The organism is Streptomyces sp. NPDC043878 (assembly GCF_056435735.1).
Genome location: NZ_JBWKDW010000002.1, coordinates 162,045 through 218,665, shown reverse-complemented (window position 1 = coordinate 218,665; position 56,621 = coordinate 162,045). Strand labels below are relative to the sequence as shown.

Below are 56,621 nucleotides of genomic sequence, written 5' to 3'. Positions count from 1 at the left end.
GCCGGCAACCTCGGCGGTGGCAGGTTCGCCGACCGCGCCCTGATGCCCCTGCTGTACGTCTCGCTGGGGGCCCTGGCCGTCGTCCTGGCGCTCTTCACGCTCACCGCCCACCACAAGGTGTCGGCAGCCGTCACGATCGCTCTCATCGGCGCCCTGGGGTTCGCGGCCGTCCCGCCGCTCCAGAAGCGGGTGCTCGACCAGGCACACGGCGCGCGGACCCTGGCCTCGGCTGTGAACATCGGCGCCTTTAACCTGGGCAACGCACTCTCCGCGTGGCTCGGCGGACTCGTCATCGGTGCCGGCTTCGGGTACACGGCACCCACCTGGGTCGGCGCCGCCCTCGCCACGGCCTCGCTGCTCCTCGCCTTCCTGCCGGCCGCCCTGGAACGCCGCGACCACGTCCCCGCCGAGGCCGACACGCAGACCCCGGCACCCGGACAGCGGGCCGCGGTACACGGCTGAGCAAGCCGGACCGGGTGGGGCTCCTGGTCGTCGTCCGGTACGAACGCCGGTTCCCGAACCCCTCGGGAGCCGGCGGCGTCGTGCGAGCGGGTCTCAGCCCGCTGCCACCGTCAGAGGGGCGAACCGTCGGCTCCAGTCCCCGGGCAGCTCCCCGATCCCGTAGGTCATGACCGCGTTGAAGGCGACGGACTCCAGCCCTCGCTCCTTGGCCCAGGTGATCAACTGCTCGTGGCGCACGTCGATGTCGGTCCGCAGGGGACGGTCGGTGTGGGCGGCGAGGGAAGCGAGCAGTGCCTTCGCCGTCTCCGTGTCCTCGGCGATCAGCGGGCCGACGACATGTGTGTCCATGCTGGGCCAGGCCGCCGCGTATCCGACGATCCGGCCCCGCGCTTCGGCCACACGCAACTGGTCGGCGAAGGCGGGCAGCCGGGTGACGATGTGCGTACGGTCTGCGCCGAACACCTCCTCGTCGAGGCGGAGGATCGAGGTGAGGTCCTCGGCGGTGGCCGCACGGGTCGAGACCTCGAGTGGCGGGCCACCTGGTCGGAAGCGGCCGCACAGCATTTCGGCCCGTCCGGTGGTCTTGAAACCGAGTTCCTCGTAGAGCGGACGCCCGTAGGGTGTCGCGTGCAGGGTCAGTGGTGTCGGGGCCATCTCCGAGACGACGTGGCGCATCAGCCGTCGGCCGAATCCTTGGCGAGCGTGTCGCTCGGCGACCAGCACCATGCCGATGGCCCCGAGGTCGGGGCGGTCCCGCGGCCCGTACTCGGTGACCACACAGGCAGCCAGGAGCCCCCCGTCGGGGTCGTCGATGCCGTATCCCTTACCGGCCACGAGGAGAAGGCTCCACTTGTGTTCCTCGCGCGGCCACCCCCGGTCCTCGGACAGGTCGGCGCAGGCGGTGAGATCGCGGAGCGTCAGCCGGCGAATGGGCAGAGCGGTGTGAGAGACAGTCGGCACGCAGGTCAGGCTGTCGGACGGGCGCCCTCGGCGTCCACCTCTTTCCCGCGTCACATACGAGCTTTTGGCCATGCGGTGGCCCGCCCGACAACGCATCGGGGCGGTGGGCGTTTCACGTGAAACATCGGCGAACGGCAAGCATCCGGCAATGATCCGAGGGAGCCCACAGCGGGCACCGCTAGCCTCTGGCGGCATGGCGAGACTGCATCTCTTCGATCTCGACGGCACCTTGCTGCACGGCACCAGCGCGCCCGTGGAAATCTCGCGACAGCTCGGCCTGGAAACAGAAACGCTGGCGCTGGACGCGGCTGCTCTATCGGGTCTGATCACACCGCCTCAGTACGCGACACGGATACGCGAACTCTGGGCGGACCTCACCGACGCCCATGTGACGGCAGCCTTCGACAGTGCGCCGTGGCTGGCTCGTATCAGCGAGGTGTGGGCGGAGATCAGACAGCAGGGCGACTACTGCGCGGTCGTGTCGCTTTCGCCGTCCTTCTTCGTGGAACGCCTGACCGGATGGGGTGCGCATGCCGCCTATGGGTCGCGATTTCCCGCTGTGCCCTTCACCGAACCCGTGGACCCGTCCGGCGTCCTCAGCGCGGCGGCCAAGGTTCTGATCGCCGAACGGCTCTGTGCGGAGTTCGGGGTACGGCGGGCCGACTGTGTCGCTTATGGCGATTCATCGTCGGACAAGGACCTGTTCGCTGTGGTGCCCGTCTCCGTCGCTGTGAATGCGGACCACCATCTGATCGATGTCGCCACTCATTCCTACCGGGGCAGGGATCTGTGGGAAGCCTATGAATTGGTGCGCCAAGCACACGCCGAATGAGAGCGTGTCGGCCTGCCTGTACGACATCGACACCCTGCCCAGGCTGCAGCAGCCCCGTCCCTGGCTCTCGGTCCGCGGTCGTCGACCGGCAGGCGCATCCTGACGCCCGGCCCGCGTCAGCCGAGGTCCGGTGCGTGCAGTGCGCGCACGCCCTCGATGTTCCCGTCCAGGTAGTGCCGCAGGGACAGCGGCACCAGGTGGACGGTGGCGATCCCGACACGGGTGAACGGCACCCGCACGATCTCGTACTCGCCGATGGGCTCGTCCACCTCGGGGCCGTGGCGCAGCCCGGTGTCCATGGACTCGAGACGGCAGACGAAGAAGTGCTGCACCTTCACACCGGAGGTGCCGTGGTCCTCGCCGATGTGCTCCACGGTGTCCACGAAACAGGGAATGACATCGGTGATCTTGGCGCCGAGCTCCTCGTGGACCTCGCGATGCAGGGCATGCACCACGGTCGGGTCCTCCGGCTCGACCCCGCCTCCGGGCGTGACCCAGTAGGGATCGACACCAGGCTTGGTGCGTTTGATCAGGATCAGGTTGTCGCCGTCCAGCAGAACGGCACGGGCGGTGCGCTTGACCACGGGTCGGACGGTCATGGGAGAAATGTGGCCCCGCTGGTTCCACGTGAAACATCATGGGAGGTCACCGACCGAGCTCAGGGTGTGATCCCAGGTGGCCCAGCCCCTCCGATCCTCCCTGGAGCGCGGCTCAGCACCAGTCGGCGGCCGCGTGCAGCAGCCACTCGTGGGCCCGTGCGATGTGCGGCATGGCCAGCGTGCCGGTCCGGACCACCAGGAAGTACGTCCGCAGGGGTGGCACCGCCGGATCGTGCAGGGCCAGCAGGTCGCCCCGCTCCAGCGCCTGGCGACAGAGATAGCGGGGCAGCACGGCGAGGCCCGCGCCCGCGATCGCGCATGCGAGAACGGCACGCAGGTCGGGAACGATGACGGTGCCGGGAGCCGGCGGGCGGGAGTCGAAGACGGAGGCCCAGTAACGGGACACGAAGGGCAGTGACTCGTGCACCTCGACCAGGGGGACCTGCTCCAGCCCGAGCGCACCCTTGCCGTGCGGATCCACCGGGTCGATCTCCCCGGCCCAGCGCGGGGCGGCCACCAGGACGTGCTCCTCGTCGCAGAGCGCAGTCGCCGTGAGCAGCGGCCCGCGCGGACGGGCCGTGCAGATGGCCAGATCATGATGTCCGGCGGCCAGTCCCTCCAAGGTCTCCTCGGCGTTGCCGAAGGAGGTCCGCAGGGCGAATCCCTGGCCGTCCTCGCCGGTCAGCTCCGTCAGGGCGGGCAGCGCCCGCTCGGCGGTGAACTCCGGAGGGCCGGCGAGGTGCAGGGTCCGTACGGAGGACTCGTCATCGAGCCCGGTCTCGGCGATCTCCACCAGGGCGTCGAGATGCGGCGCGGCCTTGTGGGCGAGTTCGTCCCCGATGGTCGTCGGTGTCACGCCGCGGGCTTGGCGCAGGAACAGCGGGCGCCCCAACTGCCGCTCCAAGGTGCGGATCTGGGAGGTCACGGCGGGCTGGGAGAGGCCCAGCAGCGCGGCGGCGCGCGTGAAGGAACCGGCCCGGTGCACGGTCACGAAGGTGCGCAGCAAGGCCAGATCCATCGACGCCCTCCCTTCCCTGCCCTTCGCCCGGCCCCCCGGCCGCGCCCAACTATAAATAAGTCGATAGGGACCTGTCGCTACTGTGATTGGACACTGACACAGAGTCAACTAGCCTTATGCGCGCGGTTCTTCGCGCGCAGAACCGGGACGGTCCGAGCCACGAGGGGGGAGGCTCGGACCGTCCGCCGCGCGCGGCCGGGTACGGCGGCAGGCATGCACGGGCCGGTCGCTGCGACGGCGGCGCGTGTGCGCAGGCCCGCGAGAACGCCGACTCCTCGGGTGTGCGCAGCCCCGTCGGAGCGCCGCCTCCTCCCATGCGCTCCGGTCGGTCAGAGTGCCGACTCGTCCAGCGCGCGCAGCACGTCAGCCACCAGGTCCTCGGGGTCCTCGGCTCCGACCGAGAGACGGATGAATCCCTCGGGCACCGCGTCACCGCCCCAGCGGCCGCGCCGTTCGGCGGTGGACCGGACCCCGCCAAAGCTGGTCGCGTCGTCCACCAGCCGCAGCGCGTCCAGGAAGCCGTCGGCCCGCTCGCGCGAGGGCAGCGTGAAGGACACCACGCACCCGTAGCGGCGCATCTGCTGCGAGGCGATCTTGTGCGAGGGGTCGTCGGGCAGCCCCGGATACCGCAGCCCGGTCACCTCCGGCCGGCTCCGCAGGGCCTCGGCGACGACGAGCGCGCTCGCGTTCTGCCGGTCGACCCGCAGCTGGAGCGTGGCGATCGAACGGTGCGCGAGCCAGGCCTCCATGGGCCCCGGGATCGCACCGACGATCTTCCGCCAGCGCCGCACGCCGGCCATCGTCGCGGCGTCGCGGCCGGTGACGTATCCGAGGAGCACGTCGCCGTGCCCGGTGAGCTGCTTGGTGCCGCTCGCGACCGAGAAGTCGGCGCCGAGCTCCAGCGGGCGCTGCCCGAGCGGTGTGGCGAGGGTGTTGTCGACGGCCACCAGGGCGCCGCGCGCGTGGGCGGCCTCGGCGAGCCTGCGGATGTCGCACACGTCCAGTCCCGGGTTGGACGGGCTCTCGATCCACAGCAGTTTCGCGCCGTCCAGGACGTCGAGCTGCGCGTCGCCGCCGGTGGGAGCGGTGCGCACCTCGATGCCGTACGCCTCCAGCTGGGCACGTACGAGGGGCAGCACCTGGTAGCCGTCGCCCGGCAGGACGACGGCGTCCCCGGCGCTCAGCTGGGAGAAGAGCACCGAGGAGATCGCGGCCATGCCCGAGGCGAACACGAGTGTCTGGGCGTCCCCCTGTCCCGGCGCCTCCAGCTCGCTGATCGCCCGCTCCAGCAGGGTCCAGGTGGGGTTCTCGTCGCGGCCGTAGGTGTAGGGGCCGGTGGGGTCGCCCGGCAGGTGGAAGTGGGCGGCGAAGACCGGCCCGGGGAGGGTCGGCTCGTGCTTGACCGGTTCGGGCAGCCCGGCCCGCACGGCGCGGGTGCCGTCGCCGCCGCCGTCCGACAGCCCCTGTGTCTCCGTACCGCTCATGCCACTCGTCCTTCCACCTGCTCGCTCACCGCGGCGAGCAGACCGTCGCTCGCCGCCTCCACCATCTCAAGACACTCCTCGAAGCCGTCCGTCCCCCCGTAGTACGGGTCCGGAACGTCCAGGTCGTCGGGGGCGGCGGGGTCGTACGAGCGGAGCAGGCGCACCTTCTCCGCGTCCTGCCCGGTGGGCGCGAGGCGCCGCAGCGCCCGGAAATGGCCGGTGTCGAGGGCGACGACGAGGTCGAGCCGGGAGAACCAGGACGCCTGGAACCGGCGGGCGGTGTGGGCGCTCTCGTAGCCGTGGCCCTCCAGGACGGCGACGGTGCGCGGGTCGGCCCCGTCGCCCTCGTGCCATCCGTCGGTGCCGGCGCTGTCGACTTCGACCAGGCCGTCGAGGCCGGCCTCCCGCACGCGGGCACGGAAGACCGATTCGGCCATGGGCGAGCGGCAGATGTTGCCCGTGCAGACGAAGCAGACGCGATAGGGCATGGCGGGCTCAGTCCCCGTCCGGCAGGACGACGTTGAGGGCCCAGGAGACGATCGAGATGATCAGGCCGCCGAGGACCGCGGTCCAGAAGCCCTCGACGTGGAAGCTGAGGTCGAGCTTGTCGGCCAGCCACGAGGTGAGCAGCAGCATCAGCGCGTTGACCACCAGGGTGATCAGACCGAGCGTCAGGATGAACAGCGGGAAGGTCAGCACCTTCACGACCGGCTTGACCAGGACGTTCACCAGGCCGAAGACCAGGGCGACCAGTATCAGGGTGGCGACTTCCTTGCCCGTGCTGTCACCGGTCAGGGTGATCTTGTCGAGCAGCCACACGGCGACCGCCAGTGCACCCGCGTTGGCGATCGTCTTGACTAGGAAATTCTTCATGTGTCTGATCGTGGCAGAAGAGATCGGTTACGAGTACGGCGAGGGCGGACGAAGTCGATGAAGGCATTCCGGCTGGACGAACTGGAGGCGGAGCGCGCCGCCAACGACGGCGCCTACCTGCAGTTCCTGCGTGAGCGGAACATGTCGGTCGGTCTGTACGCGCTGGACGCCGGCGACCACGACCGGCAGCAGCCGCACAACCAGGACGAGGTGTACTTCGTGGTGAGCGGCCGCGCCGCGATCACCGTCGGCATGGAGACCACGCAGGTGTCACGCGGCAGCGTCGTGTACGTACCGGCCGGGGTGGCCCACAAGTTCCACCACATCAGCGAGGACCTGCGGGTCATGGTGGTCTTCTCTCCGCCCGAGAGCTGAGCCGCGGCCTCAGGGTTCCCTAGGGGTTCGGTCAGGGGACGGCAAGGGGTGCGAGGCCCCCGCCGGGACCCCTGGCGGCTCTAGCATCGACCGCAGGACACAAGCAGGACCCGGCGGCGGACGTGCGGGGGTCGACAGGCCCCGGCACCGCGCACGCGGGTCGTCGACAGGAACCCGGCACAGCGACGGGCGGAGAGATAAGGACGAGAGCGATGCGAGAGATCTTCACGGGACTGCCCTGGTGGGTGAAGTGGGTCGCGGTGCCGGTCATCGCCCTGGTCGTGTTCGGCGGACTGATAGCCAGCGTCGTGGGCTTCTTCATCGGCCTGCTCTTCAAGGCACTGGTCTTCGTCGCCCTGGTCGGCGGCCTGATCTACGTCGTACGGAAGTTCACGGCGAGCTCCTCGTCGCGCGGCGACTGGTGAGCCTCCCGGGAAACCGGTGACCGGTAACAGGAATCACCGGTTCCCTCGGGTGGGGGAAGTTTCCCGGACAGGCGGTCCGCAAGCGGTGGCAGGCGGTTAAAGTCCGGGAACTCGACGCGGGGACCACCCGCGTGAGCGGCGTACACCCCCTCCCGTGTCACCCGCACGGGCTGCCCCCTCGCGCTTCGGGAGTGACCCCTTGGCCACGGTAGACACCGCCCCCGCGGAAGCCCACGCTCCGCCCACGGCGGCCCGCACCACCCTTCCCCCACCGGGAGCCCGTACCGCCCTCCCGTCACCGGGGGCCCGCCTCCGGCCCCCCGAGCAGCCCGCGGCCTCGCCACGGCCGCACCGGGCGGCAGCCGCCGCCCGGCAGCGCCCGCCGGTGCTGCCCGAGCAGCCGCACTCCTCCCCGCCCCTCCCCGCCGCACCGCACACCGCCACACTCATCGGTTCCGTGCAGCGCGCGATGCGTCTGCTGGAATGCGTCGCCGAGCACACACACGGGGCGCCCGCCAAACAACTGGCCCGGGAGACCGGACTGGCCCTCCCCACGGCTTACCACCTGCTGCGCACCCTTGTGCACGAGGGCTATCTGCGCCGCGACAAGGGACTGTTCTTCCTGGGGGAGGCCGCCGAGCGGCTGTCCAGCGACGGAGCCCGGCAGAAACGTCGCAGCACGATCGCGGACACGCTCGCGCACTGGCGGGACGCCATCGGCGCACCCGTGTACTACGCGATGTACCGCGACGGCGAGATCGAGATCATGTGCGTCTCCGACACCCCGGGCAATCCGGCGGTCGAGGAGTGGGCCGACTTCCGTGAGACCGGGCACGCGCACGCCATCGGGCAGTGTCTGCTCGCTCAACTGGACGAGGACGCGCGGCGCGACCACCTCGACCGCTATCCCGTTCAGTCCGTCACGCCGTACACGGTGCGTGACGGTCACACCCTCCTGCGGCGCCTCCAGCACATGCGGCGGGCGGATCCGGTGATCGAACGGCAGGAGTACGCACTGGGGACGGTGTGCGCGGCGATCCCCGTCACGGTGGGTGCCACGGCGGCGTCTATGGCCATTTCCCTCCCCTCCCACCAGGCGGATCGTCTCCTGACGGCGGCCCGCCAACTGCAGGAGGAGGCAGACCGGCTGCTCGGGTCGCTGGCCCTCTCTATCAGTATCTGAAAACTCACTCCTTGTGATCTGTTGTGTACTTTCTGCAAGATGCCTTCAATGTCAGAGGGTTGATTCCCGGCCAGTCGACGGCATATGACGGGGTAGACGATGCGAGAGTCCGTACAGGCAGAGGTCATGATGAGCTTCCTCGTCTCCGAGGAGCTCTCCTTCCGCATCCCGGTGCAGCTGCGTTACGAGGCCGGTGATCCCTACGCGGTCCGGCTTACCTTCCATCTCCCCGGTGACGCGCCCGTGACCTGGGCTTTCGGTCGCGAGCTGCTGATCGACGGCGTGGGCCGGCCGTGCGGAGAGGGGGACGTGCGAGTCTCGCCCGCCGACCCCGAATCGCTGGGTGAAGTCCTGATCCGGCTTCAGGTCAGCGGCGACCAGGCGCTGTTCCGTTCCTCGACGGCCCCGCTCATCGCCTTCCTGGACCGCACCGACAGGTTGGTCCCGCTGGGCCAGGAGGGTGCGATCGGCGACTTCGACGCCCACCTCGACGAGGCACTCGACCGCATCCTGGCCGAGGAACAGAGCGCGGGCTGAGGCAGTACGGCGACGAGGTGGCGGAACGCTTCAACGCGCTGCCGACGGAACGCTTCTCGGCCGTTCGACGCTCACCCGTCGAGTGGACCGCGAGCGCCTGTCCGGCGGACGGGGCATGGGGCTGTGCAGTAACGCTTCGCCTGCCCCCGGAGCAGCCCGGGCGGGGGAAGCGCGGCGAGCGGACCGAGCGGGCCGGCTCAGCCCGGCCCCGCTCGGCTCGGCCGCCCGGCCCGAACCGACCGGATCGAGTGTGCCTGCCCGACCGAGTGGCCCGCACCCGCCGTCGCCGCCGCCTCAGTGCTTGCGCCGCCTGCCCCCGCCACCGCGCGAAGGCGCCGTCCGGGGTTCCGCCGTCACCGCTTCGGTCTCGGGCCGGTCGGCGGCGACCACCAGCGCCGCGAGAGCTGTCGTGACGGGCACGGAGGCGACCAGCCCGATCGAGCCGACAAGCGTGCGCACGATCTCCTCCGCGACGAGTTCGCTGTTGGCGACCGCGCCGACGCTGCTCTGCGCGATGGAGAAGAGCAGCAGCAGAGGCAGCGCGGCGCCCGCGTAGGCGAGGACGAGGGTGTTGACGACGGACGCGATGTGGTCGCGGCCGATGCGGATGCCCGCCCGGTACAGCCCGCGCCGGCCCATCGACGGATTGGCCTCGTGCAGCTCCCAGACCGCGGACGTCTGTGTGACCGTCACGTCGTCGAGGACACCGAGCGAACCGATGATGATGCCGGCGAGCAGCAGACCACTCATGTCGATCGACGGATACAGGCCGTGGATCAGGCCGGTGTTGTCGTCCGTGTTGCCGGTGAGCGCGGCCCAGCCGTTGAACAGCGAGCCGAGTACACCGATCAGCACCAGCGAGACGAGGGTGCCGAGCACGGCCACCGACGTACGGGCCGACAGGCCGTGACACAGGTACAGGGCGATGAGCATGATGGCGCTCGCCCCGACCACCGCCACGACCAGAGGATTCGAGCCCTGCAGGATCGCGGGCAGGATGAAGAGGGTCAGCACCAGGAAGCTGGCGGCCAGTGCGACCAGCGCCATGACGCCACGCAGCCGTCCCACCACCACGACGGCCACCGCGAAGATGCCGGCGAGCAGGGCCATCGGGAACCTGCGGTTGACGTCGGTGACCGAGTACTGCAGGTCCTTGGGCGCGGAGGGTTCGTAGGCGACCAGGACCTTCTCGTCCTCGTGCAACTGCCGTGACTGGTCCGGCTGGACCACCTCGGTGAACGTACGGCCCTTGTCGTCGCCGCTGTCGACCCGGATCGTCGCCTTCTTGCAGGTACCACCGGCCTGCTGCTGGGCGGCCGAGCCCCCGGCGGTCGCGGTGCCGCCGGCGGAACTGCCCGTCGAGGCGTTCACCGACGCGCAGCTCACGCTCACCACCCGGGTGACGGTGGCGTGCTGGGTCTGCCGGTCGAAACCGACGCCGGTGCGCTGGTGCGGAGGGGCACCACCCGGCCACAGCACCACGAGCCCGACCACCACCGCCATGCCGAACGGGATGAGGATCGCGGCGATGACCTTCCGCAGATGCTTCGACACGGGCGCGGCCGGCCCATGACTGTGCGAGTGCCCGTGCCCACCGCTGGAACCCTGCTCGTGCCCGCCACCGGAGCCCGCCCGGTGGTCATGCCCACCGGAGCCTGGCTGGTGGTCATGCCCGCCCCCGGACCCCGGCCCGTGCTGGTGTCCGCCACCGCCACCGCCACCGCCACCGTCGCGGCCGCGGGAGCCCGGCCCATGGTCGTGTCCGTCACCGAAACCCGGCCCGTGCTCGTGCCCGCCGCCGGGACCGCCGCCGTTGCCGCTGCCGTTCCCACCCCCATGGCCGTAGCCGTTGCCATGGCCGTTGCCCTGGCCGGGCCCGCGGGGCGGCTCGGGCGGTGGATACGGGGGCTGGTGTGTCGTGGTCACCGCCCGATCATCGCAAGAACGCCGGGGGCCCTCTGTTCACCGCGCCCGAATTGACGCTAGCGTGGAGTCACCTTTGCACACGCGGGAGCTCGGAGCACCGGGCTGAGAGGGCGCTGACCTCCATCTTCGCGGTGTTTCACCGAGACGTCACCCGAACCGGGTGATGTTTCACATGAAACATCGGCAGACGGACATCGCTGCGTCGACCGCCGAACCTGTTACCGGGTAATGCCGGCGTAGGGAGTAGGTCTCATGACCAACAAGGACGCACGCACGCCTGCCTCCGCACAGATTCCGACGGAGCCTTCGAAGGAGAGCGCGACGACCGCCACGAGTGGGGAGAGCGGCGCGAGCGCGGAGAACGGCGCGAGCGGAGAGTCCGTCGGCTGGCACAAGGGATACGTCGAGGGCTCACGCCCCGACCTGCGGGTGCCGGTCCGTCAGGTGCACCTGACCAACGGGCGGTCGGTCACGCTGTACGACACCTCGGGGCCGTACACCGATCCTCTCGTCGACACCGATGTCCGCCGGGGGCTGCCCCCGCTGCGGGAGAACTGGATCGTCGCCCGCGGTGACACAGAGGAGTACCCGGGCCGGCCCGTCCGACCCGAGGACGACGGCCTCAGGCACACCGCGCCGCGCGGCGGCCTGCGCAACCTCGACGCGGTCTTCCCCGGCCGGCCGCGCCAGCCGCGCCGCAGCCGGGACGGCGGGGCGGTCACACAGCTCGCGTACGCCCGGCGCGGCGAGGTCACACCCGAGATGGAGTACGTGGCCATCCGGGAGAACATGTCACCCGAGGTGGTCCGTGAGGAGATCGCGGCCGGGCGGGCGGTGTTGCCGGCCAACGTGAACCACCCGGAGATCGAACCGATGATCATCGGTAAGCGGTTCCTGGTGAAGGTGAACGCCAACATCGGGAATTCGGCGGTGACTTCCTCCATCGAGGAGGAGGTCGAGAAGATGACGTGGGCGACCCGCTGGGGTGCCGACACGGTCATGGACCTGTCCACCGGCCGCAACATCCACACCACCCGCGAGTGGGTGCTGCGCAACTCCCCCGTCCCCATCGGCACGGTGCCGCTCTATCAGGCACTGGAGAAGGTCGACGGCCGCGCCGAGGAGCTGACCTGGGAGATCTACAAGGACACGGTCGTCGAACAGGCCGAGCAGGGCGTGGACTACATGACGGTCCACGCGGGTGTGCGCCTGCCGTACGTACCGCTGACGGCCAACCGCAAGACCGGCATCGTCTCCCGTGGCGGCTCGATCATGGCCGCCTGGTGTCTCGCGCACCACAAGGAGAGCTTCCTGTACGAGAACTTCGAGGAACTCTGCGAGATCCTCGCCGCCTACGACGTCACCTACTCGCTCGGCGACGGCCTCCGGCCGGGCTCGATCGCGGACGCCAACGACGAGGCGCAGTTCGCGGAGTTGCGGACGCTCGGGGAACTCAACCGGATCGCGAAGCGTTTCCATGTACAGACGATGATCGAAGGCCCGGGGCACGTCCCGATGCACAAGATCAAGGAGAACATCGACCTTCAGCAGGAGATCTGCGATGAAGCTCCGTTCTATACCCTCGGCCCGCTGACCACGGACGTCGCGCCGGCGTACGACCACATCACCTCCGGTATCGGTGCCGCGATGATCGCCTGGTGGGGCACGGCCATGCTCTGCTACGTCACGCCCAAGGAACACCTGGGCCTGCCCAACCGAGACGACGTCAAGACCGGTGTCATCACCTACAAGATCGCCGCCCACGCGGCCGACCTCGCCAAGGGCCACCCCGGTGCCCAGGAGTGGGACGACGCGCTCTCCGACGCCCGCTTCGAGTTCCGCTGGGAGGACCAGTTCAACCTGGCTCTCGATCCGGACACGGCCCGGGAGTTCCACGACGAGACGCTGCCCGCCGAACCCGCCAAGACGGCCCATTTCTGCTCCATGTGCGGGCCGAAGTTCTGCAGCATGAAGATCAGCCACAGCATCACGCGGCAGTTCGGCGGCGCCGCGGCCGAGGGGGCCTCGCCCGACGAGATCGCCGAGGGGATGCTGCAGAAGTCGAAGGAGTTCGCGGCGAGCGGGAGCCGGGTCTACCTGCCGATCGCCGACTGACCTCCACGGTCGACGGTCCGCGCACGCGGCGCGTGGGAGCGAGCCGCGTGCGCGGACCGGTCCCGGACGATCGAACCCGTTCGACGGTCCGGGACAACGGGGGACTCGTTCAGCGGCCCGGGACACCCCGATGCCCGGGAGGTGTCCCTTCGGCGTCCCGGCCCGCAGACTGGCCGTATGACAGCGAGATCAATGAGCAAGGGCGCCAACCTGCCGATCGGCGCCCCCTCCGTGCGCGCCGAGCTCGCCTGGTCCGAGGGGGCCGGCGTGCCGGACGCCGACGCCTCGGCGCTGCTGCTCACCGGCGCCGGACGCGTTCGTGACGACGGTGACTTCGTCTTCTACAACCAGCCGCAGCACGCGTCCGGCGCCGTACGGCATCTCGGGAAGCGGAAGACCTCCGGTCTCACGACCGACACGGTCGAGGTGAACCTGCGTGCGGTGGAACCCGCCGTGGAGCGGGTCGTGTTGTGCGCGTCGGCCGACGGCGGGACGTTCGGCCAGATGCCCGGACTGACACTGAGGGTCCTCGACTCCGACACCGGAGAAGAGCTCGCCCGCTTCGATCCACAGGCCACGACGGAGACGGCGTTCATCGGCGGCGAGCTGTATCTGCGGCAGGGACAGTGGAAGTTCCGTGCGGTGGGGCAGGGGTACGCGTCGGGACTCGCCGGGCTGGCCACCGACTTCGGCATCTCCGTGGAAGCCGACTCCCCGGCCACCGCCGCGCCGTCCGCGCCGCCCGTACCGGCTTCGGTGCCGTCCGCGCCCCCTGTACGTGCCTCGCCGTCCGCGCCGACGGAACCCATGGCGAGGCCGGCCACCCCCACCGCGCCGACGGCCGACGCGCGCCTGGCGCGGGACGAGGCGCGGCTGCCCGTGGACATGCGCAAGCGGCTGTCCCTGCGCAAGGAGCAGGTGGCGGTCAGCCTGCGCAAGCACGGCGCCGCCGGTGTCACCGCGCGGATCGTGCTGGTCCTGGACGCGTCGGGCTCCATGTCCTTCCTGTACTCGAAGGGCGTGGTGGCCGACGTGGTGGAGCGGATGGCCGCGGTCGCCGCGCAGGTGGACGACGACGGGGAGATGCAGGCGTGGACGTTCGCCTCGCAGGCGGCCCGGCTGCCCGATCTGCGTCTGGGTGAGCTTCCCGACTGGCTGCGGCTCCACGTCCGGGTCGGTGAACTGAGTCTGTTCCGCCGCAACAGGAAACCCAGGAAGGGACTGGAGCCCGGGCAGGTGGACATGCGGGCGGTCGGAATCCAGAACGAGGAGCAGAAGGCGATCGCCCAGGTGCGGCAGTACGTCCGTGAGAACCCGACCACGGCTCCCACACTGGTGCTGTTCTTCTCCGACGGAGGCGTCTACCGCAACGCCGAGATCGAACGGGAGCTCCGGGAGGCGGTGGAGGAGCCGATCTTCTGGCAGTTCGTGGGTCTTGGCCGGTCCGACTACGGCGTGCTGGAACGACTCGACACCATGCCGGGCCGCCGGGTCGACAACGTCGGGTTCTTCGCCGTCGACGACATCAGCACGGTGCCCGACCCGGAACTCTACGACCGGCTGCTGTCCGAGTTCCCGGACTGGATGACCGCCGCCGGCCGGGCCGGCATCCTCTGAACCGGCTCCGCCGAGCGACGCACGGTGCCGTGGACGGCCGGTCGTCGGCTTGCGCCCCGAGGCGGGGCCCTCCGCGGGGAGGGATGCCCGGGGCGGGGCGCAAGCCGGCCGTTACTCCGGCTGGTGTTCCGGCCCTCCGAAGTCCGGGCTGGTGTAGTCCGGGCTCGTGAAGCTCGGACGCGGGCCCGCGGGACCGTCGTCGGGGCTGCTGAAGCCCGGCCGGCCGTAGCCGAGGTGCGGCATGCGGCTGGTCGGCGCCGACGGGGCCGACGGCGCCGCACGGTGCAGTACGCCGCTGCCGGGGTCGGCCAGTGCCTCCCGCAGGAAAGGCAGGATGCCGCGCTCCAGCAGGGCCTCCCGCCAGGTCTCCCCGGCCCGGTCCACTTCCGCGCTCAGCTCGCCGTACGGTCCGGCGCTGAGCGAGGGCCTGTTGCGCAGCGCCGTCAGCAGGAGTCCGACGGCGGCGACCAGGATCGCGGCCGCGGTGACGGCCCCGAACACCCAGCCGGCGGTGAGCATGGTCTGGGCGAACGCCGGCTCGGGGTCCAGCATCTTCAGGATGTACCCCACGAGCAGGAAGATCGCCGCGGCGGTTCCGGCGAGGACCGGGGCGAGGACCGCGACGACGGCGACGGCGCCCGCGCCGGCGGTCTCGGCCACCTCCCCCATGGTGGTGGCGAGCCCCATCGCGGTCGCGCCCGGCTCCCCCGGGCCGGTTTCGCGAACGGCCGAGGGGGTGGACGGCGCCGGCTGGCGCAGTTCCTCGCGGACCTTGACGTAGTGCTGGTACTCGGTCGCCGCGGCCGCCGTGATGAGCGCGGTGGCGTTGAGCGCCATGGTGCGCAGCTGTTCGGTGTTGAGCCGCTGTCCGACAGCGGCCAGTTCCGGACGGTGTGGGGCGGAGCGCAGCGCCTCATCGAGGATCCGCTCGTATTCCTGGCGGTCCTCGCTCAGCAGGTGCTGCGGAACGCTGTTCATCTGCATCCCCCGATGCTCCGTAGGGCTTGTGGCTCGCATGACGACGAGCCGTCGGGCAGAAACGGAGGGGAGCCTGCTACGGATACGCCGATGGTAGAGCGGCGACGGCACTAGGTGACAGGGGGTTTGCAGAAATTGGCCCCTGGCCGAGCCGCCGCGCGTGGGTCAGCCGCGGGGGTGTTTGCCGGGTGAATACTCAGGTGGCCAGGGGAAGTTGCTGGACCAGCAGCTTTCCGGCCATGGTCACTCCGCCGTCCATCGCGATGGCGAGTCCGCCGGCGTAGACGTGCGGGCCCTCGACCAGGGGATCGGTCGTGTCCTCGTCGTCCTCGGAGCCCACCTCGCCCAGCAGGTACGGGATGGGACTGTGACCGTGAACGATGCGGGTACCGCCGTAGGTGTCCAGCAGCGAGCGCACCGCGTCGGCGCCGCCCTCGTCGCGGAAGGAGAAGCGCTTGGTGAACTTGCGGAACAGGTCCCACACCTCGTCCGCGTCGTTGCGGGTGATCGTCTCGCGGACCGTGTCGTTGACCGCCTCGATGGAGTCGCCGTAGTCGAGGTAGGCGGTGGTGTCCGAGTGGACGAGGAGATGGCCGTCGACCTCCTCCACGGCGTCGAGGCGGGCCATCCACTGGAGGTGGTGGTCCTGGAGGCGGTCCATGTCGGTCTTCTGGCCGCCGTTGAGGAGCCAGGCCGCCTGGAAGGTGGCGGTGCCCGCGCCGGAGTGGACGGGGGTGTCGCCGAACCGCTTGGCGCCGAGCAGCAGCAGTTCGTGATTGCCCATCAGGGCCTTGCAGTAGCCGCCCGCCGCGGCGGCCTCGGCGGACAGCCGCATCACGAGGTCGATGACCCCGATGCCGTCGGGGCCGCGGTCGGTGAAGTCGCCGAGGAACCAGAGCCGGGCGGTGCCCGCGCACCAGTTCCCCTCCGCGTCGACGAGGCCCTTCTCCCGGAGTGCGGCCAGCAACTCGTCGAGGTAGCCGTGCACGTCGCCGACGACGAACAGGGGCCCCGGCCCGCCGGCGGACTGCGGGGCCGGTGCGGGTGCCGGGTCGATCGGCACCTGAAGCGTGTCACCGCGGTTGATGACCGGCAGGTCGCGCTGTGTGGGCGTGTACCCGTCAGGATGCTCCACCGGCTCCTCCACGGGTCTGACGGCGCCCTCGGCGTGCGCGCTGTAGGAGTACGGCCCGGCCTCGTGGACGTACGCCGGTACCCGGAAGTCGCGCAACGTCGCCGTCCGCTCCGCCTCGGGTCCCTGACCGGCCCCCTGAGTCATCGACCCCTCCACCATCGCGCCGCATCTGCACCGCATCGGACTGCCTGGTCGCAGCGGCCCGCGGTGTCGTGGGCCCATCATAGGAATGCGGATCGCGCCGTGTGATGACCCAGGGGTGGTGAATCAGAGCGGGACTCCGGTTCACCGCGGCTTTCGCCCCGGTTGGGCAGGGCTTCGGCCGCCTCACGAACGCCTGTCTACTTCCCCTCGGGCGATCGCGGCGGGCTGACGGTCGTACGCGGAGGACGTCGCTGGGACGAGGTACGCACGATCAGTTCGGTCGGTATCACCTGTTCGACCGGCTGGTCCGCGTCGACGCCCTCGATGGCGTCGATGAGGAGCTGGACCACCGCCGTGCCGATCCGGCGCGGCTTGAGGGAGAGCGTTGTGATGGGCGGTTCGGTGTTGGCGTACACCGTGGACTCGCTGCAGCAGACGAGCAGCAGGTCCTCGGGGACGCGCAGCCCGTAGCGGCGGGCGGCGGCGAGCAGGTCGGTGCCGTTCGGGTCGAACAGGCCGTAGACGGCGTCGGGCCGGTCGGGGCGGGCGAGCAGCCGGTCGGCGGCGACGGCGCCCGCGCACGGATCGTGCGCCGGGTAGGACTCGTACACCGGGTCCTGGCCGACCCGCTCGCACCAGTGCAGGTAGGCGGTGGTCGACAGATGGGTGTACGTGTCGGTGGTGGTCCCGGTCAGCAGGCCGATGCGGCGGGCGCCCGCGTCGGCCAGGTGGTCGAGGATGCCGAGTACGGCGGCCTCGTGGTCGTTGTCGACCCAGGCGGTGACGGGGAGCGAGCCCGCCGGGCGGCCGTCGGAGACGACGGGTAACCCCTGCCGGACCAGTTCGCTGACCACCGGGTCGTGGTCGGACGGGTCGATGACCACGGTCCCGTCCAGGGCGACGTTCGACCACACGTCGTGGCGCGAGGTCGCCGGGAGGATGACGAGGGCGTAGCCGCGGGCGAGCGCGGCGGAGGTGGCGGCGCGCGCCATCTCGGCGAAGTACGCGAACTCGGTGAAGGTGAAAGGTTCATCCCCGTACGTCGTCACGGTCAGGCCGATCAGTCCGGACTTGCCGGTACGGAGCGTGCGTGCCGCGGCCGACGGGCGGTACCCGAGCCGGTCGGCGACTTCACGGACATGCCGGCGGGTGGCGTCCGGGAGCCTGCCCTTCCCGTTGAGGGCGTCGGAGACGGTCGTGATGGAGACTCCGGCGGCGGCGGCCACGTCCCTGATGCCCGCCCGGCCCGGCCGGCTGCCTCGGCGTGAGGTTTCCGCGCGGCTCACCTGGTGCTTCCCTGCTGCTGTCATGGCGAGCCGATAGTAGGGCTCATGCGGTGGGGTAGGGCGGACGCATATGCACGCGTTGGCAGGCACGTTTCTGCAAGGTCTCAGCTACCCAATTGCCTTGGAAATCAAGGGACTTGAACGGTTCAATGCCAGGACGTGACGTGACGGCCCGCACCGGCCTGCCAAGTACCCCATGTTTCGAAGAGGTCTCAACTCACCTGCACGAGGGATGCGCGCCACGGCGTGAGCCACCCGCGCATAGATATATGTAGCCGCGCCCCCCGATTCGTGTGGCTTCGTACGGTGATGCCCTTGGTGCAGGTGTGACGCATGAGGCTTCGGGCCCGGACCTGCAGGAGACCCTCGCCCACCTGTACGCAGGGGAGCGGAATCCTCATATGGTGAGCAGTATTGGAAGCCGGCGGTGGTGACGGTCCGCCGGTGGTCGCGAGGAGGACTGCGGTGAGCGAGACGAGCCCCAAGCTGCGTGCCGAGCTGGAGGGTATCCCCACCTACAAGCCGGGCAGGCCCGCCGCGTCCGGCGGTCCGGCCGCGTACAAGCTGTCCTCCAACGAGAACCCCTACCCTCCGCTGCCGGGCGTCATGGAGACGGTGACGGGCGCCGCCTCGTCGTTCAACCGGTACCCGGACATGGCGTGCACGGGCCTGATGAACGAACTGTCCGAGCGCTTCGCGGTCCCCCTCTCCCACCTGGCGACCGGCACCGGCTCGGTCGGCGTCGCCCAGCAGCTGGTGCAGGCCACCTCCGGCCCGGGTGACGAGGTGATCTACGCCTGGCGGTCCTTCGAGGCGTACCCGATCATCACGCAGGTCAGCGGCGCGACCTCGGTGCAGGTGCCGCTGACGCCGGGGGACGTGCACGACCTGGACGCGATGGCGGACGCGATCACGGACCGGACGCGGTTGATCTTCGTCTGCAACCCCAACAACCCGACGGGCACGGTCGTGCGGCGGGCCGAGCTGGAACGGTTCCTCGACCGGGTGCCCGCCGACGTGCTGGTGGTGCTGGACGAGGCGTACCGCGAGTTCATACGCGACATGGAGGTGCCGGACGGTGTGACGCTGTACCGGGACCGGCCCAACGTCTGCGTCCTGCGCACCTTCTCCAAGGCGTACGGCCTCGCCGGCCTGCGCGTGGGGTTCGCCATCGCCCATGAGCCGGTCGCGGCGGCGCTGCGCAAGACGGCTGTGCCGTTCGGTGTGAGCCAGCTCGCCCAGGACGCGGCGGTCGCCTCCCTGCGCGCGGAGGACGAGCTGCTCGGCCGGGTCGGCTCGCTGGTCTGCGAACGGACGCGGGTGGTCGACGCGCTGCGGGGCCAGGGCTGGACGGTGCCCGAGACGCAGGCCAACTTCGTGTGGCTGCGGCTGCGGGAGGCCACGGTCGCCTTCGCGAGCGCCTGTGAGCAGGCGGGCGTGGTGGTGCGGCCCTTCGCCGGCGAGGGCGTGCGGGTCACGATCGGCGAGAACGAGGCGAACGACATCCTCCTGCGGGTGGCCGAAGGGTTCCGCAAGGAGCTCTAGCGGCGGCGTGGGCCGAGCGGTCCACCGGGTCCGAGGCCCGAGCCTCCGGGCGGGGGCCCACCAGTGAACTCACCGGTGGGCCCCCGCCCCCTTCTGTTTCCGGCGGACCTCGGGGACCTGTGAGGGGACCGAAGGGCCCTAGAGGGACCCCCTGTCGATTGTCGAAAATCAGTGCGCCATAATGGCTTGTGAATGTGAACGCGTTCACAAGCGCGTCCCGGTTGCTCCCGGGATGCGTAGGACAAAAGGGGCAGACTGCTGCCACGCGGTGGCAACGTAAGGAGACTGACGACGTGGACCTGGCTTTGGCGCCGGAGACTCTGGCGCGTTGGCAGTTCGGCATCACCACCGTCTACCACTTCCTGTTCGTCCCCCTGACGATCTCGCTTGCCGCTCTCACGGCCGGGCTGCAGACCGCCTGGGTGCGTACCGAGAACGAGAAGTACCTCAGGGCGACCAAGTTCTGGGGCAAGCTCTTCCTGATCAACATCGCGATGGGCGTGGTCACCGGCATCGTGCAGGAGTTCCAGTTCGGCATGAACTGGTCGGACTACTCCCGCTTCGTCGGTGATGTCTTCGGTGCCCCGCTCGCCTTCGAGGCCCTGATCGCCTTCTTCTTCGAGTCCACGTTCATCGGCCTGTGGATCTTCGGCTGGGACAAGCTGCCCAAGAAGATCCATCTGGCCTGCATCTGGATGGTCTCGATCGGCACGATCCTGTCGGCGTACTTCATCCTCGCGGCCAACTCCTGGATGCAGCACCCCGTCGGCTACCGGATCAACAAGGCGAGGGGGCGTGCCGAGCTCACGGACTTCTGGCAGGTGCTGACCCAGAACACCGCGCTCGCCCAGGCCTTCCACACGCTGGCCGCCTCCTTCCTGACCGGCGGCGCGTTCATGGTCGGCATCGCGGCCTTCCACCTGTTCCGCAAGAAGCACGTGCGGGTGATGAAGACCTCGCTGCGGCTGGGCCTGGTCACCGTGGCCATCGCCGGCCTGCTCACCGCGGTCAGCGGGGACACGCTCGGCAAGGTCATGTTCAAGCAGCAGCCGATGAAGATGGCCGCCGCCGAGGCGCTGTGGGACGGCCAGAACGCCGCGCCCTTCTCGATCTTCGCGTACGGGGATGTCAGCAAGGGGCACAACTCCGTCGAACTGTCCGTCCCGGGGGTGCTGTCGTTCCTCGCCGACGACGACTTCAACTCCTACGTCCCCGGTATCAACGACACCAACAAGGCCGAGCAGCAGAAGTACGGTCCCGGCGACTACCGCCCGATCATCCCCGTCACCTTCTGGGCGTTCCGCTGGATGATCGGCTTCGGCATGGCGTCCTTCGCGATCGGCCTGGCCGGGCTGTGGCTGACCCGCAAGAAGTTCATGCTGCCCCAGCACCTGAGGGTCGGCGAGGACGAGGTGCCGCACCTGGTCCTGTTCAGGAACAAGGCGTTCGGCCCCAGGCTCACCAGGCTGTACTGGCTGGTGGCGATCTGGACCCTGGGCTTCCCGCTGATCGCCAACTCCTGGGGCTGGATCTTCACCGAGATGGGCCGCCAGCCGTGGGTCGTCTACGGCGTGCTGCAGACCCGGGACGCGGTCTCCCCCGGTGTCTCCCAGGGCGAGATCCTCACCTCGATGCTCGTCTTCACCGCGCTGTACGCCGTCCTCGCCGTCATCGAGGTCAAACTGCTCGTGAAGTACGTCAAGGCCGGCCCGCCCGAGCTCACCGACGCCGACCTCAACCCGCCCACGAAGATCGGCGGCGACACCCGTGACGCCGACAAGCCGATGGCCTTCTCCTACTAGGGCCCAGGGAGCTGCTGAGTCATGGAACTCCACGACGTCTGGTTCGTCCTCATCGCGGTCCTGTGGACCGGCTACTTCTTCCTGGAGGGCTTCGACTTCGGAGTCGGCATCCTCACCAGACTGTTGGCCCGGGACCGTCCCGAGAAGCGGGTGCTGATCAACACCATCGGCCCGGTGTGGGACGGCAACGAGGTGTGGCTGCTCTCGGCCGGCGGAGCGACCTTCGCCGCCTTCCCCGAGTGGTACGCCACTCTCTTCTCCGGGTTCTACCTGCCCCTGCTGGTCATCCTGGTCTGCCTGATCGTCCGGGGCGTCGCCTTCGAGTACCGGGCGAAGCGACCTGAGGAGAACTGGCAGCGCAACTGGGAGACCGCGATCTTCTGGACCTCGCTGATCCCGGCGTTCCTGTGGGGCGTCGCCTTCGGCAACATCGTGCACGGTGTGAAGATCGACCGGAACTTCGAGTACGTCGGCACCCTGTGGGACCTGCTCAACCCGTACGCGCTGCTCGGCGGGCTGGTGACGCTGACGCTGTTCACCTTCCACGGCGCGGTGTTCACGGCGCTCAAGACGGTCGGTGACATCCGGGAGCGGGCCCGCAAGCTGGCCCTGCAGGTCGGTCTGCTCGCGGCCGTGGTCGCGTTGGTCTTCCTGCTCTGGACGCAGGTGGACGGCGGAGACGGCAAGAGCCTGGTCGCGATGGCCGTGGCGGTGGCCGCACTGGTCGCGGCGCTGCTGGCGAACCAGGCAGGACGCGAAGGGTGGTCCTTCGCCCTGTCCGGGGTCACCATCGTGGCCGCCGTGTCGATGCTGTTCCTGACCCTCTTCCCGAACGTCATGCCGTCCTCGCTCAACGAGGACTGGAGCCTCACGGTCACCAACGCCTCGTCGAGCCCGTACACCCTGCGGATCATGACCTGGTGTGCCGGGATCGCCACGCCGCTCGTTCTGCTCTACCAGAGCTGGACCTACTGGGTGTTCCGCAAGCGGATCGGCACCCAGCACATCGCCGAAACCGCACACTGAGTCCGACGTGGAGGGGTGTGTCCCGGTGTTTCACGTGAAACACCCCTCTCTGGGCCGAAGGGCATGTTTCACGTGAAACCGATCGATCCCCGTCTTCTCCGGTACGCCCGCGCCACCCGTCACTTCCTGGTGGCGGTCGTCGGCCTCGGAGTCATCGGTGCGGGACTGGTCATCGCGCAGGCGATGCTCATCGCCGAAGTCGTCGTGGGGGCGTTCCAGCACGGGATGCCGGCCACCGAACTGCGCGCTCCGCTGCTGCTGTTGGTGGCCGTGGCGGTCGGTCGTGCCCTGGTCTCCTGGCTCACCGGGCTCGCCGCGCACCGGGCGAGCGCGGCGGTGAAGTCGGAGCTGCGCGGGAGGCTGCTGGAGCGCGCTGCGGCGCTCGGTCCCGGTTGGCTCGGCGGACAGCGCACCGGGTCGCTGGTCGCTCTCGCCACCCGGGGCGTGGACGCTCTCGACGACTACTTCTCGCGCTATCTGCCGCAGTTGGGGCTCTCGGTGGTCGTGCCGGTGGCGGTGCTGGCCAGGATCGTGACCGAGGACTGGCTCTCGGCCGCCCTCATCGTCACGACCCTGCCGCTGATACCGGTCTTCATGGTGCTGATCGGCTGGGCCACGCAGTCCCGGATGGACCGGCAGTGGCAGCTGCTGTCCCGGCTGTCCGGGCACTTCCTGGACGTCGTCGCGGGGCTGCCGACCCTCAAGGTGTTCGGGCGGGCCAAGGCGCAGGCGGAGTCGATCCGGCGGATCACCGACGAGTACCGGCAGGCGACGATGGGCACCCTGCGGATCGCCTTCATCTCGTCATTCGCGCTGGAGCTGCTCTCCACCCTTTCGGTGGCCCTGGTCGCCGTGACGATCGGGATGCGGCTCGTGCACGGGGAGATGGACCTGTACATCGGCCTCGTCATCCTCGTCCTCGCACCCGAGGCGTATCTGCCCCTGCGTCAGGTGGGGGCGCAGTATCACGCGGCGGCGGAGGGGCTGGCCGCTGCCGAGGAGATCTTCGCGGTGCTCGAGACACCGGTGCCGGCCGCGGGGACCGGTGCCGTGCCGCAGGGGGCCCTGGCGTTCGACGGTGTCACGGTCCGCTACCCGGGCAGGTCCGGTGACGCGGTGTCGAAGGTGTCGCTCGCCGTCGAGCCCGGGGAGACGGTCGCGCTCGTCGGACCGAGCGGTGCGGGCAAGTCGACGCTGCTGAACGTGCTGCTGGGATTCGTGCGGCCCAGTGACGGGCGGGTCCTGGTCGGGGGCACCGACCTCGCCGAGATCGATCTCGCGCAGTGGCACACACAGATCGCGTGGGTGCCGCAGCGGCCCCAGCTGTTCGCGGGGACGATCACCGAGAACGTACGGCTGGCCCGGCACGACGCGGACGAGGCCGCCGTACGGCGTGCCCTCGCGGACGCGGGCGCGCTGGAGTTCGTGGACGCGCTGCCCGACGGCGCCGACACGCGGCTGGGTGAGGACGGGGCCGGGCTGTCCGCCGGGCAGCGGCAACGGCTCGCGCTGGCCCGGGCGTTCCTCGCGGACCGGCCGGTGCTGCTGCTCGACGAACCGACGGCCGCGCTGGACGGGGCGACGGAGGCCGAGGTCGTGGCCGCGGTACGGCGACTGGCCGTCGGACGGACCGTGCTGCTGGTGGTCCACCGACCGGCGCTGCTGGAGGTGGCCGACCGGGTGGTGCGGCTGGAGGCCGGCACACCCGAAGGAATCGCGGCCCCAGTGCGGGACCCTGCCCTCGCGGAAGCCGGACCCGCGGAGTCCGAGGCCCACCGGATCGAGGAGGGACCGGCTGCCGACGCGGGTCACGACCGGATCGGGACTCGGGAGCCGGCCTCCGGCGCCCCTGGGGTCCTGGGCCGGGTGCGCGCCCTGTCCGGCGCCCGGCGCGGCCGCCTCGCCCTCGCCCTGCTGCTCGGAAGCCTCGCCCTCGGCAGCGCTGTCGGTCTCATGGCCACGTCCGGATGGCTCATCTCCCGGGCCGCGCAGCAGCCGCCGGTGCTGTATCTCATGGTGGCCGTGACCGCGACGCGGGCCTTCGGCATCGGGCGGGCCGTCTTCCGGTACGGCGAGCGGCTGGTGTCGCACGACGCCGTGCTGCGGATGCTGGCCGACACCCGGGTCGCCGTGTACCGGCGGCTGGAGCGGCTGGCGCCCGCCGGGCTGCGCCGCACCCGCCGGGGCGACCTGCTCTCCCGGCTGGTCTCCGACGTCGACGCCCTCCAGGACTACTGGCTGCGCTGGCTGCTGCCCGCCGGTACCGCGGTCACGGTCTCCGCCGCGGCCGTCGCGTTCACCGCCTGGCTGCTGCCCCTGGCCGGCGTCGCCCTCGCGGCCGGGCTGCTGGCCGCGGGCGCCGGGGTCCCGCTGGTCACGAGTGCGGTGGCACGGCGGGCCGAACGCCGGCTGGCCCCCGCCCGCGGAGCACTGGCGACCCGGGTCACGGACCTGCTCACCGGCACCGCCGAACTGACCGTCGCCGGTGCCCTGCCCGCACGCACCGCTGAGGCGCGCAGGGCCGACGCCATCCTCACCCGCATCTCCTCGCGCGCCGCCACCGCCACCGCGCTCGGCGACGGACTCACGGCACTGCTCTCCGGCCTGACCGTCGCCGTCGCCGCCCTCCTCGGCGCGCAGGCGGTCGCCGGTGGACGGCTGAGCGGAGTGGCCATGGCCGTCGTCGTCCTCACACCGCTGGCCGCGTTCGAGGCCGTCCTCGGGATGCCGCTCGCCGCGCAGTACCGGCAGCGGGTGGCCCGGAGCGCGGAGCGCGTGTTCGAGATCCTGGACGCCCCCGAACCCGTACGGGAGCCGGAACAGCCGCGTCAGGCGTCCGCGTCACCGTTCCCGATCGTGATCGAGGGCCTGGCCGCCCGCCACCCCGGACAGGACCGGGACGCCCTCACCGGACTCGACCTCACCCTCACGGAGGGCCGCCGGGTCGCCGTCGTGGGGACCTCCGGGTCCGGCAAGACCACCCTGGCCCAGGTGCTGCTGCGCTTCCTGGACGCCGACCGCGGCTCGTACACGCTGGGCGGGGTGGACGCGAACACCCTGGACGGCGACGACGTACGGCGGTTCGTGGGGCTGTGCGCGCAGGACGCGCACCTCTTCGACAGCTCGGTGCGCCAGAACCTGCTGCTCGCGAAGAAGACCGCGTCCGAGGGCGAACTGCGCGGCGCCCTCGCGCGGGCCCGGCTGCTCGACTGGGCCGACAGCCTGCCCGACGGACTCGACACGCTGGTCGGCGAGCACGGGGCCCGGTTGTCGGGCGGGCAGCGGCAGCGGCTGGCGCTGGCTCGCGCGCTGCTCGCCGACTTCCCCGTCCTCGTGCTCGACGAGCCCGCCGAGCACCTCGACCTGCCGACGGCCGATGCCCTGACCGCCGATCTGCTGGCCGCGACCGAGGGCCGCACGACGCTGCTCATCACCCACCGGCTGGCCGGCCTGGAGGCCGTGGACGAGGTGGTGGTGCTCGACGCGGGACGCGTGGTGCAGCGCGGCACGCACGCCGAGCTGACCGTCGTGGAGGGGCCGCTGCGGACGATGGCGGAACGCGAGACGGAGTCCGGACTGCTCACGACGGCACGCTGAGCGCTCCCGCCGTGAGCCCGGCGGCCCGCCCGCGGGTGTGGCCGGTGGCGCGGCGTCCGATCCGGGCGTCGGCGTGGCGCGGTGCCTCGGGCCCCTCCGCTCGCCGGCGCGCCGCGCCGGGCTTCGAGCGGTCCTTTCGTGGGCGGGTACTGGGCCGACCCGGGGACAGGGGTCCCCCAGGTGCACGCCTTGAACAGGACCGGAGTCGCCTGGCTGGGGCAGGATCGCTGACATGGGGTCATACCGCCGCCGTTCGTTACTTGTTGTGGCACCGCTGTGCGCGGTGGCGATGCTCGCGGCGGGACCCGCCGACGGCTCGGACGAGGACGACGGCGATACCGGTGGCGGCATCAGCGGCCGGGTGGTGAGGCTCTACGAGGACGCCGCCCTGGCCACTCAGCGCTACGAGGCGGGGCGGGCGGAGGCCGAGGCACAGCGGGTCACGGCGCTGCGGGCCGAGGCCCCGCTCGAACGAGAGCGGCAGGAGATCACCGGCCTGCGTGCGGACCTCGGGCGCATCGCCCGTGCCCAGTACCGCACCGGGGGCCTGCCCCTGGTCGCCCGGCTTCTCCTCGCCGACGACCCTGCCGGGCTGTTGGAGGGGCAGCACGCCTTCTCGCGGGCGGACCTCGCCGTCCACAACGCCATCGGCAGGAGCCGGCGCGCCGAGGCCCGACTCGCCGTGGACGAGGCGAGGGCCATGGCGGCCTGGCGGAAGCTGGAGCGACACAACGCGGAACTCGCCGCCCTCAAGGACACCGTCGAGCGGAAACTCGAGGAAGCGCGTGGACAGTTGCAGGGACTGGCCGACGCCTCGGTCGCCGCGGGCGCCTGTCGTGGCGCGGTCCGGCTCGACCAGCCCCAGGCCCCTGTCACCGGTGCGTGGGTCGCCCCCGTCGAGAGGTACACGCTGTCCGCCGGGTTCGGCAGCGACGGCGCGCGGTGGGCGAACCGGCACACCGGGCAGGACTTCGCGGTGCCGATCGGCAGCCCCGTGCGCGCGGCCGGTGCGGGCCGTGTGGTGACGGTGTCCTGCGGGGGCCCCTTCGGCATCGAGGTCGTGATCGAGCACGCGGGCGGCTACTACACGCAGTACGCGCATCTCGCGGCCGTCGCCGTCGACCAGGGGGAACGCGTTGCCACCGGGCAGTGGATCGGGCAGTCGGGCACCAGCGGCAACTCCACCGGCCCCCACCTGCACTTCGAGGTGCGGATCACCCCGGAGGCGGGCTCGGCCCTGGATCCGGTGCCGTGGCTGGCGCAGCGGGGGGTGCCGCTCGGATAGGACGGCCGGGCAACCCGGCCACCGGGACACCCGGCTGTCGGCCACCCACCGGCAGGGTCACCCGCCAACTGGATCACCCGGCCGGGCCACCCACCAAGAGGGCCGCCCGGCGACCGGGACACCCAGTGGCCGCCCGCCGTCGCGCTGTCAGCGTCGCGCCAGCATCCGCTCGATCACGACCGCCACCCCGTCCTCGTTGTTGGCGACCGTGCGCCCCGAGGCGGCGGCGATGACGTCCGGGTGCGCGTTACCCATGGCGTACGACTGGCCGGCCCAGGTGAGCATCTCCACGTCGTTCGGCATGTCCCCGAAGGCGACGACCTCCTCGTGCGAGATGCCGCGCTCGGCACAGGCCAGAGCGAGCGTGCTCGCCTTGGAGACACCCGGACCGCTGATCTCCAGCAGGGCGCTGGGGCTGGAACGGGTGACGTTGGCGCGCTCACCGATGGCGAGTCGGGCCAGCGTGAGAAAGGCGTCCGGGTCGATCTCGGGGTGGTATGCGAGGATCTTGAGAACGGGCTCGCCGGCACCGGGCGCGTCCGGTGCGAGGAGCCGCTCGGCGGGTGCCAGGGTGTCCGGGGTCTCCATGTGCAGCTTGGGGTAGTCCGGCTCCTGGTAGAAGCCGTACGTCTGCTCCACCGCGTACACGGTGCCGGGTGCTGCCTCCCGCAGCAGCTGGACGGCGTCCAGCGCGTTCTCCCGGGCCAGCTCCCGCACCGTCACGAACCGGTGGGCGCCGGGACCGCCGTGCAGGTCGACCACGGCGGCACCGTTCCCGCAGATCGCCAGTCCGTGGCCGTGGACGTGGTCGCTGACCACGTCCATCCAGCGGGCCGGGCGGCCGGTGACGAAGAAGACCTCGATGCCCGCCTCCTCGGCGGCCGCGAGAGCGGCGACCGTGCGCGGAGAGACCGACTTGTCGTCGCGCAGCAGCGTGCCGTCGAGGTCGGTGGCGATCAGTCGCGGCGGGGTGGTGGCGGCCGGGGTCTCGGGCTGTCGGGTAGCAGAGGTCACCGGGCCATTCTCCCGTATCTGCGCGTACGGCCGTGCGGCAGTCCGCACAGGTGAGTGGATACCGCCCTCACCAGCACCGTCGGGCTCCGGGGATCAGCCCAGCTGGGAGGGCGCCTCCATGGCGATCTGCTCGAAGACCTTCTCGTCCGCGGCGAAGTCGGATCCGGCGATGGGCCAGTGGATCACGATGTCGGTGAAGCCCAGTTCCCGGTGGCGGCCCGCGAAGTCCACGAAGGCGTTGAGTGACTCCAGCGGGCGGCCGCGGTCCGGGGTGAAACCGGTCAGCAGGATCTTGTCCAGGCCGGCCATGTCACGGCCGATCTCGGCGCAGGCGTCGGAGAGCTTCCCGATCTGGCCGCGGAGGGCCTGCACCGACTGTTCGGGGGTGCCGTCCTCGAACAGCTTGGGGTCACCCGTGGTCACCCACGCCTGGCCGTGCCGGGCGGCGAGCCGCAACCCGCGCGGGCCGGTCGCGGCCACCGCGAAGGGCAGCCGGGGCCGCTGCACGCAGCCCGGGATGTTGCGCGCCTCGTGAGCCGAGTAGTAGTCGCCCTCGTAGGACACCGAGTCCTCGGTCAGCAGGCGGTCCAGCAGCGGGACGAACTCACCGAAACGGGTGGCTCGCTCGCGTGGGGTCCACGGGTCCTGTCCGAGCGCGGTCGCGTCGAAACCGGTACCGCCCGCGCCGATGCCGAGCGTGATCCGGCCGCCGGAGATGTCGTCGAGGGAGATCAGTTCCTTGGCGAGGGTCACCGGGTGCCGGAAGTTCGGCGAGGTCACCAGGGTGCCCAGGCGCAGTCGGTCGGTGACGCCGGCGGCAGCGGTCAGCGTCGGCACGGCACCGAACCAGGGCCCGTCCCGGAACGTGCGCCAGGACAGGTGGTCGTACGTGAACGCGGTGTGGAAGCCGAGCTGCTCCGCGCGCTGCCACGACGAACGGCCCCCTTCGTGCCAGCGGAGGTGGGGGAGGATCACGGTGCTCAGACGCAGGCTCATGATTCGAGCGTATGCGGCGATCACGTTTCACGTGAAACAGTCACCGCCAGTCATCGCACGCGCCCACTCAGCCACGGGCCGAGACGGGTCAGCGGCACGTACTCCGTGTACGTCCGGTCGCCGGGCAGCGGCACGACCAGGGTGCGGGCCGGCGGAAAACGGCGGGCCTTGACGTAGGCGAGGCCGTCGAAGAGGGAGCGGAGGAAGGCCGGTACGTCGTCGCGCGGTATGTCGGGGCACTCGACGCCCTCCACGGTGATCAGCGCGTCGTCCTCGGGGTAGAGCCGCACGCTCACCCGGGGCAGGCCGCCGAACTCGGCGAACGCCTCGTGCGGCAGGGAGCCGTCCGGGTCGGTGGTGACGCCGACACCCGCCGCGCTGCGTCGGGAGGTCCGGTCGGCGCCGATGTCGTGGGTGACCTCGATCTCGCGAGCGTAGTCGGCGGCGATCGTGCGCAGGGCGTTGACGGCGGCCTCGGTGGTGGGAAGGTGCTCCATACCGCCGATCATGGCGAAAGTGGCTCAGTGCGACTCGGGGAACCGAAGGTACCGGGCCGGTACGGCCCTGGTCAGCCACACCCCGTTGGCGCTGAGGTGGAAGATGTGGCCGTCACGGTGCATGGCCGCCGAGTCCACGGACAGCACGACGGGGCGCCCACGGCGCGCACCCACCCGGGTGGCGGTCTCCCGGTCGCGTGAGAGGTGCACGTCGTGCCGGTTCATGGGCCGCAGGCCCTCGGCGCGGATCGTGTCCAGGAACCGCCCCACCGTCCCGTGGTAGAGGTAGGGCGGCGGGACAGCCGTGGGCAGCCCGAGGTCGACCTCGACGCTGTGGCCCTGGCTGGCGCGGATCCGGGTGCCCTCGAGGGCGAAGCGCTGTTTGTCGTTGGCGGCGACCACATGGTCCAGCTCGTCGCGGGTGAACGGGAATCCGTGCGCGGCGGCCGCGGCGATCAGCACGTCGATCTCGACCCAGCCGGCCTCGTCCAGCGTCAGCCCGATTCGTTCCGGCTGGTGGCGCAGATGTTTCGAGAGGTACTTCGACACCTTCACGGTGCGTCTTTCATCCATCCCCACAGCGTGCCGGGAGAGACGTGAATCACGCGAACGATTTTGACCCCGATGTTTGATCCACAGCCAAGTGCGGTTATCCACAGGCTAATTGGCGATTCTGTGGACAACTATCCTTGGAATTCAGGGGACTTCGTCAACGTCATCTGACGCGCCGTGACTTGCGGCGAGACGGTCAAGAGCCCTTGCCCGCACGTCCCGTTCGACGGCCGGCGTCACGAACTCGGCCGTCCACCCCGGACCAACAAGGCGGTCCACGGCCTCCATCGCCTCCTCGGGCAGCGCCAGGAAACGGGTCCGGTCCGCCGTGGTCGCCGGCTCGTCCGTGCCGAGATGCCGACGCGGCTGTCGGACCGCGAACAGACGCATGGCGCGGGCAAGTTCGGCGTCCACCGTCTGTTGGGCGAGGGGTCGCAGACGGCGTACGAGTGAGGCCGCTTCGGCTGCTTCCGCGTCCGTCGGGCGGTGCGGGCCGTCGAGGTGGCGTGCGAAGACGTGCTGGGTGGTGAACTCCAGGAATCTGGAGGCGATGTGCTCGACCTGGACCCGCAACTCCCGTAGATGGCCCGAGATCGCGGACAGCGGCACCCCGGCGGAGTGCAACTCGGCGGCGACAGCGAGCTCTTGGGGGCTCGGCACGAGGGAGTGGTCGTCGTCACCGGGGACCGGCTCCAGCACGCCGAGCGCCACGGCCTCGGTCACCGCCGCGTCGTCGGAGGTGCCGCCGAACCGTGCGGCGAGTTCGGCACGCGAGACGCGTACCGCCTCCTCGTCGGTCCACGGACCGTCCACCTCGCCGACCAGCCCAAGCACTCCGCCGAGGCCGCGTCCCGAGTCCCACGCTTCCAGGAGTTCCTTGATGGAGGCCAGGGTGTAGCCGCGGTCGAGGGGGCCGGCGATCCGGTGCAGCCGGTCGAGGTGCGCCTCGGTGTACACGTTGGCCCGGCCGCGGCGCTCCGGGCGGGGGAGCAGGCCGCGGTCCTGGTAGGCGCGGATCGTGCGGACACTGGCGCCGCTGCGGTGGGCCAGGTCCTCTATCCGGTAGGCGGGTGGTGCCGGGAGGTCGGTCATCTGCGCGGTCCTCGCGGTCCTCGCGGTCCTCGCGGTGCACGGCGTCGGGGACGAGGGACGGCGCGGTCCGGCGGGCCCGGTGCCGCCGTGGGACGGGCCGACCCCGGCGGGCGATGCCGGCCGCGGTTCACCGGCTCACAGCGGTGGGTCCAGCCCCGCCCGCGAGGCGGGCCCGGTGCCGCCATGGGACGGGCCGGCCCCGGCGGGCGACGCCGGCCGGGGTCGGCGGCTCACAGCGGTGGGTCCAGTCTCGCCAGCGCCCGCAGCGCGCCCGGCATGAGTCGGGACAGGAGCCGGGCGCCGCGGGCCTCGGGCGTGACGGGGACGACGGCGTCGTCGCGGACGACGGCCCGCAGGATCGCGGCGGCCACCTTCTCCGGCGGGTAGTTCCGCAGCCCGTACAGCCGCGCGCTCCGCTTCTGGCGCCGCTTCTCCTCCTCGGCGTCGACGCCCGTGAAGCGCGCGGTCGAGGTGATGCCGGTGTTGACGATGCCCGGGCATATCGCCGTCACGCCGATCCCCCGGCCGGCGAGTTCGGCGCGCAGGCACTCGCTCAGCATCAGCACGGCCGCCTTGGACGTGCTGTACGCGGGCAGCACCCTGGACGGCTGGAAGGCAGCCGCCGACGCGATGTTGACGATGTGACCGCCCTGCCGGCGCTCCGCCATCTGCAGGCCGAAGAGCCGGCAGCCGTGGATCACCCCCCACAGGTTGACGTCGAGGACCTTCCGCCAGTCCTCCGCGGTGGTGTCGAGGAAGGAGCCCGACAGACCGATCCCGGCGTTGTTGACCAGGACGTCCACCACGCCGTACTCGGCGGCGACCTTGGCGGCGAGCTTCTCCATGGCCTGCTCGTCGGACACGTCGACCGTCTCCGCCCACGCCTCGGGGGCACCCACCAGGCGGGACAGTTCGGCCGTGCGGGCGGCGGACCCGGCGTCCCGGTCGACGGCCACCACGCGGGCGCCCGCCTCCGCGAAGGCGAACGCCGTGGCCCGCCCGATACCGCTGCCCGCGCCGGTGACCAGGACGAGCTGCCCGCCGAAGCGCTCGGCGTACGTCCCGGTGGCCCTCGCCGGTTCCGGCCGGCCGCTCTCCACGGAGGTGACGAACTCCGCGATCCAGCCCGACACCTGGTCGGGACGGGTGCGGGGGATCCAGTGCTTTGCGGGCAGGGTGCGGCGCACCAACCGGGGCGCCCACGTCTCCAGTTCGTCGTAGAGCCGCTCCGAGAGGAACGCGTCCCCGAGCGGGGTGACGAGTTGCACCGGCACGTGGGCGTACGCGTCCGCGCGGGGCCCGCGCAGACGCGCGCGCACGTTGTCCCGGTACAGCCAGGCGCCGTGCGCCGCGTCCGAGGGCAGCGACGAGGTGGGGTAGCCGCCGGCGGGAACCTTCTCGACCCGCTGGAGGATCTTCGGCCAGTGCCTGCCGAGCGGGCCGCGCCAGGCCAGCTCCGGCAGCGCGGGTGTGTGCAACAGGTAGACGTACCAGGACTTAACCCCCTGGCCGAGGAGCTGGCCGATCCGGCGCGGGGTGGGCCGCCGCAGCCGGGTGTTGATCCAGTGCCCGAGGTGGTCGAGGGAGGGGCCGGACATCGAGGTGAAGGACGCGATCCGCCCCTCGGTGCGCTTGACCGTGACGAACTCCCAGCCCTGCACCGAACCCCAGTCGTGGCCGACCAGGTGCACCGGCCGGCCCGGGCTGACCGCGTCCGCGACCGCCAGGAAGTCGTCCGTCAGCTTCTCCAGCGTGAACCCGCCGCGCAGTGGCCGGGGCGCCGTGGACCGGCCGTGGCCACGGACGTCGTAGAGGACGACGTGGAAGCGGCCGGCCAGTCGCGCGGCGACCTCGGACCACACCTCCTTGCTGTCCGGGTAGCCGTGCACGAGGACGACCGTCGGCCGCGACGGATCTCCCAGCTCGGCCACGCACAGCTCGACCCCGCCGGTCCGCACCCGGCGCTCCCGCGCGTCCCGGAGACTCACCTGTGTCACTTCTCCTCCGCCCAGCGCCGCACGTGCGGCAGATCGTCGTCCAGCCAGAAGGCGCTCTGCTCGGGGTCCCGGGAGTCGGTGACGACGAGGATCTCCTCGAACTTGGCGCCGGTGCCCCGGAAACCGAGGTGCGGTTCGACCGCCCACAGGCCCGGCCGCGGCGGGTGGTCGGAGAACCGGTACGGCGACCAGAGCGGTGACCAGCCCTCGCGGTGACCGTGCAGGGCGTCGGCGGCCAGGCCGCGCAGCGCCTGGGTGCCGAACCCGAACACCCGCGGTGACCAGCGGCGCGGCGCGACCCGGTCGACCTTGTGCGCGATCACCCCGAAGGGATACGCGCGGTGCCGGTTGGCGTAGCCCTGGCGGACCATGAGGCGGTCCACGTCCTCGTAGATCGCGCGCAGCGGCCGGCGTTCGCGCACCTCGCGCAGGATCAGCTCGCGGTGCGCCGCCAGGTCGTCCATCAACCTGTCCTGCACCGGATTGGCTCCGAGGGAGCCCGAGTACCCGATGTCGGCCGTGTATCCGTCGAGCACGGGCGCCGTGTCCAGGATGAAGGGCATCCCGGGCTCCAGCCCGCGGTCGGTGGGAAAGAACTGCAACGGCAGGCGGAAGTTCACGAAAGCGGTGCGGTCGCCGAACCAGGCGAAGGGCAGATGGAACCAGTCCCGCACGCCCCGCTCGCGCAGCCACACGCGCTGCATACGGGCCGCCTCCCGCTCGGTCACGCCGGGTGTGAGCCGGGCCGCGACCGCCTCGGCGCACGCGTACGCCAGGCGCTGCACCTTCCTGAAGCCCCGCAGCTCGGCGGAGAGTTCACCGGGCACTGCCGTCGTCATGTCCTCGCCCCACCCTCGTGCCCGCCGACCGCGGTACGTGTCCGTAACGTGACACCGGTGAATGTGACAGTTGTTAGAGGCTGCGTCAACAGAGGGGCCTCTGCCTGTGGACAACCTCGCGGATGTGGACAACCGGAGGCGCGTTGTTCGACTTCAGGGGGACCCCTAGGGTCCCGTACGACTCGAGGCTGACTCCAAGACGACCCTGCGGTCTGACGACCGGAGTGGTCCGGGTCACTACTGTCGACGACGTGACTGTGATCGTGACCGAAAGCCTGAGCAAGCGGTTCCCCCGGGTGACCGCGCTTGACCGGCTCTCCGTGGACGTCGGGCCCGGTGTGACCGGACTCGTCGGAGCCAACGGAGCCGGCAAGTCCACACTGATCAAGATCCTTCTGGGTCTGTCCCCCGCCACCGAGGGCCGTGCCGAAGTGCTCGGACTCGATGTCGCCACCAAGGGCGCCGACATCCGCGAGCGGGTCGGCTACATGCCGGAGCACGACTGCCTGCCGCCCGACGTCTCGGCCACCGAGTTCGTCGTCCACATGGCGCGCATGTCCGGCCTGCCGCCCACCGCCGCCCGCGAACGCACCGCGGACACCCTGCGTCACGTCGGTCTCTACGAGGAGCGCTACCGCCCCATCGGCGGCTACTCGACCGGCATGAAGCAGCGCGTGAAGCTGGCGCAGGCCCTCGTGCACGACCCGCAGCTGGTCTTCCTGGACGAGCCGACCAACGGCCTCGACCCGGTCGGCCGCGACGAGATGCTCGGCCTGATCCGCCGCATCCACACCGACTTCGGCATCTCGGTCCTGGTCACCTCGCACCTGCTGGGCGAACTGGAACGCACCTGCGACCACGTCGTCGTCGTCGACGGCGGCAAGCTCCTGCGCTCCAGCTCCACCACCGACTTCACCCAGATCACCACCACCCTCGCGATCGAGGTCACCGACACCGACGGGCACCCGGACGGCACCCGCGCGATGCGCGACGCGCTGCACGCGCGCGGGGTGGAGGTCCACGACGGCGCCGGCCTGCCGGGCGCCGGCCACGTCCTGCTGCTGACCGCCGACGGCGAGGAGACCTACGACCTCGTGCGGGACCTGGTCGCCGACCTCGGACTCGGCCTGGTGCGCATGGAGCAGCGCCGGCACCACATCGCGGAGGTCTTCACCGACAGCGACGAGCAGCGGAAGGAGGCGGTCGGCCATGGCGGTTGAGCAGCCCCTGCGGAGCCCGGCCACGACGCCGGGTGAACAGACCCGGATCCACAACATCGGCTACCGCACCTACGACGGCCCGCGCCTGGGCCGCGCCTACGCCCGCCGCTCGCTGTACTCGCAGTCCCTGCGCGGCGCCTACGGCCTCGGCCGCTCGGTGAAGTCCAAGGTGCTGCCGATGCTGCTGTTCGTGGTGATGTGCGTGCCCGCGGCCATCATGGTCGCCGTCGCCGTCGCCACCAAGGCGAAGGACCTGCCCGTCGACTACACGCGCTACGCGATCATCATGCAGGCCGTCATCAGTCTGTACGTCGCCTCGCAGGCGCCCCAGTCCGTCTCGCGCGACCTGCGCTTCAAGACCGTACCGCTGTACTTCTCCCGCCCCATCGAGACCGCCGACTACGTGCGCGCGAAGTACGCGGCGCTGGCCTCCGCCCTGTTCGTCCTCACCGCCGCCCCGCTCCTCGTGCTCTACGTGGGAGCGCTGCTGGCGAAACTCGACTTCACCGACCAGACCAAGGGATTCGCACAGGGGCTGGTCTCCGTGGCACTGCTCTCGCTGCTCTTCGCCGGCCTCGGCCTGGTCATCGCGGCGGTCACGCCACGCCGCGGCTTCGGCATCGCGGCCGTGATCGCCGTCCTGACCATCTCCTACGGCGCGGTCTCCACGCTGCAGGCCATCGCCGACTCCCAGGGCAGCACCGGGGCGATCCCCTGGATCGGCCTCTTCTCGCCGGTCACGCTCATCGACGGCGTGCAGTCCGCGTTCCTCGGCGCCGCCTCGGCGGCCCCCGGCGGAATCGCCCCCTCCCACGGCGAGGGAGCGGTGTACGTCCTGGTCACCCTCGGCCTGATCGCCGCCGCCTACGGCCTCCTGACGCGCCGCTACCGAAAGGTCGGACTGTGACCACGCTCTCCATCGACCACGTCTCCCGCTGGTTCGGCAACGTGGTCGCCGTCAACGACATCACCATGACCATCGGTCCCGGCGTCACCGGCCTCCTCGGCCCCAACGGCGCCGGAAAGTCCACGCTGATCAACATGATGGGCGGCTTCCTGGCCCCCTCCACCGGCACCGTCACCCTCGACGGACAGCCGACCTGGCGCAACGAGCAGATCTACAAGCACATCGGCATCGTCCCCGAGCGCGAGGCGATGTACGACTTCCTCACCGGCCGCGAGTTCGTCGTCGCCAACGCCGAGTTGCACGGCCTCGGCGACAGGGCGGCGCAGAAGGCCCTCGCCACGGTCGAGATGGAGTACGCGCAGGACCGCAAGATCGCCACGTACTCCAAGGGCATGCGCCAGCGCGTGAAGATGGCGTCCGCGCTGGTCCACGACCCGTCGCTGTTCCTGCTCGACGAGCCCTTCAACGGCATGGACCCGCGCCAGCGCATGCAGCTCATGAGCCTGCTCCGGCGCATGGGCGACGAGGGCCGCACCGTGCTGTTCTCGTCCCACATCCTCGAGGAGGTCGAGCAGCTCGCCCGGCACATCGAGGTCGTCGTCGCCGGACGCCACGCGGCCAGCGGCGACTTCCGCAGGATCCGCCGCCTGATGACCGACCGACCGCACCGCTACCTGGTGCGCTCCAGCGACGACCGCGCGCTCGCGGCCGCGCTGATCGCCGACCCGTCCACGTCCGGCATCGAGGTCGACCTGGCGGAGGGCGCGCTGCGCGTCCAGGCCGTCGACTTCGGCCGCTTCACGGCACTGCTGCCCAGGGTCGCCCGGGACAACGGCATCCGGCTGCTCACGGTCTCGCCGTCCGACGAGTCCCTCGAGTCCGTCTTCTCGTATCTCGTCGCGGCGTAGGAGGCCGAACAATGTACGACCCCACAGTCGCCCGGCTCACCTACCGAGCCCTGCTCGGCCGCCGCCGGGCCCTCATCCTCAGCGCGCTGCCCCTGCTGCTGATCGCCATCTCCGTCGTGGTGCGCGGCCTCGCCGGCGCCGACGACCAGACGGCGTCCGACCTGCTGGGCGGCCTCGCGCTCGCCACGATGGTGCCGATCATCGGCGTCATCGCGGGTACCGGCGCGATCGGACCGGAGATCGACGACGGCTCCGTGGTGTACCTGCTGTCCAAGCCGCTGAAGCGACCCACGATCATCTTCACCAAGCTGATCGTCGCCGTCGCCGTGACGATGGTGTTCTCGGCGGTGCCGACGTTCGTCGCGGGCCTCATCCTCAACGGCAACGGGCAGCAGATCGCCGTCGCCTACACGGTCGCCGCGCTGGTCGCCTCCATCGCGTACGCGGCGCTGTTCCTGCTGCTCGGCACGGTGTCCCGGCACGCGGTGGTCTTCGGCCTCGTCTACGCCCTCGTCTGGGAGGCCCTGTTCGGCTCCCTGGTGCCCGGCGCGCGCACGCTCAGCGTCCAGCAGTGGTCCCTGGCCGTCGCCCACAAGGTCGCCGGCGGAGACCTCGTCACCTCGGACGTCGGTCTCACCACGGCGACGGTGCTGCTGGTCGCGGTCACCGTGCTCGCCACCTGGTACGCGGGACAGAAGCTGCGGTCGCTGAAGCTGGCGGGCGAGGAGTAGCCGCCGCCCTTGACGGGGGCTTCACGTCCGCACGGGCACACTGAAACCGGACAAGGCGCAGCGGGGAGGACGGGGATGGCAGGCGAGACGCCACAGGAGGACGGCCGCGGCCGGTCCGGCGACACCGTCTGGGACGAACTGGTCCTGGACGAGACGTTCATACGCTCCGCCGAGCAGTCGGAACCCTCCGCGCGGGCCCGGATGCTCGCCGCGCGCTGGCGCGCGGAGGCGCCCGAGCCGCAGCCCTGGCGCTCCGAGGAGCCGCCCGCGGGCTGGTTCTTCAGCAAGGCACGTCGCCGCAGGTGGCGCCGCCGGTAGGGAAGGCGCCACCTGCCCCGAATTCGGTGGCGCCGCTCCCGGCACCACGGCACAGTGGTGGTGACCCCGACGCCGGATCGCACCGGCGCCGGGTGCCGGGGCAGGAGCGGGGTGACGTCCGAGCGGGACGGCACGCCGAACCCCCCGTCGGCGCGGCCCCGTCGGGCTCCGGAGTGAACGCCTCCGTCGAGCCCGCGCCGGGGCTGCCGGGGGCGGCCGCTTCGAGCACGCGACGCGTTTCGCGTGGGCCGCTTTTCCCGAGCCGGGGCGGGCGGGTGGATCACGCGGCGCGGCACCACGCGCGCCCGCCGCGCCACCCGCACCGCCCCAGCGACGCACCGCCCCAGCGACGCACCGCCCCAGCGACCCGCCGGCACGACCGCACCGGAGCCCCGACCGACTGCCTGGACGACTGCGACTGGAGGTGCGAGTGCGACTGCGTGTGCGTGTGCCTGCGGTACGTCCGGTGTGGCGGCCCCCGCGTCACGGCTCCTGAGGACCTGCGGAGACATCCGCGCCTGCGTCACGGCCCCGAAGACCGGCGGAGCCGCCGCGCCCGCGCCGGCCTGAGTCCGAAGGCCAGCGGGCCGTACCTGCAGCCCGCACCGGTCGGCCCTACGCCAGGCGGCCGTACGCCAGCAGCCCGCACCCAGCCGGACCTACGCCAGCAGGCGTTCCAGTACCACCGCGATCCCGTCCTCCTCGTGGGAGGACGTCACCTCGTCCGCGACCGCCTTCAGGTCCTCGTGGGCGTTGGCCATGGCCACGCCCCGAGCCGACCAGGCGAACATCGGGATGTCGTTGGGCATGTCGCCGAACGCGATGGTGTCCGCCGCCTTCAGCCCGAGCCGGCGGGCCGCGATGGACAGTCCCGTCGCCTTCGACAGGCCGAGGGGGAGCAGCTCGACGATGCCCTCGCCGGCCATCGCGACGGTGACGAAACCGCCCGCGATACGCCGGGCCGCCTCGGCGAGCCGGTCGTCCGTCAGCGTCGGATGCTGGATGTAGATCTTGTTGAGCGGGGCGCTCCACAGGTCCGACACGTCCGTGAACGGTGTCGCCGGCAGGGTGCCCGTGACCGCGTAGCCGGGGCCCACCAGCACGTCGCCGTCCAGACCGTCACGGCTCGCCGCGAGGAACAGCGGACCGACCTCCGACTCGATCTTGGCCAGTGCCACCCCCGCCAGCTGACGGTCCAGGGTCACCGACGTCAGCAGGCGGTGCTCCCCGGCGTCGTACACCTGCGCGCCCTGACCGCAGACCGCGAGGCCCCGGTAGCCGAGGTCGTCGAGGATGTGCCGGGTCCACGGGACGGCGCGGCCCGTCACCACGATGTGCGCCGCGCCCGCCGCGGTGGCCGCGGCGAGCGCCTCACGGGTGCGGGGGGAGACCGACTCGTCGGAGCGCAGCAGCGTTCCGTCGAGGTCGGTGGCCACGAGTCGGTAGGGGAAGACCGTGCTCACCTGGAGATCGGCTCCAGGACCTCTCGGCCGCCCAGGTACGGGCGCAGCACCTCGGGCACCCGGACCGAACCGTCGGCCAGCTGGTGGTTCTCCAGGATCGCCACGATCGTGCGCGGTACGGCGCACAGCGTGCCGTTGAGCGTGGCCAGGGGCTGCACCTTCTTGCCGTCCCGCAGGCGCACCGACAGGCGGCGGGCCTGGAAGCTGTCGCAGTTGGAGGCCGAGGTCAGCTCGCGGTACTTGCCCTGGGTCGGGATCCACGCCTCGCAGTCGAACTTGCGGGAGGCCGACGCGCCGAGGTCGCCCGAGGCCACGTCGATCACCTGGAAGGGGAGTTCGAGGCCGGTCAGCCACTGCTTCTCCCACTCCAGGAGCCGCAGGTGCTCGTTCTCCGCGTCCGCCGGGTCGACGTAGGAGAACATCTCGACCTTGTCGAACTGGTGCACGCGGAAGATGCCGCGGGTGTCCTTGCCGTACGTGCCGGCCTCGCGGCGGAAGCAGGGCGAGAAGCCGGCGTAGCGCAGCGGCAGCTTGTCGGCGTCGAGGATCTCGTCCATGTGGTAGGCGGCGAGGGGGACCTCGGAGGTGCCGACCAGGTAGTAGTCGTCCTTCTCCAGGTGGTACACGTTCTCCGCGGCCTGGCCGAGGAAGCCGGTGCCCTCCATGGCGCGCGGGCGGACCAGCGCCGGGGTCAGCATCGGGACGAAGCCGGCCTCGGTGGCCTGCGCGATCGCCGCGTTGACGAGGGCGAGCTCCAGGAGCGCGCCGACGCCGGTGAGGTAGTAGAAGCGCGAGCCGGACACCTTGGCGCCGCGTTCGACGTCGATGGCGCCCAGCGCCTCGCCGAGCTCCAGGTGGTCCCGGGGCTCGAAGCCCTCGGCGCCGAAGTCGCGGATGGTGCCGTGCGTCTCCAGGACGACGAAGTCCTCCTCGCCGCCGACCGGGACGTCGGGGTGCACGAGGTTGCCGAGCTGGAGCAGGAGACGCTTGGTCTCCTCGTCCGCCTCGTGCTGTTCGGCGTCGGCGGCCTTGACGGCGGCGGAGAGCTCGCCGGTCCTCTTCAAGAGCTCGGACTTCTCGTCCCCGGACGCCCTGGGGATCAGCTTTCCGAGCGCCTTCTGCTCGGAACGGAGCTCGTCGAAGCGGACGCCGGACGACCTGCGCCGCTCGTCGGCGGACAGGAGAGCGTCGACGAGCGCGACGTCCTCTCCACGGGCGCGCTGCGACGCACGCACACGGTCGGGGTCCTCACGGAGCAGGCGAAGGTCAATCACGTGCTCAAGGCTACCGGTGCGGGGTGAGGCCTCACGACTCACTATTCCGAACTGCGACTTACGTTGGGTTATGGGGGAATTGCCGGGAGTGTTCCCGCGCGTCAACATTGAGCGTCTCACTCCCTGGGACGAGGCAGTGGCCGAGCGGCTGGTTGACTCGATTTCCTTGTGCGGAGCGGGACTTGGCGCGCGGGTTGTCCACAGGAATCCGCCACTCCGAAAAGTTATCCACAGGCTGTGCGAAAGATCTGTGGACGTTGGAATTGATCATTCCGAGGGGGGTGCGGTGGATGATCAATTCCCGTCCGAAACCGGCCTGAGGCCCACTTTCGAGTGGAAATGTGTCGCCCTGAAGGATTGACCGAAGGAAACAGGTGGGCGAAGAGTGACGTGCTCCGCGGTGAACGCAATGAGGGGCTCCAGGGCGATTTATCGACCACGTTGCCGTTCGTTGTCGACTTGTCCCCAGGTCGAGAAGCAAGCCTGTGGATAACTCCTGTGGATAACGAAAATCTGCAGGTAGGACTGGCCGAAACCTGACGGAAACACAGCGTCCCCCTCCGGGCCACCCCTGCTTCACCCGAGCCGACGAGGGCGCACCGACGGCACCGACGACGCGGACGAAAGGAACGACGCCGACGACACGGCCGACACGGACGGCACCGGCGCTCCGCTCAGAACCGTCCGTCCTGGCAGCGTGCCACCCAGTCGGACGCCGCCACGAACTCCTCGTCAGAGGTCCCCGGCACAAGCGCCCGCGTGCCCTCCGCCCCCACGTCCGCGCGCGGATACGAGCCGAGGAAGCGCACCTGGCGGCAGATCCGCTTGAGGCCCATCAGCGCCTCGGCGACACGGCGGTCGGAGATATGGCCCTCGGCGTCGACGCAGAAGCAGTAGTTGCCGATGCCCGCGCCGGTCGGCCGGGACTGCAGCAGCATCAGGTTGATGCCCCGGGTGGCGAACTCGCCGAGCAGGTCGCGCAGTCCACCGGGGTGGTCGTCGCGCTGCCACAGCACGACGGAGGTCTTGTCCGCACCGGTGGGCGCCGCGGGCCGGGCGGGCCGGCCGACCAGCACGAAACGCGTCTGCGCGTTCTCCGCGTCGTGGATGTCGGTCTCCAGGGGCACCAGACCGTACCGGGAAGCCGCGAACTCACCCGCGAAGGCGGCGTCGTAGCGCCCTTCCTGGACCAGGCGCGCGCCGTCCGCGTTGGAGGCGGCCGACTCCCAGAGCACGTCCGGGAGGTTCGCCCTGAGCCAGTTGCGCACCTGCGGCTGGGCGGCCGGATGGGCGGTGACCGTCTTGATCTCCGACAGTTTGGTGCCGGGCCTGACCAGCAGCGCGAAGGTGATCGACAGCAGCACCTCGCGGTAGATCATCAGCGGCGCGCCCGCCACCAGCTCGTCGAGGGTGGTGGTGATCCCGCCCTCGACGGAGTTCTCGATCGGCACGAACGCGGCCTCGGCCTCGCCGGCCCGCACGGCGTCGAGCGCGGACTGCACGGACACGTACGGGATCAGTTCCCGGGTGGCCGTCTCCGGAAGTGTGCGCAGGGCGACTTCGGTGAAGGTGCCTTCGGGACCCAGATACGCATAGCTCGCTGGCATGGACTCACCCTAATGGGCCTGTGGAAGCCCGGCTCCCGAGATGGGCCTGTGGAAGCCCGGCTCCCGCGTCTCACGACCGACCCTCCCGCGAGTGAACCGGGAGGCTGGCGCGGGCCGCGCGGCTTCCTCAGCTCTCCAGCAGCCTTTGTCCCACGTACTCCCCCGGCGCGGCTCCGCCGGGCACCGCGAACAGGCCGCTCGCCTCGTGCCGTACGTACTGCGAGAGCGCGTCGCCCCGGTCGAGCTTGCGCTGGACGGGCACGAAGCCGCGCACCGGGTCGGCCTGCCAGCAGATGAAGAGGAGACCGGCGTCCGGCGCGCCGTCCGCGTCGATGCCGTCGTGGTAGGAGAACGGGCGGCGCAGCATCGCGGCCCCGCCGTTCTGGTCGGGCCGGGTGATACGGGCGTGCGCGTTGACGGGGACGACCAGGTTGCCCTGCGCGTCCGTCTTGTCCAGGTCCATCGGCGTCGTCTCGGTTCCCCCGGACAGCGGTGCCCCGTCGGCCTTGCGGCGCCCGATGACGTTCTCCTGGGCGCCGGTCGAGAGCTTCTCCCAGTCGTCGAGGAGCATGCGGATACGGCGTACGACCGCGTAGGAGCCGTCGGCCATCCACGCGGGATCGGCCGAACCGGACGCCGGCACGAAGACGCGCGAGTCGAAGTCGGGCTCCGCCGGCTTCGGATTGCGGGTGCCGTCCAGCTGGCCCATGAGGTTACGGGCGGTCATGCGGTGCGCGGTGGCGCCGGGGGTGCGGTTGAAGCCGTTCATCTGCCAGCGGACGCGGGCCGCGCCACCCGCGTCCTTCTGGATCGCGCGCAGGGCGTGGAAGGCGACGAGCGCGTCGTCGGCGCCGATCTGCACCCACAGGTCGCCGTCGCTGCGCGCCTTGTCGAGGTGGTCGGAGGAGAAGTCGGGCAGTGGGTCGAGGGCGGCCGGGCGCTGCTTGTCCAAGCCGGTGCGGGCGAAGAAGCTGTGCCCGAAGCCGAAGGTGAGCGTCAGCGAGGAGGGGCCAGCGTCCCGGGCGACATCCGTGTCGTCCCGGGTCGCCGCCTCGCCCGCCATCAGCCGCCGGGCCGTCTGCGACCAGCGGCGCAGCAGTGCGGCCGCCTCCTTGCGGCCCGCGCCGGCCGCCAGGTCGAAGGCGAGGAGGTGGCCGCGTGCCTGGAGGGGGTCGGTGATGCCGGACTGATGTTTCCCGTGAAACATCACCTCACCGGTGCCCAGGGAGGTGAGGGGTGCGGCCTCGGCGGGACGGGCCGCGTATCCGGTGGCGGCGCCTGCCGCACCGAGCACCAGCCCGGTGGCCCCGGCGGTCCCCAGCAGCCGTCGGCGCGACACGCCCTCCTTGACGGCGGCCGGGTCACGCGGAGCGGCCGGCGAAACCGGGTCGGTTCGGTCGGTCCGGTCGGTTCCGTTCTTCCGGCCCGTTCGGCCCGTTCGGCCGGTCCGGCCGGTGCGGGTGCTGGTCCCGGCCTCGGGAGGGGACTGGTCAGGCATGGTTCAGTTCAGCCGATCTGCGCGTTCTTGGAGACGGTCGCCTGGTCGATGTCGGAGGTGCGCACGGTCACGGCGACCTTCCAGTCCCCGGCCAGCGGGATCTGCACCCCGCTCGCCGACCAGTGCCCGGTGGCGATGTGGTCGGGGACCACGGGCAGCGGCCCGATGTCCTTGGCGGCGAGGGTGAAGGCGACCTTGACCTCGGGGACGTCGAAGGCGCGGCCGTTGAGCCGCTGGACGTAGACGTGCATCTCGTTGCCGCCCACCCGCGCGGGGTCGAAGTCGACCGTGACGACGCCCTTGCCGTCCTCGCCGCCCGTGTCGAAGGACATGTCGAGGGTCAGCGCCCCGGCGGAGGAGTCCGACGAGCCCGGCGAGTTCGACGAGGAGGAGGAAGAGGCGGACGAGGCGGCGGTGGCCGCCTTGGCATCCTGTTCGGTGCGGCCGGGCTCGGTCTGGGTGAGCACCGTGGTGACGGCGAGCAGGACCACGGCGACGCCCGCCTCGGCGAGCACCGAGCGGCGGAGCCCGAGCCGGTGGGGGTCCGCGTCCCGCAGCCGCTTGGTCCGGGTGGCGTCGACGGCGGCCCGCTGACGGGCGAGCTGGGCGGCGCGCCGGGGGTCACCGGTGGAGGCGTCCGTACCGGGCCGCCCCTTCTCACGGTCGCCGGAGCGCGCTCCGGCATGCTCCTTCACCCGCTCCCCGACCCGCTCCCTCCCGACGCCATCCGTCCGCTCCTCGGCCCCGTCCTCTGCCTCTGCCTCTTCATCCGGCTCCGCCGACTCCGCCGACTTCCGTGACCGCTCCCCGGCCGGGTCCGCCGCCCGTGTCCCGGAGCCCGTCTCCGCCCGGTCCTCGGCGGGCCGGCCGGCCACCTCCGCCTCCGCCGCCCCTGCCGACTGCGTGAGCCGAGCCGTCCAGCGCCGGGAGATCCACGCGATGCCGACCAGCAGCGTCACGAGTCCGATCTTGACGAGCAGCAGCTGCCCGTACCGCGTGTCGGTGAACGCCGACCAGGAGCCGAGCTGGCGCCACGACTGGTAGACCCCGGTCGCGACCAGGACGGCGACGCTGCCGAAGGCGAGACGCGAGAAGCGCCGTACGGCGGCACCGTCGACCGGGGTCTCCTCCGGCGCCCGGTAGAGCGCGACGAGCAGTGTGGTGAGTCCGCCGAGCCAGGTGGCGACGGCCAGCAGGTGGACGATGTCGACGGGCATCGCGATGCCCGGCTGGAGGCCGGTCGAGGCGTGCTCGGCCATGGCCCAGCTCGCGGCGAGCCCGGCGGCCACCACGGTCCCGCCGACGGCGAGCCCGAAGGTCAGGTCCCTCTTCTCCTCGTCGTCGCGTTTGTCGTAGGCGCCGAAGAGCACGGCGATGAACAGTGCGCCGGCGGCGAGCAGCAGCAGCCGGGACACCAGGGCCGCGCCGGTCTTGGTCTGCAGGACCTGGCCGAGCAGGCTCAGGTCGAAGATGTCGCCGAACGACCCGCTGCCGGTGTAGGAGCCGCGCAGCAGCAGCAGCCACAGGGTGGCCGCGGTGAGCACGACCCAGCCGGAGACGACGAGCCGTTGCAGGGCACGTACGCCGGAGCCGCGCTGCCAGCAGGCCAGCACGAAGGCGGCACCGCCGACCAGGACGATGAAACCGGCGTAGGACATGTACCGGCCGAAGCCGTACAGCCAGCCGACGACACCACCGCCCGCGGCCTGCGAGGACACCGACACGGAGGTGGTCGAGGGGGCGCCGATGGAGAAGGTGTAGGCGCCGGCGACCGGATGGCTGTCCGCGGACACCACCTGGTAGGTGACGGTGTACGTGCCGTCGGGCAGGCCGCTGTGCAGTTGCACGGCGTACGACGTGCCGCTCACGTCGGACGGTTTGCCGGTGTCGACCCGCTTGCCCTTGGGGTCGAGCACGCGCAGCGAGTCGTCCGACGTGGCGACCTTCTCGGAGAAGGTCAGCGTGACCTGGGTGGGTGCCTTGTCGACCACCACCCCCTGCTGGGGGTCGCTGCCGGTGAGTGCGGCGTGCGCGGAGGCCGGCCCGGCGCAGGCGAGGAGCAGGCCGGTGGCGGCCAGGAGCAGCAGCACCAGGGTCCGCACGCGGGGGGCGATGGTCTGGGTCAAGGTGGTCCCTCCCTCAGTGCCCGGTCTTCGGGGTGTACGTCGCCGGTTTGACCGGCATCGTCACGCGGACCGGGTCGGACGTGGCGAAGTGCAGCTCGACCGACACCGTCTGGCCCTGTTTCGGTTGGCGCTTCAGCTTCTCGAACATCAGATGGTCGCCGCCGCTTTTGAACACGAGTTGACCGTGGGCGGGGACGGTGAGGCGGTCGACCTGCTCCATCGCGCCGCCGACGGTCCGGTGCATGGTGACCTCGCCGGCGTCGGCGCTGGTGACGGAGGTCAGCTCGTCCTTCGTACCGCCGTCGTTCACGATCGTCAGGAATCCGGCGGCCATGGAGTCCGAGACGGGCTGCGGCATGTAGGCGGAGACGACGGAGAGCGCGGCGTGGGCGTCGGCGGCGACCGAGGAGCCGTCCGACCCGCAGCCCGCGAGGGCCAGGGTGCCGGCCACCGCGACCGCCGGCAGGGCGAGCCGCCTCACGGCCTGGCCCCCTTGATGATCTTCGGCAGGTCCTTGGTGTAGTCCTGGACGGTGGCGTCCTCGCCGTAGAGGAGGTAGCCCGCGTCGGTCTTCGGCGAGAAGGCGATGACCTGGGTGCCGTGGACGGAGACGAGCTTGCCGTTCTTGTCCTTGTGCGTCGGCTCGACGGAGATGCCCAGGGTGCGCGCGCCGGCCTGGATGGTGGCGAAGCCGCCGGTCAGGCCGATGATCTGGCTGTCGATGCCCTTGAGCCACTTGCCGAGTTCGGCCGGGGTGTCCCGGCCCGGGTCGGTCGTGACGAACACGATGCGCAGCCGGTCCTGCTGGGCCTTCGGCAGCTGCTTCTTGGCGACGGCGAGGTTGTTCATCGTCAGCGGGCAGATGTCGGGGCAGTGCGTGTAGCCGAAGTAGACGAGGGTGGGCCTGCCCGCGGTCTCCTCACGGAGGTCGTACTTCTTGCCGTGGGTGTCGGTGAGGACGAGGTCCGGCTTCTCGAACGGCTGGTCGAGGACGGTGACGGCCCGGTCCGCGCCGGCGTCCTCGGAGACCACGGCGACGGGTGACTTGCTGTCGTCGCCGCTGCCGCAGGCGGAGAGGGTCAGTGTGGCGGCGGCGAGGACCGCGGCCACGGCGAACGTCTTCTTGCGCATACTGCATTCTCCTGGGAGGCGGCCCCCGGGCCCCGGCCGGAAGACCGTGAGCCGGGACACGGGGGCGTCCCTGTGATGGTTCCTGTGGTGCGGGTCGGGTCTCAGGCGTCGGTGCGGCGGCGGCCGGCGAGCACGCCGTACGCCACGCCCAGCAGACCGACGACGATGCCCACCGCGCCCAGCACCCGGGCGGTGGTGTCGCTGCCGTCGGCGGACGAGGTGGTGTCGGCTGCGGTCGCCTTGGCGTCGCCGGAGGTCTTCTCCGCGGCGTTCTCGGCGGTGGTGCCGTGGGAGTGCCCGTCGCTGGAGGCGGCGGACAGGGCGAGGACCGGGGCCGGGTTCTCGGGCTCCTCCTGGCCGTCCTCCTGCGCCTCGATCCAGCGCACGACGTCGTGGTCGGAGTACGTCTGGAGGGCCTTGAAGACCAGTTCGTCGGCGTCCTCGGGCAGGGCGCCGACGGAGACCGGGAACTTCTGGAAGAAGCCGGGCTGGATGCCCTTGCCGTCGGCGGTCCAGGTGATCTTCGACACGGCCTCGGTGATCTTCTCGCCGTGCATCTCCAGCGGCTGGGCGAGCTTGGCCTTGGTGACCTTGATGGTCCAGCCGTGGATCGGCTCCGGCATCGCCGAGGCCAGCGGGTGGTCGGTCGGGAAGTTGACCTCGAGCTTGGTGGTGGAGGCGTTGTCGCGCTCGTTGGGGACCTTGAAGTCGACGACCGCGTAACCGCCCTTGGCGGCGGCTCCCTCGGGCTGCACGGAGACGTGTGCGAAGGCGGGCGTGGACAGGACGGCGACGGCGGTGGCGGCGACGGCGCCGGTGGCGGCGAGACGAGAGGCCTTCATGCAGAGCACTCCACTTCGAGTGGGAACCCACGGGATCCCGGCGGGTGCCGGGGTGTTCGGCGGGTTCGGTTCGGCGGGTTCCGGTGATGACGAGGGGTACGCGCGCGGGGGCGTGACCGGTCACGAGAGCGCGAACAGGCACACGGGTGCGCGGATGCGCGCCGCACGACGGCGGCCCCTCGGCTCACCGGGCGTGGGTCCACGGAACGTGGGTCCACGGCAGGTGAGCGCACCGGAGCGGGACCACGCGAGGTGGGTCCGCCGGGAGTGGAGAGGTGGTCGCGTCGCGTCAGGCGGCGAGAAGGAGCGTGGCGGCGGCGGGCGGGCCGCGTCTGATCACCGTGTGCTGGAGTGCGGTGGTGCGCGGGCCGGGCGGCGCGAGATGGGTGGTGCGCGGGCGGCGCGGGCCGAGTTCGGGCGTGCCCGGGAGCCCGGCACGCAGGGCGCGCACCAGCGCGAGCGCCCCGCGCAGGGACCGTACGAGCGCCCCCTCGGTGACCGCCTGGGCGGAGTGCGCCGAGAGTTCGGCCAGCCGCAGCAGGGCCAGGTCGCCGCGGCGCAGCAGCCATCCGGTGGCGAGTGCCGCGAGCAGGTGCGCGAGCAGCATCGGCAGGGACGGCAGCAGCGACATGGAGTCCGCGGGGGCGGGCACGGCGTCCGCCGGGTGGTTCATGGCGCTCATGCCGGTGTCCGGATAGATCCGGGCGTCGACCAGCATCCGGTAGGCCCGGGCGGGGCTGATCGCCGCCGCCGTGGTCCCGCACGCGATCCGGGCCGCCTGCTGGACCAGCGAGGCGTCGGACAGCACGGCACCGGACGCCGAAGCACCGGACGCCGGCGAGCCGGAGCCCATGGGCATCGTGGTGGCGGCCGTGGCGGCCGCCGTCGCGTGCCGGCCCAGTCCGAACAGGGTGTGCAGGACGGCCTGGCCGAGCGCGAGCAGCGCGACGATCCCCGGCAGCGACCGCTCGCGTCCGGCGAGCGGCACGGCCACCAGGACGACCCCCAGGAACGCCGCGCCCAGCGTCCACAGCGGAACCGCGGCGCAGGAGGCGAGGGTGTGCCCGGCCGCGGCCAGCACGACACAGACCGCGGCGAACACCGCGGCCCGCAGGACCCGCAGAACGGGTCCGGAGCGTGCCGTGCGTGGGTGGGGGGCAGTCATGGCGGGCTCATCATCGCACCGGCCCTCCGGCCGCCGTACGGCAGGTCCGCAAGATGAGGTACGACCAGAAGGTCACCCTCTGGTACCGGGCGCCCCACATACACCGCCGGTTGCGCGTGGCGCATCGCCCGTATGGGCGGCATCACGTCAACTGTGTGCTTACACACGACCACGGGCGGCAATACGTAACGGTATGTCGAGCCGCGGCCGGGAGGCTGGAGCATGAGCATCTGGTGGTCACTCCATTTGCGGCGCGAGGCTGCGAGCGTTCCGCTCGCCCGGCGCCTGCTGCTCGGCACGATGGAGTCGGCGGGGGTCGACCCCGACATCTCCTACGACCTGTCCGTGGCCCTCAGCGAGGCCTGCGCGAACGCCGTCGAGCACGGCGGGCACACCGGGCACGGTGAGTCCTCGGAGGCGTACCGCGTCACCGCCTACCTCGACGGCGAGAAGTGCCGGATCGAGGTGGCCGACTCGGGCCCCGGTTTCGCCCGCGCCCAGGCCGCCGTCCGGCCCGCGCCCGCTCCCGTCGGGGCCGAGCACGGCCGCGGTCTGTGTCTCATCCAGGAACTCGCCGACCACGTCCACATCGGCAACGAGCCGGGCAGGGGCGGCGCGGTGGTGCGGTTCGACAAGATCCTCAAGTGGAAGACGGACCCGTCACTGCTGACGGCCTAGGCGCTACCGGAGTTCCGCCCGGCCGGCACCCCACCGCCCGGGAGGCGGCGGGTTCCGGACCTTCCGGATTCCCAGCCCGCGCACAGCACACGCCCAGGACGTTGACTGGCTCCCTTCCTAGTTTCATGTCCATGACGGGAAAGCACGGGAACACCACGATCACCAGGCGCCGCGCCCTCGCAGTCACCGGAGGCACGGTCGCGGCCGGCGGCCTGGCCGTCGCCGGCTACCAGTCGGCCTTCGCGGACGAGGCGACCGCGGCCGACGCCTCCGCCACGGCCGCCTCCACCGCCGCCACCTGCATGACCCTGATGCCGAGCGTCACCGAAGGGCCGTACTACCTCGACGGCGCCCTCGTGCGGAAGAACATCACGGAGGGCAAGAGCGGAGTCCCGCTGACCCTGCGCCTCACCGTCGTGGACGCCACCGACGGCTGCACCCCGGTGCCCGGCGCGGCCGTGGAGATCTGGCACTGCGACGCCTGGGGCTACTACTCCGGCTACACCACGGCCAACCCCGGCGGCTCGGCCCCGGCCGAGAGCGAGGACGGCTCGACCGCCGACGACCGGACCTACCTGCGCGGCTACCAGATCGCCGACGCCAACGGGGTCGTCAAGTTCGAGACGATCTTCCCGGGCTGGTACACCCCGCGCACCTGCCACATCCACGTCAAGGTGCACACCGGCGGCGAGAAGGAGGACGGCACCTACGAGGGCGGCAAGGTCAACTACACCGGCCAGCTGTTCTTCGCCGACGACATCGCCCAGGAGATCTTCACCCTGGAGCCGTACGCGAAGCACTCCGGGAGCTACACCACCCTCGACAACGACATGGTGTACGACGGCGGGGGCGCCGCCGGTGGCCTCCTCACCCTCAAGGCCGTCCACAAGAAGGATCCCTCCAAGGGCTACAAGGGCTCCCTGACCTTCGCCGTCGACCCCGACGCGGAGAACACCGGGGCGGGCAGCGGCGGTGGTGGCACCCCGCCGAGCGGTTCCCCCGGCGACGCCCCGACCGGCACTCCGCCCGGTGACGCACCGAGCGTCAGCGCCTCCCCGTCAGCCTCGGCGTCCTCCTAAGGCACGGGGCGATGAGCAGTCCCGAGGACGAGGCGCTCGCGCGGGCCGCGGTGGACGCGCTGACCGGGCAGCTGGCCCTGCTGCCCAAGCCCGGCCTGCCCGACCCGCGCGACCTCGGGGCCCGCAGGACCGGGGCGGACCACTGTGCGCTGCGCTGGTCGGCCAAGGCGCTCACCCCGGGTCTGGTGGCGATGGCGGCCGCCGCCCGCCGTACCGGCCAGGCCACGCCCCGGCTCCGGGAGGAACTGGGCGCGATCGGGCGGTGCACCGAGCACTCGGTCGCCCTCGCGGGCGGCGGGCACCGGGGCGCCCTGTGGGTGCTGGGCCTGCTGGTCGCGGCGGCCGTCCTCGACCCCGGGGCGGCACCGGCGGACGTCGCCACGGTCGCCAAGCGCGTGGCCGCCCACCCCGACCGACGGGCCCCGCGGCGGCCGTCCCGGGGGTCGTCGGTGTCGGCGAAGTACGGGGCCGCCGGGGCGCGCGGCGAGGCGCGGGCCGGATTCCCGCACGTACGGCGGGCGTTGGACGCGCTCGCCGCGGCCCGCTCGGCCGGGGCCACCGAACCGCAGGCCCGGCTGGACGCACTGCTCACCGTGATGTCCACCCTCCAGGACACCGAACTCCTGCACAGCATCGGTCCGTTGGGGCTGCGGCTCGTCCAGGCGGGGGCCCGCGGGGTCCTGGAGGCGGGCGGCACGGCGACGGAGGCGGGCCGGCAGGCCCTGACCGCGCTCGACGCCGACCTGCACGCGCGCGCGTGGAGTCCGCGGGGCAGTGCGGGCCTGCTGGCCGGTGCCCTGTTCCTCGACTCGCTGCCCGTGCCGGTCAGTTCGCGGGCACGGGCCGCCTGATCTCCTCGTACGCCCGGCCGACGGCGGCCCTGCGCGCCGCCGGCCCCATCGCGTAGGAGGCGGCCAGCGTGACCGCGCCCAGCAGCAGCCAGCCCGGTGTTCCCCACTCCACCAGCAGCGAGGTCAGCGCGAGCGGGCCGAGGGCGCGGGCCACCGTGACGCCCGTCCCGAAGAAGCCCTGGTACTCGCCGACGCGGCCGGCCGGGGCCAGGTCGAAGGACAGCTGCCAGGATCCCGCGGACTGTCCCATCTCGGCGGCCACCTGAAGCACCGCGCCCACCACCAGGACGCCCACGGCCGCCCAGGGCGAGACGCCGGCCGACAGCGCGAACACCGCGCACGCGCCGAGCATCACCCAGCCCGACCGCCGCACCGCGCGCGTGGCCGACGCGAGCCCGGTCACCCCGCGCGCGGTCCGCACCTGGAAGGCCATCACCGCGCCGGTGTTGAGCACGAACAGCGCGGAGACCAGCCAGGTCGGCGCGGCCGTCCGCTCGGCGATCCACAGCGGCAGCCCGAGACTCAGCAGCGGCATCCGCAGCAGCAACACCGTGTTGAGCAGGGTGAGAACGGCGTACGGCCGGTCCCGCAGGACACCGGAACGGCGCGGTTCCCGCACCGCGACGGACGCGCCCGGCGCCACCGCCCTGACCACCGCCCCGGACGCGCCCGCGACCACCGTCCCGGCAGCCGTCCCGGACGTGGCCGCCACCGCCGTCCCGGCAGCCGTCCCGGACGCGGCCGGCAACGCCAACGCGACCGCCGCCCCGGACGTGCCCGAGACCGCCGTCCCGGCAGCCGTCCCGGACGTGCCCGCCACCACCGACCCGACCGCCACCGCCGCCCCCACCGACGGCAGTCGCGACAGCACCCCCGCACAGAGCAGGAAGCTCACCGCGTCCAGGGCGAACACCCCGAGGTAGGCCGCTCGTGTCCCGGCGTGCAGGGCGAGCCCGCCCACTCCGGCGCCCACCGCCAGACCGGCGTTGAGCGTCGCCTGGAGGTGGGCCAGCAGTCCGGTGCGCTCCCCGGCGGACACCAGCCCGGCGAGCAGCGCCTGCCGGGCCGCGGCCAGTCCCGACTGGGCGGACGCGTAGGCGCAGGCCGCCGCCACGAAGGGCAGGAAGCTCTCCACGACCAGGAAGGACGCCACCGCCAGTCCGGTGGCCAGGGCCAGCAGCACCGCCGTGCCGCGCGCCCCGCGCCGGTCCGCGAGCCGCCCCAGCTCCACGCCCACCAGGGAACCGACCGCCCACGCGAGGGTCAGCCCCAGGCCCACGCGCGCGGGGGCGAGCCCCACCACGCGGGTGAAGTAGAGCGCGGAGGTCACGTAGTAGGCGCCGTCGCCGACGGAGTTGGTCAACTGGGCCAGCGCCAGGACGCGTCGCGGGCCCGGGGGCGGGACGAGAGGGTTCGTCATGGTACCGAGCGTAGGAGCGCAGTGGGTCTCCCAGTAGGCCCAATACGGATCCCTCTCAGTGGCCCAATCCGCTGCCCGGCGGTGCCCCTCAGCCGCTCTCCAGCACCTTGACCAGCACGTCCAGCGCCTCCGGGAACATCCGCTCCCGGGGCGTCCCGTATCCCACGACGAGCCCTTGCGGACGGTCCGCGCCGCCCGGTGCGTGCCAGTGGTCGCGCAGGTGCCCGACGGCGAGTCCCTCCTCCTCGGCCCGCGCCAGCACCGCCGCCTCGTCGGCGACCTCCACCAGGGCGTGCAGCCCGGCCGCGATCCCGCGCACGGGCCGGCGCGGGCCCAGCCGGTGCAGCAACTGGTCCCGGCGGCGCCGGTAGCGCAGCCGGCACGCGCGCACGTGACGGTCGTAGGCATGGCTGTCGATCAGTTCGGCGAGGGCCAACTGGCCGATCGTCTCGGTGTGGTGGTCGCTGTGCAGCTTGGCGTCGGCGACCGCGTCGACCAGGTGCGGGGGCAGCACCATCCAGCCGAGCCGCAGCGCGGGTCCCAGGGTCTTGGAGGCGGTGCCGAGGTAGGCGACCTGCCCCGGCGCCATTCCCTGGAGGGCGCCGACGGGCTGCCGGTCGTAACGGAACTCCCCGTCGTAGTCGTCCTCGACGATCAGCGCGTCCCGTGCGCGGGCCCAGTCGGTGAGCGCCCGTCGCCGCTCGGGGTGCAGTGTCACGCCCGTCGGGTACTGGTGGGCGGGCGTGAGGACCACGGCCGCCGCCCCGTCCAACCCCTCGGGTACGGCGCCCAGTTCGTCGACCCGCACTGGCAGTACGGTCCCGCCGCCCCGGCGCACCACCTCCCGGTGGAAAGGCAGCCCCGGGTCCTCCATGGCGATCCCGGCCCCGCCCAGGACGCGCGTGAGCAGCGACAGACCCTGCACGTAGCCGGAGGTGATCACGATCCGTTCCGGCGGTGCGACCACCCCGCGCGCCCGCCCCAGGTACCCCGACAGCGCGGTGCGCAGTTCGAGCCGCCCGCGCGGGTCCCCGTAGTCGTACGCCAGTGAGGGCGCCGTCGCGATCGCGCGGCGCAGCGCCCGGAGCCAGGCGGCGGCCGGGAACGTCCCGACGTCCGGACTGCCGGGCCGCAGGTCGAGACGGGGCACCCGCGCGCGGACCGCCGATCCCGGCGGCCGCTCGTCGGGGGACGGCAGGGAGGCGACCTGGGTGCCCGAGCCCTGCCGGGCCGTGAGGTACCCCTCGGCGACCAGCTGGTCGTACGCCGCCTTCGCGGTCCCCCGTGAGATGCCCAGCTCGGTCGCCAGCCGCCGGGTCGCCGGCAACCGGGCCCCCGGCGTCAGCCGCCCGTCCCGCACGGCGTCGCGCAGTGCCCGTTCGAGCCCGGCCCGGCGTCCGTCCGCCGCGTCCGGCTCCAGATGCAGATCGACACCGACACCCGACCAGAAGTCGTCCACGAACCCCCCACATGAGTACCGCGCCCCCTCGGGGACGCGGAGCTGCAACCGACCACGGCCCCGCCACACCGACGGGGCCGGTCTCCGAGTACCCGCGGACACCCCGCCGTCCACCCGCGGCCGTACGCCCGCCACCCGTCCACCCACGGACGCGCCACCCGGCACCCGCCCGCGGCACCCCGCCGTCCACCCGCGGCCGTACGCCCGGCCCCCACCCGCCCGCGGACGCGCCACCCGCCACCCGCCCGCGGACGCGCCGCCTCACGCCTGCCGGCGCCGCGCCGGTGGCCGTCCGCCCGCAGACCGGTGGCCGGGCACTGTCCGACTGTCCAGTACCCGGCCACCCCTACCCGGCCACGCGGTTCTCGTCTCAGCCCTTCAGCGAGGCCATCCAGGACTCGACCTCGGCCGACCGGCGGGGCAGGCCGTCGGACAGGTTCCGGTTGCCTTCGTCCGTCACCAGGATGTCGTCCTCGATCCGCACCCCGATGCCGCGGTACTCCTCGGGCACGGTCAGGTCGTCGGCCTGGAAGTACAGGCCGGGCTCGACGGTGAGCACCATGCCGGACTCCAGCGTGCCGTCGACGTACGACTCCACGCGCGCGGCGGCGCAGTCGTGCACGTCCATGCCGAGCATGTGGCCGGTGCCGTGCAGCGTCCAGCGGCGCTGCAGACCCAGCTCCAGCACCCGCTCGACCGGGCCCTCGACCAGGCCCCACTCGACGAGCCGCTCGGCCAGCACGCGCTGCGCCGCGTCGTGGAAGTCGCGGTACTTGGCGCCGGGCCGCACGGCCGCGATGCCGGCTTCCTGGGCGTCGTACACCGCGTCGTAGATCTTCCTCTGGATCTCGCTGAAGCGGCCGTCGACCGGCAGCGTGCGCGTGACGTCGGCGGTGTAGTACGTGTGCGTCTCCACCCCCGCGTCGAGCAGCAGCAGGTCGCCCGCGCGCACCGGGCCGTCGTTGCGGACCCAGTGCAGGGTGCAGGCGTGCGGGCCGGCGGCGGCGATGGTGCCGTAGCCGACGTCGTTGCCCTCCACCCGGGCGCGCAGGAAGAACGTGCCCTCGATGTAACGCTCGCTGGTGGCCTGCGCCCTGTCCAGGACGCGGACGACGTCCTCGAAGCCGCGGACCGTCGAGTCGACGGCCTTCTGGAGCTCGCCGACCTCGAACGCGTCCTTGACCAGACGGGCCTCGGACAGGAAGACGCGCAGTTCCTCGTCCCGCTCGGCGGTGACCTTGTCGGTCAGCGCGGCCTCGATGCCGGCGTCGTGACCGCGCAGCACGCGGACCGGGCCGGTGGCCTCGCGCAGGGCGTCGGCGAGCTCGCGCACGTCGGAGGCGGGGATGCCGTACAGCTGCTCCGCCTCGCCGAGGGAGTGCCGGCGGCCGACCCACAGCTCGCCCTGGCCGGACAGCCAGAACTCGCCGTTCTCGCGGTCGGAGCGCGGCAGCAGGTAGATCGTGGCCCGGTGGCCGTCGGTGGTGGGCTCCAGGACGAGGACGCCGTCCTCGGTCTGGTTGCCGGTGAGGTAGGCGTACTCGACGGACGCCCGGAAGGCGTACTCGGTGTCGTTCGAGCGGGTCTTCAGGTTGCCCGCGGGGATCACCAGACGCTCGCCCGGGAAGCGCGCGGAGAGCGCGGCACGGCGGGCGGCGCACTCGGCGGCCTGGGGGAGCGGCCGCAGGTCACGCAGCTCGGTGTCCGCCCAGCCGGACTTCATGTTCTCCGCCAGCTCGTCGGACACGCCCGG

At 71.6% G+C, this 56,621-nt stretch carries 49 protein-coding genes and 1 pseudogene (2 of these 50 cut by a window edge); 21 read left to right on the top strand and 29 right to left on the bottom strand.

The annotated features are described in order from the left end of the window. A pseudogene (locus AC07AZ_RS04705) lies at positions 1 to 462 on the top strand (MFS transporter) (its annotated part extends 147 nt beyond the left edge of the window); the annotation flags it as partial. Between the two features lie 93 nt (positions 463 to 555). On the opposite strand, the gene AC07AZ_RS04700 reads toward AC07AZ_RS04705, so the two are convergent. Next, on the bottom strand, positions 556 to 1,422 hold the full coding sequence (locus tag AC07AZ_RS04700; RefSeq protein WP_478843797.1) for a GNAT family N-acetyltransferase: 867 nt from the start codon (positions 1,420 to 1,422) through the stop codon (positions 556 to 558). A gap of 193 nt (positions 1,423 to 1,615) precedes the next feature. On the opposite strand from AC07AZ_RS04700, the gene AC07AZ_RS04695 reads away from it, so the two are divergent. Next, complete coding sequence (locus tag AC07AZ_RS04695; protein WP_478843795.1) at positions 1,616 to 2,254, top strand: HAD family hydrolase; 639 nt, start codon at positions 1,616 to 1,618, stop codon at positions 2,252 to 2,254. Between the two features lie 116 nt (positions 2,255 to 2,370). Here the strand turns inward: AC07AZ_RS04695 and AC07AZ_RS04690 are convergent, their stop codons facing one another. The 5 genes from AC07AZ_RS04690 to AC07AZ_RS04670 form a co-directional block, all read right to left on the bottom strand. Beyond that, entirely contained in the window at positions 2,371 to 2,853 is a 483-nt protein-coding gene (locus AC07AZ_RS04690; protein WP_478843793.1) for an NUDIX domain-containing protein, read from the bottom strand. Between the two features lie 112 nt (positions 2,854 to 2,965). Beyond that, positions 2,966 to 3,871 carry a LysR family transcriptional regulator gene (locus tag AC07AZ_RS04685; protein ID WP_478843791.1) on the bottom strand — a complete coding sequence of 302 codons (906 nt, stop codon included), beginning with the start codon at positions 3,869 to 3,871 and terminating at the stop codon, positions 2,966 to 2,968. Positions 3,872 to 4,200: 329 nt separating this feature from the next. Next, entirely contained in the window at positions 4,201 to 5,355 is a 1,155-nt protein-coding gene (locus AC07AZ_RS04680) for a cystathionine gamma-lyase (protein ID WP_478843789.1), read from the bottom strand. After that, positions 5,352 to 5,843: a low molecular weight protein-tyrosine-phosphatase gene (locus AC07AZ_RS04675; RefSeq protein WP_478843787.1), complete on the bottom strand. Its 492-nt coding sequence runs from the start codon at positions 5,841 to 5,843 to the stop codon at positions 5,352 to 5,354. Before AC07AZ_RS04675 ends, AC07AZ_RS04680 begins: the two co-directional genes overlap by 4 nt. 7 nt (positions 5,844 to 5,850) lie before the next feature. Next, a complete protein-coding gene (locus AC07AZ_RS04670; RefSeq protein ID WP_478843785.1) occupies positions 5,851 to 6,228 on the bottom strand; it encodes a phage holin family protein in 378 nt (125 codons plus the stop codon). 57 nt (positions 6,229 to 6,285) lie between these two features. Here AC07AZ_RS04670 and AC07AZ_RS04665 point away from each other — a divergent pair, with 57 nt between their 5' ends. From AC07AZ_RS04665 to AC07AZ_RS04650, 4 genes are all read left to right on the top strand, one after another. Further along, positions 6,286 to 6,603 carry a cupin domain-containing protein gene (locus AC07AZ_RS04665; RefSeq protein WP_478843783.1) on the top strand — a complete coding sequence of 106 codons (318 nt, stop codon included), beginning with the start codon at positions 6,286 to 6,288 and terminating at the stop codon, positions 6,601 to 6,603. Between the two features lie 212 nt (positions 6,604 to 6,815). Then, positions 6,816 to 7,028 (top strand): DUF5326 family protein, encoded by a 213-nt coding sequence (locus tag AC07AZ_RS04660; protein ID WP_478843781.1) that lies wholly within the window; start codon positions 6,816 to 6,818, stop codon positions 7,026 to 7,028. 469 nt (positions 7,029 to 7,497) lie between these two features. Continuing rightward, positions 7,498 to 8,211: an IclR family transcriptional regulator gene (locus tag AC07AZ_RS04655; RefSeq protein WP_478844166.1), complete on the top strand. Its 714-nt coding sequence runs from the start codon at positions 7,498 to 7,500 to the stop codon at positions 8,209 to 8,211. Between the two features lie 99 nt (positions 8,212 to 8,310). After that, the gene (locus tag AC07AZ_RS04650; RefSeq protein ID WP_478843779.1) at positions 8,311 to 8,748 is read left to right on the top strand and encodes an SsgA family sporulation/cell division regulator; all 438 of its coding nucleotides are present in this window, start codon (positions 8,311 to 8,313) and stop codon (positions 8,746 to 8,748) included. 294 nt (positions 8,749 to 9,042) lie between these two features. On the opposite strand, the gene AC07AZ_RS04645 is transcribed toward AC07AZ_RS04650, so the two are convergent. Next, positions 9,043 to 10,674 (bottom strand): YibE/F family protein, encoded by a 1,632-nt coding sequence (locus tag AC07AZ_RS04645; protein ID WP_478843777.1) that lies wholly within the window; start codon positions 10,672 to 10,674, stop codon positions 9,043 to 9,045. Between the two features lie 252 nt (positions 10,675 to 10,926). Here AC07AZ_RS04645 and thiC point away from each other — a divergent pair, with 252 nt between their 5' ends. Then, the gene (thiC, locus tag AC07AZ_RS04640) at positions 10,927 to 12,789 is read left to right on the top strand and encodes a phosphomethylpyrimidine synthase ThiC (RefSeq protein WP_478843775.1); all 1,863 of its coding nucleotides are present in this window, start codon (positions 10,927 to 10,929) and stop codon (positions 12,787 to 12,789) included. Positions 12,790 to 12,966: 177 nt separating this feature from the next. Then, the gene (locus AC07AZ_RS04635) at positions 12,967 to 14,406 is read left to right on the top strand and encodes a VWA domain-containing protein (RefSeq protein ID WP_478843773.1); all 1,440 of its coding nucleotides are present in this window, start codon (positions 12,967 to 12,969) and stop codon (positions 14,404 to 14,406) included. A 111-nt stretch (positions 14,407 to 14,517) separates the two neighbouring features. On the opposite strand, the gene AC07AZ_RS04630 is transcribed toward AC07AZ_RS04635, so the two are convergent. From AC07AZ_RS04630 to AC07AZ_RS04620, 3 genes are all read right to left on the bottom strand, one after another. Next, complete coding sequence (locus AC07AZ_RS04630) at positions 14,518 to 15,390, bottom strand: hypothetical protein (protein WP_478843771.1); 873 nt, start codon at positions 15,388 to 15,390, stop codon at positions 14,518 to 14,520. A 190-nt stretch (positions 15,391 to 15,580) separates the two neighbouring features. Next, complete coding sequence (locus AC07AZ_RS04625) at positions 15,581 to 16,678, bottom strand: metallophosphoesterase (protein ID WP_478843769.1); 1,098 nt, start codon at positions 16,676 to 16,678, stop codon at positions 15,581 to 15,583. 182 nt (positions 16,679 to 16,860) lie between these two features. Continuing rightward, entirely contained in the window at positions 16,861 to 17,973 is a 1,113-nt protein-coding gene (locus AC07AZ_RS04620; RefSeq protein ID WP_478843767.1) for a LacI family DNA-binding transcriptional regulator, read from the bottom strand. A gap of 441 nt (positions 17,974 to 18,414) precedes the next feature. On the opposite strand from AC07AZ_RS04620, the gene hisC reads away from it, so the two are divergent. The 5 genes from hisC (at position 18,415) to AC07AZ_RS04595 (ending at position 27,204) form a co-directional block, all read left to right on the top strand. Continuing rightward, entirely contained in the window at positions 18,415 to 19,494 is a 1,080-nt protein-coding gene (gene hisC / locus AC07AZ_RS04615) for a histidinol-phosphate transaminase (RefSeq protein ID WP_478843765.1), read from the top strand. Positions 19,495 to 19,787: 293 nt separating this feature from the next. Continuing rightward, the gene (locus AC07AZ_RS04610) at positions 19,788 to 21,296 is read left to right on the top strand and encodes a cytochrome ubiquinol oxidase subunit I (protein ID WP_478843763.1); all 1,509 of its coding nucleotides are present in this window, start codon (positions 19,788 to 19,790) and stop codon (positions 21,294 to 21,296) included. Between the two features lie 21 nt (positions 21,297 to 21,317). After that, entirely contained in the window at positions 21,318 to 22,322 is a 1,005-nt protein-coding gene (gene cydB / locus AC07AZ_RS04605) for a cytochrome d ubiquinol oxidase subunit II (protein WP_478843761.1), read from the top strand. A 63-nt stretch (positions 22,323 to 22,385) separates the two neighbouring features. Continuing rightward, entirely contained in the window at positions 22,386 to 25,919 is a 3,534-nt protein-coding gene (cydD, locus tag AC07AZ_RS04600; RefSeq protein ID WP_478843759.1) for a thiol reductant ABC exporter subunit CydD, read from the top strand. A 232-nt stretch (positions 25,920 to 26,151) separates the two neighbouring features. Next, the gene (locus tag AC07AZ_RS04595) at positions 26,152 to 27,204 is read left to right on the top strand and encodes a murein hydrolase activator EnvC family protein (RefSeq protein ID WP_478843757.1); all 1,053 of its coding nucleotides are present in this window, start codon (positions 26,152 to 26,154) and stop codon (positions 27,202 to 27,204) included. A 147-nt stretch (positions 27,205 to 27,351) separates the two neighbouring features. Here the strand turns inward: AC07AZ_RS04595 and AC07AZ_RS04590 are convergent, their stop codons facing one another. The 7 genes from AC07AZ_RS04590 to AC07AZ_RS04560 form a co-directional block, all read right to left on the bottom strand. Further along, a complete protein-coding gene (locus tag AC07AZ_RS04590) occupies positions 27,352 to 28,218 on the bottom strand; it encodes a Cof-type HAD-IIB family hydrolase (RefSeq protein WP_478843755.1) in 867 nt (288 codons plus the stop codon). Between the two features lie 93 nt (positions 28,219 to 28,311). Further along, positions 28,312 to 29,214, bottom strand: coding sequence for an LLM class flavin-dependent oxidoreductase (locus AC07AZ_RS04585; protein WP_478843753.1), 903 nt, complete (start codon positions 29,212 to 29,214; stop codon positions 28,312 to 28,314). Positions 29,215 to 29,264: 50 nt separating this feature from the next. Then, positions 29,265 to 29,711: a hypothetical protein gene (locus AC07AZ_RS04580; protein WP_478843751.1), complete on the bottom strand. Its 447-nt coding sequence runs from the start codon at positions 29,709 to 29,711 to the stop codon at positions 29,265 to 29,267. A gap of 24 nt (positions 29,712 to 29,735) precedes the next feature. Next, positions 29,736 to 30,284: an RNA 2'-phosphotransferase gene (locus AC07AZ_RS04575; protein ID WP_478843749.1), complete on the bottom strand. Its 549-nt coding sequence runs from the start codon at positions 30,282 to 30,284 to the stop codon at positions 29,736 to 29,738. Positions 30,285 to 30,407: 123 nt separating this feature from the next. After that, positions 30,408 to 31,355, bottom strand: a complete 948-nt coding sequence (locus tag AC07AZ_RS04570; RefSeq protein ID WP_478843747.1) for a MerR family transcriptional regulator — start codon at positions 31,353 to 31,355, stop codon at positions 30,408 to 30,410. A gap of 230 nt (positions 31,356 to 31,585) precedes the next feature. Next, complete coding sequence (locus AC07AZ_RS04565; protein ID WP_478843745.1) at positions 31,586 to 33,343, bottom strand: SDR family oxidoreductase; 1,758 nt, start codon at positions 33,341 to 33,343, stop codon at positions 31,586 to 31,588. Between the two features lie 5 nt (positions 33,344 to 33,348). Further along, positions 33,349 to 34,191 carry a M24 family metallopeptidase gene (locus tag AC07AZ_RS04560; RefSeq protein WP_478843743.1) on the bottom strand — a complete coding sequence of 281 codons (843 nt, stop codon included), beginning with the start codon at positions 34,189 to 34,191 and terminating at the stop codon, positions 33,349 to 33,351. A gap of 257 nt (positions 34,192 to 34,448) precedes the next feature. Between AC07AZ_RS04560 and AC07AZ_RS04555 the strand changes: the two genes are divergently transcribed. From AC07AZ_RS04555 to AC07AZ_RS04535, 5 genes are all read left to right on the top strand, one after another. Next, a complete protein-coding gene (locus tag AC07AZ_RS04555) occupies positions 34,449 to 35,411 on the top strand; it encodes an ABC transporter ATP-binding protein (protein WP_478844164.1) in 963 nt (320 codons plus the stop codon). After that, positions 35,401 to 36,318 carry an ABC transporter permease gene (locus AC07AZ_RS04550; RefSeq protein WP_478843741.1) on the top strand — a complete coding sequence of 306 codons (918 nt, stop codon included), beginning with the start codon at positions 35,401 to 35,403 and terminating at the stop codon, positions 36,316 to 36,318. The genes AC07AZ_RS04555 and AC07AZ_RS04550 overlap by 11 nt, the downstream gene beginning before the upstream one ends. Further along, on the top strand, positions 36,315 to 37,226 hold the full coding sequence (locus AC07AZ_RS04545) for an ABC transporter ATP-binding protein (RefSeq protein WP_478843739.1): 912 nt from the start codon (positions 36,315 to 36,317) through the stop codon (positions 37,224 to 37,226). The genes AC07AZ_RS04550 and AC07AZ_RS04545 overlap by 4 nt, the downstream gene beginning before the upstream one ends. An 11-nt stretch (positions 37,227 to 37,237) precedes the next feature. After that, positions 37,238 to 37,957, top strand: coding sequence for an ABC transporter permease subunit (locus tag AC07AZ_RS04540; protein WP_478843737.1), 720 nt, complete (start codon positions 37,238 to 37,240; stop codon positions 37,955 to 37,957). A gap of 75 nt (positions 37,958 to 38,032) precedes the next feature. Next, the gene (locus AC07AZ_RS04535; RefSeq protein WP_478843735.1) at positions 38,033 to 38,275 is read left to right on the top strand and encodes an SGM_3592 family protein; all 243 of its coding nucleotides are present in this window, start codon (positions 38,033 to 38,035) and stop codon (positions 38,273 to 38,275) included. A gap of 659 nt (positions 38,276 to 38,934) precedes the next feature. Here AC07AZ_RS04535 and AC07AZ_RS04530 read toward each other — a convergent pair. The 9 genes from AC07AZ_RS04530 to AC07AZ_RS04490 form a co-directional block, all read right to left on the bottom strand. Further along, positions 38,935 to 39,738, bottom strand: a complete 804-nt coding sequence (locus AC07AZ_RS04530) for an HAD family hydrolase (RefSeq protein ID WP_478843733.1) — start codon at positions 39,736 to 39,738, stop codon at positions 38,935 to 38,937. Further along, a complete protein-coding gene (gene serS, locus AC07AZ_RS04525; protein WP_478843731.1) occupies positions 39,735 to 41,012 on the bottom strand; it encodes a serine--tRNA ligase in 1,278 nt (425 codons plus the stop codon). The genes AC07AZ_RS04530 and serS overlap by 4 nt, the downstream gene beginning before the upstream one ends. Positions 41,013 to 41,686: 674 nt before the next feature. Next, positions 41,687 to 42,619: a prephenate dehydratase gene (pheA, locus tag AC07AZ_RS04520; RefSeq protein ID WP_478843729.1), complete on the bottom strand. Its 933-nt coding sequence runs from the start codon at positions 42,617 to 42,619 to the stop codon at positions 41,687 to 41,689. A 127-nt stretch (positions 42,620 to 42,746) separates the two neighbouring features. Continuing rightward, positions 42,747 to 44,117 (bottom strand): iron uptake transporter deferrochelatase/peroxidase subunit, encoded by a 1,371-nt coding sequence (gene efeB, locus AC07AZ_RS04515; protein WP_478843727.1) that lies wholly within the window; start codon positions 44,115 to 44,117, stop codon positions 42,747 to 42,749. Between the two features lie 8 nt (positions 44,118 to 44,125). Then, complete coding sequence (locus tag AC07AZ_RS04510; RefSeq protein WP_478843725.1) at positions 44,126 to 46,243, bottom strand: copper resistance CopC/CopD family protein; 2,118 nt, start codon at positions 46,241 to 46,243, stop codon at positions 44,126 to 44,128. 13 nt (positions 46,244 to 46,256) lie between these two features. Continuing rightward, complete coding sequence (locus tag AC07AZ_RS04505) at positions 46,257 to 46,724, bottom strand: copper chaperone PCu(A)C (protein WP_478843723.1); 468 nt, start codon at positions 46,722 to 46,724, stop codon at positions 46,257 to 46,259. After that, positions 46,721 to 47,374, bottom strand: a complete 654-nt coding sequence (locus AC07AZ_RS04500; RefSeq protein WP_478843721.1) for an SCO family protein — start codon at positions 47,372 to 47,374, stop codon at positions 46,721 to 46,723. Before AC07AZ_RS04500 ends, AC07AZ_RS04505 begins: the two co-directional genes overlap by 4 nt. 101 nt (positions 47,375 to 47,475) lie before the next feature. Continuing rightward, on the bottom strand, positions 47,476 to 48,216 hold the full coding sequence (locus AC07AZ_RS04495) for a YcnI family copper-binding membrane protein (protein WP_478843719.1): 741 nt from the start codon (positions 48,214 to 48,216) through the stop codon (positions 47,476 to 47,478). 289 nt (positions 48,217 to 48,505) lie between these two features. Then, positions 48,506 to 49,381, bottom strand: coding sequence for a hypothetical protein (locus AC07AZ_RS04490; protein ID WP_478843717.1), 876 nt, complete (start codon positions 49,379 to 49,381; stop codon positions 48,506 to 48,508). Between the two features lie 222 nt (positions 49,382 to 49,603). Here AC07AZ_RS04490 and AC07AZ_RS04485 point away from each other — a divergent pair, with 222 nt between their 5' ends. From AC07AZ_RS04485 to AC07AZ_RS04475, 3 genes are all read left to right on the top strand, one after another. Beyond that, a complete protein-coding gene (locus AC07AZ_RS04485; RefSeq protein WP_478843715.1) occupies positions 49,604 to 50,059 on the top strand; it encodes an ATP-binding protein in 456 nt (151 codons plus the stop codon). Between the two features lie 131 nt (positions 50,060 to 50,190). After that, positions 50,191 to 51,138 (top strand): intradiol ring-cleavage dioxygenase, encoded by a 948-nt coding sequence (locus AC07AZ_RS04480; protein WP_478843713.1) that lies wholly within the window; start codon positions 50,191 to 50,193, stop codon positions 51,136 to 51,138. An 11-nt stretch (positions 51,139 to 51,149) separates the two neighbouring features. Then, positions 51,150 to 51,989 (top strand): triphosphoribosyl-dephospho-CoA synthase, encoded by an 840-nt coding sequence (locus tag AC07AZ_RS04475; RefSeq protein WP_478843711.1) that lies wholly within the window; start codon positions 51,150 to 51,152, stop codon positions 51,987 to 51,989. On the opposite strand, the gene AC07AZ_RS04470 is transcribed toward AC07AZ_RS04475, so the two are convergent. The 3 genes from AC07AZ_RS04470 to AC07AZ_RS04460 form a co-directional block, all read right to left on the bottom strand. Continuing rightward, entirely contained in the window at positions 51,964 to 53,409 is a 1,446-nt protein-coding gene (locus AC07AZ_RS04470) for an MFS transporter (RefSeq protein WP_478843709.1), read from the bottom strand. The genes AC07AZ_RS04475 and AC07AZ_RS04470 overlap by 26 nt on opposite strands. Before the next feature lie 88 nt (positions 53,410 to 53,497). Then, a complete protein-coding gene (gene pdxR / locus AC07AZ_RS04465; protein ID WP_478843707.1) occupies positions 53,498 to 54,868 on the bottom strand; it encodes a MocR-like pyridoxine biosynthesis transcription factor PdxR in 1,371 nt (456 codons plus the stop codon). Positions 54,869 to 55,238: 370 nt separating this feature from the next. Continuing rightward, positions 55,239 to 56,621: the 3' portion of an aminopeptidase P family protein gene (locus tag AC07AZ_RS04460; RefSeq protein ID WP_478843705.1), read on the bottom strand. Its footprint extends 108 nt past the window's final position; the window shows 1,383 of its 1,491 coding nt (coding positions 109–1,491); its start codon lies off the right edge, out of view — the gene reads right to left on this strand; its stop codon occupies positions 55,239 to 55,241.

Excerpts from the sequence above, each read along its gene's own strand:
- AC07AZ_RS04650 (WP_478843779.1), top strand. The coding sequence starts at position 8,311 with ATGCGAGAGTCCGTACAGGCAGAGGTCATGATGAGCTTCCTCGTCTCC.
- AC07AZ_RS04540 (WP_478843737.1), top strand. The coding sequence starts at position 37,238 with ATGTACGACCCCACAGTCGCCCGGCTCACCTACCGAGCCCTGCTCGGC.
- AC07AZ_RS04630 (WP_478843771.1), bottom strand. The coding sequence starts at position 15,390 with ATGCAGATGAACAGCGTTCCGCAGCACCTGCTGAGCGAGGACCGCCAG.
- AC07AZ_RS04470 (WP_478843709.1), bottom strand. The coding sequence starts at position 53,409 with ATGACGAACCCTCTCGTCCCGCCCCCGGGCCCGCGACGCGTCCTGGCG.
- cydB (WP_478843761.1), top strand. The coding sequence starts at position 21,318 with ATGGAACTCCACGACGTCTGGTTCGTCCTCATCGCGGTCCTGTGGACC.
- AC07AZ_RS04595 (WP_478843757.1), top strand. The coding sequence starts at position 26,152 with ATGGGGTCATACCGCCGCCGTTCGTTACTTGTTGTGGCACCGCTGTGC.
- AC07AZ_RS04500 (WP_478843721.1), bottom strand. The coding sequence starts at position 47,374 with ATGCGCAAGAAGACGTTCGCCGTGGCCGCGGTCCTCGCCGCCGCCACA.
- AC07AZ_RS04660 (WP_478843781.1), top strand. The coding sequence starts at position 6,816 with ATGCGAGAGATCTTCACGGGACTGCCCTGGTGGGTGAAGTGGGTCGCG.
- AC07AZ_RS04535 (WP_478843735.1), top strand. The coding sequence starts at position 38,033 with ATGGCAGGCGAGACGCCACAGGAGGACGGCCGCGGCCGGTCCGGCGAC.
- AC07AZ_RS04620 (WP_478843767.1), bottom strand. The coding sequence starts at position 17,973 with ATGACAGCAGCAGGGAAGCACCAGGTGAGCCGCGCGGAAACCTCACGC.
- efeB (WP_478843727.1), bottom strand. The coding sequence starts at position 44,117 with ATGCCTGACCAGTCCCCTCCCGAGGCCGGGACCAGCACCCGCACCGGC.
- AC07AZ_RS04480 (WP_478843713.1), top strand. The coding sequence starts at position 50,191 with ATGACGGGAAAGCACGGGAACACCACGATCACCAGGCGCCGCGCCCTC.
- AC07AZ_RS04670 (WP_478843785.1), bottom strand. The coding sequence starts at position 6,228 with ATGAAGAATTTCCTAGTCAAGACGATCGCCAACGCGGGTGCACTGGCG.
- AC07AZ_RS04690 (WP_478843793.1), bottom strand. The coding sequence starts at position 2,853 with ATGACCGTCCGACCCGTGGTCAAGCGCACCGCCCGTGCCGTTCTGCTG.
- AC07AZ_RS04580 (WP_478843751.1), bottom strand. The coding sequence starts at position 29,711 with ATGGAGCACCTTCCCACCACCGAGGCCGCCGTCAACGCCCTGCGCACG.
- AC07AZ_RS04625 (WP_478843769.1), bottom strand. The coding sequence starts at position 16,678 with ATGGTGGAGGGGTCGATGACTCAGGGGGCCGGTCAGGGACCCGAGGCG.
- AC07AZ_RS04635 (WP_478843773.1), top strand. The coding sequence starts at position 12,967 with ATGACAGCGAGATCAATGAGCAAGGGCGCCAACCTGCCGATCGGCGCC.
- AC07AZ_RS04685 (WP_478843791.1), bottom strand. The coding sequence starts at position 3,871 with ATGGATCTGGCCTTGCTGCGCACCTTCGTGACCGTGCACCGGGCCGGT.
- AC07AZ_RS04490 (WP_478843717.1), bottom strand. The coding sequence starts at position 49,381 with ATGACTGCCCCCCACCCACGCACGGCACGCTCCGGACCCGTTCTGCGG.
- AC07AZ_RS04570 (WP_478843747.1), bottom strand. The coding sequence starts at position 31,355 with ATGACCGACCTCCCGGCACCACCCGCCTACCGGATAGAGGACCTGGCC.
- cydD (WP_478843759.1), top strand. The coding sequence starts at position 22,386 with ATGTTTCACGTGAAACCGATCGATCCCCGTCTTCTCCGGTACGCCCGC.
- AC07AZ_RS04665 (WP_478843783.1), top strand. The coding sequence starts at position 6,286 with ATGAAGGCATTCCGGCTGGACGAACTGGAGGCGGAGCGCGCCGCCAAC.
- AC07AZ_RS04485 (WP_478843715.1), top strand. The coding sequence starts at position 49,604 with ATGAGCATCTGGTGGTCACTCCATTTGCGGCGCGAGGCTGCGAGCGTT.
- AC07AZ_RS04550 (WP_478843741.1), top strand. The coding sequence starts at position 35,401 with ATGGCGGTTGAGCAGCCCCTGCGGAGCCCGGCCACGACGCCGGGTGAA.
- AC07AZ_RS04575 (WP_478843749.1), bottom strand. The coding sequence starts at position 30,284 with ATGGATGAAAGACGCACCGTGAAGGTGTCGAAGTACCTCTCGAAACAT.
- AC07AZ_RS04475 (WP_478843711.1), top strand. The coding sequence starts at position 51,150 with ATGAGCAGTCCCGAGGACGAGGCGCTCGCGCGGGCCGCGGTGGACGCG.
- thiC (WP_478843775.1), top strand. The coding sequence starts at position 10,927 with ATGACCAACAAGGACGCACGCACGCCTGCCTCCGCACAGATTCCGACG.
- pheA (WP_478843729.1), bottom strand. The coding sequence starts at position 42,619 with ATGCCAGCGAGCTATGCGTATCTGGGTCCCGAAGGCACCTTCACCGAA.
- AC07AZ_RS04585 (WP_478843753.1), bottom strand. The coding sequence starts at position 29,214 with ATGAGCCTGCGTCTGAGCACCGTGATCCTCCCCCACCTCCGCTGGCAC.
- AC07AZ_RS04680 (WP_478843789.1), bottom strand. The coding sequence starts at position 5,355 with ATGAGCGGTACGGAGACACAGGGGCTGTCGGACGGCGGCGGCGACGGC.
- AC07AZ_RS04655 (WP_478844166.1), top strand. The coding sequence starts at position 7,498 with ATGCGTCTGCTGGAATGCGTCGCCGAGCACACACACGGGGCGCCCGCC.
- AC07AZ_RS04675 (WP_478843787.1), bottom strand. The coding sequence starts at position 5,843 with ATGCCCTATCGCGTCTGCTTCGTCTGCACGGGCAACATCTGCCGCTCG.
- AC07AZ_RS04495 (WP_478843719.1), bottom strand. The coding sequence starts at position 48,216 with ATGAAGGCCTCTCGTCTCGCCGCCACCGGCGCCGTCGCCGCCACCGCC.
- AC07AZ_RS04560 (WP_478843743.1), bottom strand. The coding sequence starts at position 34,191 with ATGACGACGGCAGTGCCCGGTGAACTCTCCGCCGAGCTGCGGGGCTTC.
- AC07AZ_RS04695 (WP_478843795.1), top strand. The coding sequence starts at position 1,616 with ATGGCGAGACTGCATCTCTTCGATCTCGACGGCACCTTGCTGCACGGC.